The sequence below is a fragment of the Thermococcus sp. 101 C5 genome (genome assembly GCF_009372125.1).
Lineage (GTDB): Archaea > Methanobacteriota_B > Thermococci > Thermococcales > Thermococcaceae > Thermococcus_A > Thermococcus_A bergensis.
Genome location: NZ_WHIZ01000008.1, coordinates 1 through 43,791 on the forward strand (window position 1 = coordinate 1; position 43,791 = coordinate 43,791).

The window sequence follows — 43,791 nt, forward strand, 5'->3', positions numbered from 1 at the left end:
ACCTGTCTGTAACTTAGTCCGTGCAGGTACAGGTTTATTGCCCTGGTTTTCTTTTTTGCTGGGATTTTGTTCCGGCGAAAGGTTTTTAAGACTGAAACCAGTAAGTAAATAATGGTTTCAGTCCTCATTTCTCTCCCCTTTTCTGAAGAGGTATCAGAAACTTAAACCTAACGTCCCACTGCTTATCCTGACAGTGTCTTCGAGCTCGGAACCTTATTCTGCTTATAATCATAAGCTATTGCATACCTTAAGCTCCCATTTCGATGCAATCCTTCTACTTCATAATATGCAGTGTTCCCTATCCCTCCCCCAAAAAGAACAGCTCCTATTGTATAAATAACTTCAGGCAATTAAATTTCCCCCTTAAACCATTTTATTGTCTTTTTGAGCCCTTCTTCGAGTTCGACCTTTGGTTTCCAGTTTAGCAGTTTTTGTGCTTTGCTAATATCTGGGCACCTCCTAGGAGGATCATCTGGTGGCAGTGGATGGAATTCTATCGGCGAATCAGAATTAGTAAGCTTTTTTATGAGACGAGCAAGCTCAAGAATACTAACCTCCCTAGGATTCCCTAAATTCACAACTTCCCCATTACCATTCTCCAAAACGGCAAACTTCAACACTCCCGTTATAAGATCAGTAACATAGCAAAAACTCCTTGTCTGGCTTCCATCTCCAAAAACCGTAATTGGCTCTTCATTCAAGGCTTGGCTTATAAACCTTGGGACTACCCTACCATAAACTCCATCAGCCCTCATTCTCGGCCCATAAGTGTTGAATATTCTAACTATTCTAACGTCAACTCCATATTGTCTATGATACGCCATAGTGATGGTTTCTCCGAGCCTCTTCGACTCATCATAGCAACTTCTAATGCCAATTGGATTCACGTAACCCCGATACGTTTCAGGAGTTGGAACAACATCAGGCTGACCATAAATTTCGCTCGTTGAGGCAAAGATAAACTTTGCATTATTCTTTTTAGCCAATTCAAGCATATTCCTAGTTCCAAGGGTGTTTGCGTCTATTATCTCTAGGGGATAGTGCTCGAATTCAAAAGGTGATGCTCTAGAAGCAAAGTGAAAAATATAATCTAACTTTTCCTTAATCTCCAAGGGTTTCGAAACATCGTGCTCTATAAATACGAAATTCTCCTCACTAGCTAGATGAGAGATGTTTTCCCAACGACCACTTGCAAAGTTATCAACACAATAAACTCTTGCCCCAAGCTCAATTAAAACATCGCAAAGCCAAGATCCCAAAAAACCAGCACCACCTGTAACTAGGGCAATCTTACCCTCAAAATCAGCCCCATCTAATGCTCTTACAATGTCTCTTACATCTGACCTTATCAAGTCCATCATATTCTTTCCTCCAATAAAGATTTCATAAGTTCTCTTAGCTTTTCACCAATCTTCTCATCCTCTAATCCTAATTCAATGTTTGCCCGTAGCCAGTCAAAAATGTTGCCAATGTCATAACGCCTGCCCTCAAACATATACCCATAAATCTTAATTCCCTCTTCAATCATGAGCTCGAGCGCATCTGTCAGCTGAATTTCTCCTTTTCTATCTGGTTTAACTCTCTCAAGATACTCAAAAATTTGGGGAGTTAAGATATACCGCCCCAATATGGCGAGGTTCGAGGGAGCACTTTTTGCATCCGGCTTTTCCACGAGATGCTTTATCTTGAATATTTCCCCATCCTCTGCCCTACTCACGATTCCATAGAGCGAAACATTCTCCCAGGGCACTTCTTCAACGGCTATTAAAGGCGCATTGATGTTTTCATAAGCTTTTATGAGTTCAGCTGTGCATGAGGGAACTGTAATAGTATCCCCCAGAAGGAGAGCGAAGGGTTCATCGCTAACAAATGCTTCCGCATATTTGATAGCATCTCCTAATCCCCTTTGTACTCTCTGTCTAGCATAATAAATATTTATATCATCAAGAATTTCATCCAGTTTGTCAAGATGTGGATTTTTCACGTCATGGCCATATCTATCGAAATGATCTTCGATTGCTCTTTTGTGTTTTCCCGTTATTATCAAAACTTCTCGTATCCCAGCCTCATAAGCCTCTTCAACAACATATTGAATAGTTGGCTTTCTTACTACTGGAAGCATTTCTTTTGGTTGTGCTTTAGTCAGGGGTAACATTCTTGTTCCAAGGCCTGCTGCTGGGATAACTGCTTTTCTTACCCTCACCAGCATACCCCCTCATAAATTCTTGCAGTTTTCTCGGCAGCCCTAATTCTCCTTCCATCAATAACAATTTTTCCAGAATAGTCTAGATTTTCAAACTCGTCCCATTCTGTAACTATTAGAATGGCATTAGATTTTTCAAGAACTTCTTCAGCTGAACCAGCGTACTTTATCTTCTCTCCCACATCGGGGTAAAGCTGTTTGAAGTTGTTCATGGCTTTTGGATCGTACGCTATAATGTGGGCTCCTTCTTCTAAGAGTTTCTTAATTATAATGTAAGCCCTAGTTTCTCTTACATCATCAGTGTTTGGCTTGAATGCTAAGCCGAGCACTCCGACAGTTTTTCCTTTTAACTCTGGAACGTGCTTCTTCAAGAGCTCAATCATCTTTAGGGGTTGTCTTTCATTAACTTCCATGACAGCCTTGAGAATTAGTGGTTCCTCGCCAATTTCCCCAGCTTTTCTGATTAAGGCTTTGACGTCCTTGGGGAAGCATGAACCGCCAAAGCCAATCCCATTCTTGAAGAAGTGCGGGCTAATCCTATGGTCAAGACCAACTCCTTCAAAGACTTTCCAGGAGTCAATGCCGAGTTTTTTGCAGATGTTTCCAATCTCGTTTGCAAAGCTTATTTTAGTGGCTAGGAAAGCGTTGGAAGCGTACTTCATCATTTCAGCAGTCTTAATGTCAACAATAAGTTTTGGCGCGTCAATTGGCTCGTAAAGCTTCTCCAAAACTTCTTTGGTTTTCTCATCCTTAACTCCAATGACTATCCTATCAGGGTTAAGGAAGTCTCTTAATGCTACTCCTTCTCTTAAAAACTCTGGGTTCATTGCAAGGCCGAAGTCTTCAAAGGCTTTTTTTCCTGAGTACTTTTCGATGTTTGGTTTTACGACTTTTTCGGTGGTTTCTGGGAGGACAGTGCTTTTAACTACAACAACATGATAATCCTCCTTCTCTTTCAAAGCTTTACCAATTTCTTTTGAAGCTTCTTTAATATAGGTTAAGTCAATTGATCCGTCTTCTCTTGATGGAGTACCTACACAGATAAACGTGGCATCAGAGTTTAGGATTGCTTCTCTGTAGTTTTTGGTTGCATAGTATTTGTCCTTGAATTTTTTCATTAATTCTTCGAGGCCCTCCTCGTAAATTGGAGGCTTGGCATTGTTGATCATTTGGATTTTTCTTTCATCAACATCAACGAAGATAACGCTATTCCCAAGCTTGACAAAACCCATCCCTGTGACAAGCCCAACATAACCAGAGCCAACAACCGAAACTCTCATCAAACCACCTCAGAACACTTGAGAACTTTCTTGTTTAAAAGTATTTTTTACAGACAGAGCTGAGAGAATAAGTGCGGGTCCTTGTGTGCATAATGTTGCTATCGCTGCGCCTTCTGCTCCATAATTCAAAATGAGGATATAATTGAGCAGAACGTTTAATAAAGCCGTTACTCCTGTTATTTTAGTAAAAGTCAACTCTTTTCCAGTTGCATTTAAAAAACTCCCAAAAAGAGAATTCAAAAACATAAAAGGTACTGCAAAGGCCAGAATCCTAAGTACTGGAACACTCGCTAGGAAATCCTCACCAAACACAATAATGATCCCCAAACGAGCAAAGACAAAATACACTGATAAGCCTAAAACACCCACCACCGTCAGCATTTGAAGGCTCCTCTTAAAGAGAGCACTCAGCGTTTTCATATCTTGCTCCCACAGCCTCGCTATTGATGGCATCATCGTTGAGACAACAATGCTTGGAACAAATAGAGAAACCTCAATCAACGTATATGCCGCTCTATAGATTCCGATCTCATAGTCTCCTCTCATTAGGCTAAGCATTACCATGTCCGTGCGATAATATATCATTGTGAAAAGCCCAATTAACCAGAATGGATACGATTTCTTCAGGAGAGAAAGCCATATTTGCGGATTAAATCGAATACTAATTTTCTTGACGAATTTGGTTCCCCACTTTACTCTTAGGAGCTCCCTAATTGTGTAGCCAATGAGAAGTGCAAGTATAAAAGGTGAAAGAGACCTATAGAAGTAAAGAACAATCCCTCCAACAAAAAATGCCCAAAGCCTCTCGACTGTTCTTGCTATAGCCTCATATTTCGTTACTTCATGGGTGTACATAAGGTTTACAAACACATAGGAGACCCAAGTAAGCACAGCCTCAGCCCCAACCAGTAATATAAGGGCTTTAATCCACCTTGGTTTTGGGAGGAAGAGAGTTAAGACAGCTATAACGACAAAGTTGACCAACGCAAGCACAATCTTAAGCCCCAAAACATCCGGAAGAAGTTCATCAGCCTTGCTTCTATCCCTCGCAACCTCTCGCATAAAATAATAGCTAACTCCCAAATCCGAAAAAATCCCCAAAAGTCCCACATAGTAAAAGATGAACGAGTATTGACCAAGCCCTTCTGGACCGAGAGTTCTGCTTAAAATAACTATCACACCGTAGGACAAGAGCTTCGAAATAACTTCAGCACTGAAGAGCCAGCCCGCATTTTTAAGCAACTTCAATTTTAAACTCTCGGTCATGACAACATCCCAATAGAAAAGAGAAATTAAAAACCTAATCCCCCCTCTGGATCTTTGCATGACCACCAACGAGGCTTTTCTTAAGCTCGAGATTCCTTATCTCGCACTTCTCATCTATTATGGAACGCCATATAGTGGAACCCCTGATGATTGTGTCTCCAAAGATTATAGAATCGCTAACATCGGAATTCTCTATCAGGCAGTTCTCTCCAATATAGGCATATGGCCCAATTATCGACCTCCCGAGGATTTTTGTGCCCTTCTTTATGACCACAGGGGATATTATCTTGGAGTAGGGGCTTATTTGAACCTCTTCAATTTGGCTCTCCTTAAGTAATGTTTTCATAGCTTCCAAATAGCTATCGGCCGAACCAATATCATACCAGTAATCATCGAATTTATAGGCCTGAATCTCAACACCCTTCTTGAGAAGCCACTCTATGAAGTAGCCCGGTGAGTCCCTGTTGCCCTCTGCAAGGTATTCATCGACTTTCGCAATTACTTCCTTAGGGAGTGCATACACACCCGTGCTCACGAGTGTTGATTTCGGCTGCAGGGGTTTTTCCTGAAAGTCAATAACCCTATCACCTTCAACCACAACAACACCATACCTTTTCGCCAGCTCGAAATCACCGACGTCGTAAACCGCTATCAACGGCTTCCCATTATAGTGCCTTAGAAACTCCTTAAGCGAGAAGGAAAACAGGTTGTCACCAGCAACTATAAGGTAATCATCAATCCCAAGTTTCGATATAGCGTATTTAATCGCCCCGATGGTTCCAAGTTTTTCCTCTTCACTTAGGGTGTCCTCAACAATGAGCTCCACACCATTCTTCTCGGCCCACTCCTTGAAGTATTTCTCAAAGAACTTGTTGGTGGATACATAAACCTCTAAATCTAGCTCCTTAACCTTTTCGAGAATGTAATCGATTATATACTTGTCTCCCACTGGCAGCAGGGGTTTGGGCTTTTCCTTTGTTATAGGCCACAAACGAGTAGCATAACCACCGGCCATTATGAGAACTTTCATCTCTCTCCCTCCAAGCAGTGTTAAAATTACTCTAAAAACATATATAAATCCTTTGTAATAATTAAGTTGGTGGTTAGCAATGAAAATTTTGGTTACTGGCGGTGCAGGATTCATAGGCTCCCATCTTGTTGATAGACTTATGGAAGAGGGCCATGAAGTTAGAGTTCTCGATGATTTAAGTGCAGGAAATTTGGAAAATCTCAAAAGGTGGATTGATCATGAACGCTTTGAATTTATTCGAGGAGACATGAGAAGGGGAGAAGCTTGTGAAAAAGCAGTAAAAGAGGTAGAGGCCGTTTTTCATCTTGCTGCAAATCCCGAGGTAAGGATCGGCGCCCAAAGCCCCGAGCTCCTCTATGAGACTAACGTCCTCATAACTTATAACCTCCTCGAAGCCATGAGAAAGGAAGGAGTTAAAATCCTTGCATTCACGTCATCTTCAACCGTTTATGGAGAAGCTCAAAAACTCCCGACTCCAGAAGATTATGGCCCTCTAGAGCCGATAAGCGTTTATGGTGGAGCAAAGTTAGCGGCCGAAGCTTTGATTTCTGGTTATGCGCACACCTTTGACATGAAAGCCATAACCTTCAGGTTGGCCAACATCATCGGCAAGAGATCAAACCATGGTGTAATTTATGATTTCATAAACAAACTAAAGAAGAACCCAGAAAGGCTGGAGATTCTGGGGGATGGGACGCAGAGAAAGAGCTACCTCCACGTCAGTGATACGGTTGATGCAATGGTATATCTCTTCAACGAATTCCTCAAGGAGGCCAAGATCTATGACGTTTACAACATAGGCAACGAGGACTGGATAACTGTAAAGGAGATAGCAGAGATAGTAAGTAGGGAGATGGGCCTAAGTCCTGAGTTCTACTTTACCGGCGGTGTCGATGGGGGAAGGGGCTGGAAGGGAGACGTTAAGATCATGCTTCTTAGCATTGAGAAGGCCAAAGCAAAGGGCTGGAAGCCAAAGATGAATAGTTACCAAGCCGTGGAAAAAACTGTTAGGGAGTTATTGGGCAAAGAGTAGTGAATCTACCTTATACTAATAATAGCTCAAGAATTAAACCAAAAAGGAAAACAAAAGTAGAGGAATGAAATAAATGGAACGTTCAGAGCTCACCATGGTAATTTACTAGTGCAGCTAGCAGTAAAAGGTACTTAAGGCAATTAGTAGAGTAAATGCAATTAGCAGAATTGTTATCCAGTCAATTTCCTCTTTGTCACAATCATCCCGCAATGGTTTATCTTTGTCCTTTGTCATTTTATTTTCCCTCCAAGATGTCATTCGGAACTATAGTACTATAACAACTACCACAATAGGACAATTAGTAGACCAAATGCAAATAGCAGAATCGTTATTGCATCTATGAACCAATCATCTTGCAATGGTCTATCTTTATCCTTTGTCATTTTATTCCCCCAGGACCCTCACGTTGGCTACAACCAACAGTTATAATTTGAAAACTACAATAAAAGGTTTTTCTTTAAAATGTTGATTACCACTGGTAGAGTACCAACTTTGTGTTGGCTTTGTGATAAACAGTGTAACGATAAACAAAAAAACTTTACAAATAGAATCTTTCAACAAATTAAGTGACTATTTTAAAAACTAAAAAAACAGATACAAATTTTTGAATCGGTTATCTCACTGCTATCCTTCTATTGCGTGATTATTACAGTTTTTCGGCCAGTTTTAGTGTTATTTTGCTTTCTATTATGGCTGCAATGAGTATTAGGACTATCGATATCACCACAAGTTTGAAGAACTCTTTAGCATCTTCTTCGCTAATTATTTCTTCTTTTTTACCAAGGGCAAATTTTAACAATTCGTAGGGAATTTTAAAGCCTGCAGACCCAGCTATAATTAAACCTGGAATCTCGAAAATGCCATGAGGAAGGATGAGAAGTAAGAATATTCCAATATCGTTTGAAGCTAATGCCTCATAGAACAATACTCCTAAGTTCATGCCATTAAAAACAAGGTTTAAGAAAGTTAACCCACCAAATGTCAAAGCACCACCAAAAGAAAGGAGAAGAGATACCTTGAGATTGTTCTTGAAGATATAAGAAAAACTCAGTTTTCCTTCATTTAACTCTCTTTCTAAAAATGGGGCAATATTAACATTTTCGTGAACTTCATAATGAATTGAAAGAGTTACTCCAAGAAAAAGCCCAATAAAAAATAGTAAGAACGAAAGTAAAAGAGGTTTGGTGTTATCTTTCAATTTTAGCCCTCCCTTGCAATGATAAACCTATTTTTGTAATTCAATCTTTTGTTTGTCGGATAATTTTCGGGTAATTTCAAGAATAACTATCGTAAGCAGTGCAAATGCTATTGAAGACACTAGGAAGTCCCTTAGTGAACTGATTAGTGGCTTGTCTATAAGCCCAACAAATTGACAAAAGAGGATTATTACGCTGATAAACATACCAATAGCCATGCCTAGTCCAGGATCTATTCCTGTCACCTTATATTTCCCTATTTTTATGTAGGAACCTGTTTCGGGTTCCTCCTTGGTTTTGTTTGTAACTTTTTGTAATTCACTCTTTGTTTGTCGGATATTTTCAAGCATACCAACAAGTACTATCGTAGACAGTGCAAATGCTATTAAAGACACTAGAAAGTCCTCTGGCGAACTGATTAGTGGCTTGTCTATAAGCCCAACAAATTGACAAAAGAGGATTATTAAAGTGATAAGCATACCAATAACTATGCCTAGTCCAAAATCTCTTCTCGTCAATTTATATTTCCCTATTATTATGTAAAAATTCATTGTGGGTTCCTCCTTGGTTTTGTTTGCAACGAATTAAAGAGCTATTCCTAGTGCAATATAAGGGCACCACCTTGCTAGTGATTCTGCACCAACTCTAAGAGCAACACTAACTATCCCTTCAGTTGCAATTTTTATTCCTGCCATTTCCATTTGGCCTCCAGCTACAAATGAACCGCCTAAGAGGCCAGCTGTTAGTCCATAAAGGACTTCCTTTCCATCTCCCGTTTTGTGCCATCTGTAAGCTCCATAGATTATTCCAGCATTACTATCTTCCACTACTCCTCCAAAAACAACTCCCAAAGCCATTAACACCATTCCCAACGCTAAAGCTTTCCTCCACATTGATTACCACCGGCAGTTATAATTTAAAAACTACTATAAAAGGTTTTTCTTTAGAATGTTGATTACCACTAGTAGGGTACCAACTTTGTGTTGACTTCGTGATAAACAGTGTAACGATAAACAAAAAAACTTTACAAATAGAATCTTTCAACGAATTAAGCGACAACTTTAAAAACCAACCTTAAGAGCTAAGAGCAGAAGTTAACTTTTGGGTTAGGTTTATAACTAAATCTTCTGAAAACCAAAGAGGTGATTGAGATGAATCCATTCCACGATTTGGAGCCCGGACCGGAAGTACCGGAAGTTGTTTACGCCCTAATAGAAATCCCAAAGGGAAGCAGAAACAAGTACGAGCTTGACAAAAAGACCGGCCTTATAAAGCTCGATAGAGTCCTTTACAGCCCATTCTACTACCCGGTTGACTACGGAATCATTCCACAAACATGGTACGATGACGACGACCCATTTGACATCATGGTCATCATGAGGGAACCAACTTACCCGGGAGTGCTCATTGAGGCAAGACCAATAGGCTTATTCAAGATGATAGACAGCGGAGACAAGGACTACAAGGTGCTAGCAGTCCCGGTTGAGGATCCCTACTTCAACGACTGGAAGGACATAGATGATGTTCCAAAGGCTTTCCTTGATGAGATAGCACACTTCTTCAAGCGCTACAAGGAGCTCCAAGGAAAGGAGATCATTGTAGAGGGCTGGGAAAACGCAGAGAGGGCAAAGCAGGAAATCCTCAGGGCAATAGAGCTCTACAAGGAGAAATTCAAGAAGTGATCCCCCTCTTTTAAAATTTTGGAGGTAAGAAGATGTACAAGCTCATTCAGGTCAAAGACGTTGTGAGAATCCCGCCGAGAATGTTTACGATGGATCCAAAGGAAGCTGCCAAGATAGTTCTGCGAGAAACATATGAGGGAATTTATGATAAGGATGAAGGTGTCATCCTGGCAATTCTTGACGTTCATGAAATTAGTGAGGGAGTAATAATCCATGGGGACGGTGCCACGTATCACGAGGCTGTCTTTGACGTACTTGTGTGGAAGCCCGAGATGCACGAGGTTGTTGAGGGTGAGGTTATCGACGTTGTCCCATACGGTGCTTTCGTGAGGATTGGCCCGATGGATGGTCTGGTTCACATCTCCCAGCTTATGGATGATTACGTTGTCTTTGACGAGAAAAACGCCCAGTTTGTTGGAAAGGAGAAGGGCTACATCCTGAAGCTCGGCGATGCTGTTAGGGCTAGAATAATTGCCGTTAGTGAAAAGAGCAAGATAATCAGGGAGAACAAGATAGGCCTTACCATGAGACAGCCCGGACTGGGCAAGTTTGAGTGGATACAAAAAGAAAAGAGAAAGGCCGAGAGTGGTGAGGGAGAATGAGCGAAAAGGCCTGCAGACACTGCCACTACATAACCAGCGAAGAAAGATGCCCCGTTTGCGGGAGCAGGGACCTAAGTGACGAATGGTTCGACCTCGTTATAATCCTTGATCCCGAGAACTCCAAAATAGCTCAGAGGCTTGGAGTGAAGGTTCCCGGAAAGTACGCCATAAGGGTCAGGTAGAATGTGCAGGGAATTTTACTTTAAACTCACGGAAGAGCTTAGACATGAGCTTAAAAACCCCCTGGGTAGGTTGATTAGGGGAGAGATTCCGCAGCCCTACTTGGCCTCCCGCGAAGAATTTGAGAGAGCGCCCTATCTGGTTACGGTTGGGGATGTGGTTACCGAAAACGTCCTCAGGCTTGGTATAAAGCCCTCTATCGCTATCTACGATCATAAAACCAAGAGAGTTGAATACAGGCCTGAGATTGAGCTCGGGGCGGTGGTGTTCACAACAAAGAACCCGCCCGGAACAATAACGAAAGCTTTATTAAATGCTATCAAAAAGTCCTTTGAACTTGCTAAAAGGGGAAGAATGGTCTACATAAAGGTAAACGGTGAGGAGGATTTAGCCGCTATCCCGGCTGTCCTATATGCTCCCGAGGGGACTCTGGTGGTTTACGGACAGCCGGATGAGGGGATAGTGCTTATAAAGGTCACACCCGAATGTAAGCGCAGATGTGCTCAGCTGCTTAGAAAAATGGAGGTGGTAAATGATGGAGATTAGGGTTACTGAGGTTAAAGAGAACAAGCTCCTTGGAAGGAAGGAGATATACTTTGAGGTCATCCACGAAGGTGAGCCAACTCCCTCAAGGAAGGACGTCAAAGGAAAGCTCGTTGCAATGCTCGACCTGAACCCGGAGACAACCGTTATCCAGTACATAAGAAGCTACTTCGGAAGCCGTGTTTCCAAGGGCTATGCCAAGGCTTATGAGAGCAAGGAGAGAATGCTTTACATAGAGCCTGAATACATCTTGAGGAGAGATGGGATAATACAGGAGGGGGAGTGATTTAAATGGCCAAGGGTAAGAAAACCTCCCAAAAGTGGAAGTTCTACGAAGTCAAGGACGGAAAGGTTACAAGAAAGAACAGGTTCTGCCCAAGATGCGGTCCAGGAGTTTTCATGGCAAACCACAAGGACAGATGGGCCTGCGGTAGGTGCGGCTACACAGAGTGGAAGAAGTGATCTCTTTTCTTTTTCGGTGTTTTTATGATTTATCACGGCCTTAAAATTAAGCTCCATCCTCAGGTTTATGAACCCTCTGAAGACACTTTTTTGTTAGCCAGGAATTTGGAGGTTAAAGCAGGGGATATAGCCCTTGATATGGGCACTGGAACCGGGATAATAGCCCTTTTAATGGCCAAAAAAGCCAAGTTCGTTCTTGGAGTGGACATTAACCCACTCGCAGTTGAACTTGCAAGGAAGAACGCAAGGCTAAACGGTATAACCAATGTCGAGTTCCGGCAGAGCGACCTTTTTGAGAACGTTGAAGGGAAGTTTGACATAATAACATTCAACGCCCCATACCTCCCGGGCGAGCCGGAAGAGCCTATAGACCTTGCCCTTGTTGGCGGAGAAAGCGGAAGAGAAGTCTTGGACAGATTTCTTGAGGATTTTCCTTTCTATCTTAAAGAAGACGGGATAGTTCAGATAGTCCAGTCCTCGATAACCGGAATAGAAGAGACCCTAAAAAAACTTCAATCTAAAGGCTTCGTTGCAGAAATAACAGCTAAGGAAAGGTACTTCTTTGAGGAGATTATGGTTATTACAGCTAGGCGAGCCTGATTCTTGGCACCTCTTGGATAAACCTAACCTTGGGCTTTGATTCCATTTCGCCCTCTTCCTCAAAGAACTCCATTTCAAAGGTCCTCTCACGTGTTTTGATTATAATCATTGGTTTTAGCTCGTGCATGGAAATTGGATGGACATAGGGGTATTTAAGTCTTTCGCCGAAATATTTTTCGACAGTAAAATATATTGCAAAAATTTTTAAACCTCTTCCCAAAGCAAAGTTAGGTGAGGCTAATGGATGTAAAACCAAACATGCCCGAGGAGATTGCGAATCTTTTTAAGAAGCAACATTACGCTCTCATAGGTCATCACAGCTCGGTTAAGCTCTGTCACTGGTTAAAAGAGAGTATAAAACACGATCGCTTTTGCTACAAGCAGAAGTTTTATGGAATCCAATCCCACCGCTGTCTGCAGATGACCCCGGTAACGGCATGGTGCACGCACAACTGCATCTTCTGCTGGCGCCCGATGGAGGGATTTCTGGGAGTTGAACTCCCACAGCCGTGGGACGAGCCGAGTTACATAGTGGAGAAGAGCATAGAGGCCCAAAGAAAACTCTTGAGCGGCTACTGGGGGGTAAAAGACCAGATAAACGCCAAAAAGCTTGAAGAGGCCATGGAGCCTAAGCATGCTGCCATAAGCCTCTCCGGCGAGCCCATGCTTTACCCAATGATAGGGGATCTTGTAGAAGAATTCCACAGAAGGGGCTTCACAACGTTCATAGTCACCAACGGCACTGAGCCAGAGGTTTTGGAGAAGATGATAGAAAGGAATACTCTTCCAACACAGCTTTACGTCTCTTTAACAGCTCCAGATGAAGAGACTTATCAAAAGGTAAACGTGCCGATGATTCCGGATGGGTGGGAGAGAATAAACAGAACACTCGAGCTCATGAGGGATTTGCCGGTAAGGACTGTCATAAGGCTTACCCTCGTTAAGGGCGAAAATATGCACAATCCAGAAGGCTATGCGAACCTCATAATGAAAGCTAAACCCATGTTCGTTGAGGCTAAAGCCTATATGTTTGTGGGCTTCTCAAGGAACAGACTAACGATCAACAACATGCCGAGCCATAAGGACATAAAAGCCTTTGCAGAGGAGCTCGTGAAGTATCTGCCCGGATACCACATAGAAGACGAGTACCCCCCGAGCAGAGTGGTTTTGATAATGAGAGACAACGTCAGCAAAGAGGATCGCTTTATAAAGCACTAACTCTTTTTCCGCAATCTTTATTTTGTTTGGAGTCGAGTAATATTTAGTTATGGGTAATATATGGTAAAAGCTAGTTTAGAGGTGCCGAGAATGAAGAGAGTTATTCCTGTCTTGCTTATTGTGATGATGATAATCCCTTATGCTGGGGCAGTGCCTATTCTTGACGCATCAACGAAGTTCCTGTTAGAGGGAAGAGAGTACATGGAGACCACACAGCAGCTTAGTCTCTCGCTGATAGCACTCACTTCTAGCTACCCTGCTGTTGAGAACCTCACGATAGGGGACATCGATTACTTTGTTGATGCCCTTTTAGCGAGACAAAATCCCGATGGTGGCTGGGGGTATTACGAGGATAGCGTGAGCAACGTGGTTGATACGTCCTATGCAGTAATCGCATTGAAAAAGGCCCTCTCCCTTTATGAGGGTAATAAACGTTCTTTAGTCTTTAAGGCCGTTGAGAGGGGTATTGGGTTTTTGGTTGACTCATATAATGGAAATGGATGGGGATATGTCCCGGAAACTCTAACTGAGTTTTATCCCACTGCAATGGCAGTCTGGGCCCTTGGTGAGAATGGCTACTCAAAAAGCAACCCTCGTATCCAGAGTGCAATTGAGTATCTCGAAGGAGCTGAACATTATGGGCTTCGTGAAGGAGAGGCTCTAGCCCTCAAACTTTTGGCATATCATGCTGTTGGTTACACTCCTTCTGGGTTGGTGGAAAAAGCTTGGGGCTTAGTTAATTCTCCGAACATTACTGTTAAGGAGCGGGCGTTTCTTACCTATGCCCTGCTCGTATATGAGGGGCTAACCTTTGAGACGGCCAAATTGCTTACTACACTTGAAGAGCTGAAAGAGAAGAACGAAAGCTTTGTCTATTGGGCCAATAAGCCAGGTGGGCTGGTACAGAGGGAAGTTTTTGTAACATCCGCTCTTGCAACCTGGACTTTTGCGAAAGTCAGTGGGGGATTGGAAGCTGGACTGAAGACACCCTTTGAGGCATCTTGTTCAGAACTGGAAAAAGTACAGAATGAGGATGGAGGATGGCCGTATATTCCGGGCTTCTCGTCTACAGATAGGGCTACATATTACGCCTTAAAAGCTTTGAAAAAATGCTACTTCATGGATGAAAGCATAGGAAAGGGGCTGGAATGGGTAAAGGGCAGAATCGACAAAAACATGGAGATAGCTTTGAGTAAGGGAGAGCTGTACCCGCCCTACGTCTACAATTTGCTGACCCTTCTGGAGTTTAATCTCGTCAATGAGAGTGAAAAGGCAGAGCATATAGCTTTCATAAAAAGCCTTAAGAAGGGAGACGGTAAATGGGGAGATTTCTTAGGCCTGCAGCCATACGACACCGCTCTGGCCATTAAAGCCCTCTTAGCTCTGGGAGTTTCACCACAGGATGAGGATATCGTCAAGGCAAAGGAATGGCTCCTTTCCTTCCCCACAGAAGGGTGGGGAACAGTAATAACGACTAAATACTACACCAGGTTCTTCCCCTCTGAAGTCTCGACTACAATTGAGGTACTCGAAGCACTGGAGCCTCTGGTAACAAAGCAGGATGTTGAAAAGCACTTAAATTGGCTTCTTAACCAAAGGATTGAGGATGGAGGATGGCCAAATATCAAAGAAAGCTACATAGTTGGAGTCCTGATGTACCAAGGACAGCCGAGTGTAGAGCTTACTATACGTGCCACGGAAGTTCTTTATGCATTTGGCATTGATTATCGCCAGGAGACCCTTCAATGGCTACTACCTAAAAAGAGAAATAACCTCTGGGGAAGCAGTATTATCGATTCAGCCCTTGCAACTCTCTATTTCTCAACCTTTGAAGAGCTTCCAAAACCTGTGAACCTCTATGAAGTGATAAGAGCACTCCCCGATGGAAACTTTAAGATATTGTACACGTTTGGCCGAGACAAAGTTGCGCTTTCAGTAAAGGATTCCCTTGATATGCTATTTGGAACCAATATGACAGCTGAAGAGTTTAAAGAAATAGGTGACGGCAACTACATTGTGCTGGCTGATCTTGCAGAGTTTGACCTCTCTAAATACAACCCGTATATCGAGCTTAAGGTGGATGAGGAAAACGTCTATCTGAATGGAAAGGACTATAAGAGAGACAGTACCATGATAATAGCTCCAGGAAAGACGGGTACGGGATACCTGCTCTTTGTCTTATATCCAAGAGGTTTGGACAGTGCTGTAAAGGTCTTCTTCACCTCCAACATAGTCAAATATCTTAATGGTGTTGCCTGCGTCGTTACATATGAAGACAAAAATCAAAACGGCATTGTTGAGCTTGAAGAACTGGAAGCGGAGTTCGTGAGGTGAAATTGCTGTGAGGGCTTTAATCATTGGAGTCGGTCAGTGTGGAACAAAGATAGCTGACCTATTTGCCCTTGTTAACTTTGAAGCGCTGGCTATAAATACTTCCAAAAGTGACCTCGATTACCTAAAGCACATCCCAGAGGACAGGAGGATACTCGTTGGCGAAAGCCTAACAGGGGGAAAGGGAGTAAACGCCAATCCGGTGCTGGGAAGAGAAGCCATTAAAAGGGACCTTCCACTGGTGATGAAAAAGATAAGCTCAATGGTCGGCTACAGTGACGTTGATATCTTCTTCCTAACATTTGGCTTCGGGGGAGGAACCGGGGCAGGAGGAGCGCCGGTTCTGGCAGAAGCGCTAAAAGAGGAATACCCTGAGTCCCTTGTAGTGGCCATAGGGGCCCTGCCCTTGAAGGAAGAGGGCATACGGCCCACAATAAACGCGGCAATAACCATAGACAAGCTCTCTAAGGTAGTGGACTCGATAATAGCGATAGACAACAACAAGCTGAAGGAAAGTGCCGAGGACATATCCAAAGCTTATGAAAAGATAAACTACACGATAGTTGAGAGAATAGCCTCCCTTTTGGCTTTAATAGACGTTCCCGGTGAACAGACGCTTGACGCAAGTGACTTAAAATTCGTTCTCAATGCCTTTGGAAGCTTTGCCACAGTGGGCTATGCGAAGGCCGAAGCAAACAAGGTCAAGAACATCTCTCGCCTAATCTTGAAGTCCTTTGAAAACGAAGGGCTTTACCTCGAGGCCAACATAGAGTCGGCCCTTTATGGATTGGTCGCCATTCACGGTCCGCCGGAGCTCCTAAAGGCAAAGGACATCTTTGAAGCCCTTGAATATCTAACAAGGAAGATAAAGGGCAAGCAAATTTTCCGGGGCTTTTATCCGGATCCAAGGGAGAAGGAGATAGAAGTTGTGACACTTTTGAGCGGTATATACGAGAGCAAGAGCATAGAAGATATAGTGGTTACTGCCAAAAAATACGCCCATGCATTCATGAAAGCAAAAGAAGAAGCCGAAACAAAGAAAAAGGAACTTTTAACCGGATTGCCGGACTTTGATGACATTTACCCGGGTGAGGCAGATGAAAGACTCGGTTGAAGTGGCTTTGGAGCTCGATGAGAACGAGGTTTATGCCCACATAGCCAAAGAAAGTGCAGAGGATATGGTAAGGATAATCTCCTCAATAGATGCCGAGAGGGCAAGGAACAGGGGAGAAGTGATATACTACGAAGACGATTGGGACGATTTAATAAGACAGAGAGTCGCAAAAGGAAAAAGGCACACGGCATTTGACTTTTACAACCCTTCCCTTCTTACGATCTGGGAGAACAAAGTTAAAGATATGAAGAGGGTTAAAAACACCTTCAGGCTTGGCTTGGCTTTGATTGGCATTTCCATAGCTTTGGGAATTGCTCTTACAGTACTCTACTCTGAGCCTTGGTTCCTTATACCTTTAAGCACTCTTCCACTCGTGCTGTTCTTACTTGACTACAAAAAGCACTCCTTAGATATAAGCTATTACCAGCTCACCCAGCTTTTCATTGATGAACTGAAGGAGCTTTTAAAGAAGCACAAGCTAAATGCAGAGCAGTATAAGTTTAAGATTTTCAACAATGACTACTTTGGAGTCTCAATTAAAAAGCTCGGGGGGAATGTTTTTGCGGTTGTAACAGGGGAGAATAAAGAAAGTGTTAAATAACTTAGCGACGTTTATTATTAGTGAGTGTGAGAGAAATGAAAAAAGGCCAAATCTCGCTTGAGTTTCTTTTTATCTTCGTGCTGTTTGTAGTACTTCTAACCTTCTCGGTTAGAAATATAACTTTCTCAAGTGAGCAGTCTTCAGATATGTTGAGAATTCAGGTTAGTGAGGAGGCAAAGCTGTTCGCGAACACCATTTCCAATGCAATTTCTCAAGTTTACGCCCAAGGGCCTGGCGCGAAGGCTACCGAGTACTTCACGTTCAAATATCTAAATGATGACTACTTCCTTACGAAGGCCTTCTCTATGGAGGGGACCCCGCAGCTTTTAATAGGGTATAAAAACGGAACTTATGTTGTGATTTTGGATAGTGATAATCCCGTTGTGAATTTAAACGAGGCAGACACAGCAAAGAAAAACTACTTCTGGAGCAGATCCCTCTATGCCGTTGATTTATCAAACAATGCTTCAATTTACGCTCCAAACAATACTATAGGAGACTATGCAGGGGTATTTGTGAACGCTACGGATTTGCCCTCGACATTGAGAATTATTGTTGAGTGGAATCCCGATAAGAACGAGACCTGGGTGTTTAACTCCACGAGTGAAGAGCTCAAGATAAACCTTAACCTCGGTGGTTAGCATGAGGGCCCAGATAAGCTTGGACTTGCTTTTTGCGTTTGTGCTGGTAACCTTAACAATGTTAAATCTCATTTATCTCTCAAACAGTGAGATAGCCCATGCTGAGAGCTTTGATGTGATGGCGAAGGTTAGGGTATTCTCAACTGAGATAGTTGATCATACCGCAAAAGTCTATGCTGTAGGCGAAGGCTACAGCCTTAAGGAGGAGCCGCCTCAAATAGAGGGTGCGGAGTTTAATATAACCTTCAATGGAGCAGAAAACAAAATAATAGTAAACGTCACAGTAAACGGAAAGAGCTACTGGGTTGTTAAGAATTCAACGGTCCCTATAGCTAATGCATCTATAGTTGTTGAGAGCGGAGGAGAGTTCTGGATAAAAACAGTGAAAATAGGTGATATGCTCTATGCGAACATCACGAAGGGCACAAACGGCAATTGAAATGGTGTTTATACTCTCTATCATTTTCATCGGATTAATCCTCATTGTTCCTTCATATGTGGAGAACAACACGAACGTGGCGATAGTGGGTTACGTGAGAAGCTCCGTTTCAAAGGCAGTTGATTACCTAAACACCGGCATAATGACGAATGAGGAACCTTACAGCTATTTAAACCCAATACTGGCAAATATTACAGAAAATCCCCATTTGTCTATTAAGAGCCTGACATCCGAGGAGACTGGGAGCGAAGTTACTATAAAAGTTACCCTATCGACTCCATTCCAGTCAATTGAAACTCTTCCCAGCCTAGCGGAAAATATAACTGCCTTTGTAAAGAAAGACCTCGTCGAAAACTTTAGGTTCACCGATAACAATGGAGTTTTATCTTACGGCGGGAAAACGGTAAATATAGAAATTGATGTGGTGAGAGGATGAGGAGAAAGGGCCAATTACTTTCAATTGATGCACTGCTTTCACTGGTTATCGTTGTTATGGTTGTTGGGGTAGTTATGAATACCAACGATATGATAAAGGCTGAGATAACCGGTCTCCTGGACTGGTATGATAGGGCAAACATAGCCAACAACATGCTTGATGTCCTGACCAAAAACCCTGGTTATCCTGAGAACTGGGAGGAGGACGTGAGCAGCGTGAGAATGGTGGGCTTGAGAGATAACGATTATCCATTTGCCTTGGATTATGAGAAGATTCTTGCACTAAACAGGTCAAAAGAAGATGTAACAAGTATTTTAAATCAGCTTGTCCATGGAAAAGACTTTTTGTTTGAGGTCTATGTTTCCAAGTTTAATTTAAGTGTTTCTGGAAGTTTTCCAAAGATTTATTTAAATAACGTCACATTTGCAAATCCAAGGGGAACTCCTCCGGGTGTAAATTTTAATATAACTAAGAAAGAAAGTGAAAATCCGAATAGTGATAATAGTGAGTTTGAAGCAAGTTACATTGAAGTTAGGAATATTGGAGGCATAAGTTATGTGAATGGAGATATATGTGGCTTACTCACAGGTAATAATCTTGTGTTCGATGAGAAAACTGGTTTCTATTATCTAAAATTTATAACTTTGGATTCCATTTGGATAAAGGCAAGGCGAGGTCAGGGGGGTGGGGAAAATTGGATTTCTCCTTCCCCACTTGCTTTGCCTCCAGGAGTTGTAATTGAGATCTTTATAAATCCTCTTACCCAAAGTAATTTTAAGATAACGTTCTCGCCGGACGGATGTCCGCAAAATGGTGCTTCTCCATTTATTTTTAAGTTTACTGGCAACGGTAATGTTGTAGTTAGTGTATCGGGATATGAAAATGTTTTCCCAACCTTAAACTCCTCTTACACATCAGTAAGAGACCTCTTGGGTGCTGGAGAAACACTTTATTGGTTTTCCTTAATCAATGGCACCTTTGTGGATGACATTAACCTCATAAAATCCTCAATGGCGAGTTCCCCATGGATAGAGCCGGTTGAGAGAACGATAGTATTTCCAAAATTTGCGTACAACCTTTCCTCCGGACCTTCAGCTGAGGAGCCCCTCATCTATGGCTTCATGAGGTATAATCCATTAGAAGGGACCTCAATAAGGATTAGAGTTAACTCGACCAACTATGGTAACCTAACACTGTTGAGTAAACTTGGAACAGAGATTAGAGCACTTTTTGTCTATGGGAACTCTACAGACCTTAACGCAACTCTGGTGTGGTACGAGAATGGAAATGCAACGTTAAAAGCATATGAAGGGGTTAACGGTACAGTAACAATGTCCTTCGAGGAGCTATTTGGCTCTTCAGATACTACAAATAAACTCATAGGGCTCTGGCTTTATTCCCTAGAAGGATGGAATAGGAGTGACGTCACGATTGAAGTAGTCCCGACCATAGAATATATGCTGGAGCCGAAATTTGAAGACGTTATAACAAAACTCTGGGTGTGGGATGACGGATGAAGAGGAGGGGGTTTATATTCACGCTTGATGCCTTGCTCTCATTGGTCTTGGTTATGGTCTTCGTGAGTAGCATTGTTATAATAGCGGAGGATACTAATATCTATTCAACATACTTGAGAGAACAGAGCAAGTATATTGCTGAAGATACTCTCACCATCTTGAGGACAGTTTCTTTGAGAGATGTTGTTCCTTCAGAGGTCCTTAAAGAGTGGAAAGAAGGTAGCGATCCTTTACTAATCTCTCCATTAGTAAATGAAGATATGAGCCCTCTTGATATCACCGCTACTTATTGGTCGGTAGATCCTCTCTATCCTTCTCTGGATTTAAGGCACAAAGCAGAAGTTATTTTGGGTTATATTCTGAACATAACCTTAGAAGACTATAACTATGAACTTTTGATAAACAACTACACGAGCCCCTACCTCCGTAAGATAGGCTCCAATTCCTCAAAGGCCCCTGACGTTTCACCCGCCACCCTTGTTCTGAGCGGTTACGCCTACAACCAGACGCCGAGGGGATATATGGCGAGGGCTTATCTGACGAAACTGGGGAGCAAAGAAAATATGTACACCGTCAGAGGAGGTTATATATACGCTAGGACGGACTCTTCTGATGATGCCGTTGTTATTAAGTATATAATCCCCGCAGATGCCATCCCAAAAGACGCCGAGATTGAAGAGATAGAATGGTTCTTAGAGCCGGCATGGGTGGGTTCGAATTATGATGTGTACTTAAATGGTAACCTTATATGGAGCAGCTATGTGAATTACAATGCCAGACTCGACGATACGAACCCAAGTGGGGGTCTTCAGCTGATAGAGAACTTTGTTCCGGGACAGCAGAACGTATTCGAAGTCAGGGTTTACAAAAGTAGGTACGACGGTGGTGAGGACGGTGCTCAGTATATAAAGATTAAATACCGCACGTCGGTTCCCTCAACACTCAGATTCCCCAGGAGGTTCTATTTCGAAGATGTAACTGCCAGATATGGCATCACCGCATGGAAATACCTGTTCATGCCTGGAATACTGCATTCTCTGAATATTCAAATAGCCGTTGGGAACGTTAGTGAGACTACCCCTGTAAGTCTATCCTTCATGTTTGATACCGAAGTCAACATACTCCCCACAGGCTGCACATACGAAAGTTCCACCCATATAAAAACATGTTACTGGGATAACTCAACCATATCAACTTCTCTTAACTTCGCTGGATATAACTACTCGCAAATCTCAAGCAGGTACACCACGATAATTGTTAGGGCGGGAGGGGAGAATATATACTACAATCCAAGAATCCACTTAATCGGAAATGAATCCTTTGTTGATGCACAATACAACACTGGCTTACTGCTAACTCCCTACACCATAGACATCACCGAGCCCATATCCCTTCCAAATAGTGACTGGACGCGCAACATAAACATAAACTTCAATGTTCCCCCTGGAGTCATGCCTTTATGGGTGAGATTTCAATTCCCGTGGTTATACTACACGGGAACCAATCCAAGTCAGGTGATAACGGTTGATAACGACTTAATTTCCCCCACCGATATCTACAGGCATCCACCCAATCCATTCATATATGCCCTGGCCAGAGTTGGATACATGGCGAATACGTTCGATTACCAGTATAACCCCCTACCCCATGCAATAGCCAATGGAGACAATACCCTGAGCATTTCTCTTGGTTATGGGTATTACCTGCAACCCAAGAATGGAGATGGTGAACTAACATATATTATCCAGGCGTACGCCGGCTATGGAGAGGTGTTTCCAAAACTTGTGAGACCCGGATGCACCGGATACAACATTACATACTATTGGAGCGGGGACTCAAATCCCCACTATGTAATCGTTGGAGAGCCCCCATACTGCGATATAACCGCAAATGACCTATTAACGAACAGAACCACCTATGCGGTAGATGATGCCATAATACGGCTCTTCAACAATCTGGGAGGAAATGGGACCCAGACTGACCCAATACTAATAGAACTACCCGCTAATGTGAATATAGACTTCGCCCCGATGGGCAACATACCCAGCCTGTTTGAACCCATAACCATAACCCTAAGGGTCTGGAGGGATAACGGATGAGGAAGCGGCGGGCTTTCCTGATTAACTCAACAGTCCTACTCCTGATCATACCCCTGATGCTCCTCTTAGCCACCTATGAGGACGTCTCGTCCCAGATAATAGTGGCCCAGAGCGAGAGGACTCAGGTCGAGAGAACATACAGGGTGGTATCGTACTTTGAGCTGGACTTCCAAAAGGCGCTGGAGCTCTCCGGGAAGAGGGCCGTGGTGGCGGCAGTGGATTACGTGGCGGTTACGGGGAATTTTATAAGCCCTGTATACGGGGTCAACAACACCATCAGGGATTTAATTTTGACGGGTACGTCGTCGAGCATGCCCGGGTACGATTTTGACAGGGTCATGAAAGGACAGAGTATGAGGAAATGGCTCATGAATATGAGTCAGGAGCTTGAGGAACAGGGCTTTGAGCTCTCTCCAAGTGTGGATGAAATAGCTGACAATATAAGCATCACGGTAGCACCCCTCGATTCATTTAGGGTTGTTGTAAAAGCCAGAATTCCAAACGTGACCATCAGGGATTTATCCGGCAGGACCATCTACACGGGCCCGATACCAAGAAGCGGAGGTTACATATATTCAATAGTGAATCTTGAAAATCTTGAGGATTCTTTCTTCTCGGCAATGACGGGAGGCAGGTACCAGCGGTCAATTAGGGCATGCTCCTATCCCTTCCCCGAACTCATTGACAGGCCAATAAAGGTTTTGAGTGGGGATGGGAAGAGCAGTGAGCCCCATGTGCCCGGAGAGCTTATAAAACACCTGGAGTCCGACAAGATTTATTTTGGAGATTATTATCCCGGAGATGGTGCGAGGGCATACGTTTTGATGAACGGTTCGGTGGATCAAACGGACGCACCCATAATAGTCAACACAACCCTGAACGGGATTAGAATATCCCCGCTTGATGTGTTTAACAACAATGATATGGGTGTTCTGGTATTTGATAACGTGGGCGGGGGAACATCAGGAGGTTGGTGCTCTTCACTCGGATATAGATTGAATCTGACTATTCAGAATAATGTTGGCATTGATTTAACGGATTTCCAAGTTCCAATTGTTATTGACAGCACGACTTTTCCAGATCCTGCTTTAACGACATTCTTTAACACTGCAGATAGCGATAGAGACAATATCCCAGTTATTGAAATTTATGGTAAAAATTGCAATCCAATTAATTTCTGGATTGAAAATTGGGATACGGCAACTAAGCAAGCTTTAATATGGGTTAATGTTACAATCCCAGCGAGCTCCTCAATAACCCTTGGGATATACTTTGATTCAAGTGGAACAGAAACTCTTGGGAGTCCCGAAAAAGTGTTTGATTTTTATGATGATTTCAATGAGGGTACACTGGATACTAAAAAGTGGGAACAGTATAATGCACAAGTATCCTTCATTAATGGGGTATTAAGAATTACCAATGATTACGCAGGCATATACACAAAGAAAACCTTTACTCCACCTGTTATAATTGAGTTTCGGCAAAATATTAAGAACAGCTGGGCGGAACTTTATATTGCCGTTAGGCAAGCTTCTTATCCTTGGGGTCCCTTATGGTGGGTGAGACGTAATCATGTACAGCCAGCAGAATGGTCGTATTTAGATGATCATCAGTATGGAAGATATCATGAGGAAGATCTAAATCTTCCACGTGGTTGGCATAAAGGAACAATATATTGGTTTAAGTATAATTCGAGATTGGAATGGGATACTGGTGCAGTAGTATACAACACATATAACACTTACCAAGATTACAAGGGCGCAATTGCGTTGGGAACATGGGATAAGAACCAAGAGTGGGATTGGATACGTGTCCGTAAATATGCATCGATTCCTCCAACAGTTACGATGTCCAACCAAATAGACACAATACCTACCTCCCCAACAACCTATTCAAATGCCCGCGCCTACGACCTCCAGCCTTTCATAGACTGCCTCATAGACCAGCGGTACTTTGGGATCGAAAACGGCTGGTCCTTCTTCGAGCGCCTCGAGGGAAGCAACGTAAACCACGACGCGTACGTGACCCTCGCCCACAGGATGCAGGACGAGCTCGGGGTTAAATACGGAGATAGATACTATCCCATAGGTCTCGTCAGCTTTATGATACCGCACGCAAACTACGATGAGAAGCTCTTCAATTTATTTAGGACCCTGGGGATTTCGGTGGAGGAAGGGCAGTCCAGCGTGGACTACTATTTCCTCAACTACTATTTTAAGGGCGATTCAAAGGTCTCAGGGTTCAGAGTGTGGGGAATTTCCCAGGGAGTAATATCAAGCGGAGATTTAAGCACAATTCCGTTCTTCCTCGACGAAGACACCGCAGAGGCAATATTCGGAAGCCAGGGAGCTCAGGATTTGCTTAGCACGGGGTGATAATCATGAACCTTGATGAAATCCTCTATAAAGTGGGTGAAGCAGCTGAGTCCTTTGCCGTGAAATCAGCAAAGTGGACAAAAAGAACCCTAGATGAGATAATTAAACCCACTCCATCAAAAACTCCCCCAAAGTTTAGGCTCCTTAAAAAGCTAATAAAGAGAGAACTCACGGTTCATGAGCTCTTAAGCTTGAGCATTCAGCTTTCCTTTATTGCCTATCTCCTATCATCTCTCCTCCTAGTCCTCTTTGGAAATGAGCTTTACCTTGCTCTGCTTTTTGTTGTCTACTTTCTCTACCTGAGATACACCATCTTAAAAAATCGAGAATTCTTCATTGAAGTTGAGCCCTACAGGTTCTTCTACTACGGTCTTACCGTAATTGCGTTTTTATCCTTCTTGGGGTATCTCGTAATAAGGAGGTTCGCAAAGAACGTTTACTACTTCTACGGCTATTTAATTGCAATTTTTGGAGTTGTGCTTGTTTTTAGGTACCTCTACAAATCAAAGTTCACAAGGGACTGGACGTACGGTGTCGTGGAGGAGGTAAAAGGAGAGCTCGTGAAAGTTGACGTTCATGATGACATAAGGGCCAACGTTAAGCCCGGCAAGTACTGGGTCGAGAGCGCGGAGGAAGTTGAAGTAGGTGATATAGTGAAAGTTCTTGTGGAGGAAAGAGTCTTCAGGAGCTCCCTTCCCAAAAGGGTGCTGGAGGTTCACAAAGTAAAGCCATCATCGTCAAATACCACCACAGAGCCAAAAGCCGAAAGTGAGAGCAGTAACAATAAGTAGAGAGAGGTGTATGGTTCCCGTTTATATGTTTTCACGAACCCCTCTCCGTTTTTAATTATAAGGGGCTCCACTTCCTTAGAGGGCGGCTGGATAATAATTTCCCCTTCCCGAAATTCGCACTCTAAATTGAGGCCCTCACATATTCTCTCAATAAACCTACTTGCCCTTTTGTACTCCCTGATCTCTAAGCTGTAGTATATGGTGTACCCCATAAAACCACCTACTACTGAGAAAAGTAAAAAATGTAATTTTAAAAAGTTTTCTGTTTGCTGGGGTGAAATAGTTACTTCTCTTCTAGCTTTCTCAGATCAATTCTTTCTATGCCCAGCTTATCATAAACGTTATCGGAACTTATTATTCTCCCCTGGCAGTTTGCTGCGTGAAATGCATCAAAAACGTTTACCCCGTACTCTTTAATATAAATCGCGGCTTTGAGGTATTTTGTGTCCTCTATGTTGCATATCGCCATAACGCTTGAGGCAATTTTAACTGGATCAAGATCATATCGTTTGGCTAAAAGCATTAGCTCAATAAAAGTGACCTCCGATGTTGTAATCTGTCCCTTGTATTCTTTGAGTATCTTCTTTGCATTCTTTTTCAGCCAATCGTTTGGCTTTAGAAGAGCGAGAAAAAAGTCTGTATCTGCATAAATCATTGTAATTCCTCCAGAGCTTGTTTTAGTATTTCTCTCTTGAGTTCCTCAATTGATTTCTCTGGGAGGCTTTTTCCAATTTTTTCAAGTTCTTCTATCGGATTTTCGGGTTTTGGGATTATTAATATTCCTTCTGGAGTTTCTACCAAATATACCTCCCCGTGGATCCGCTTTCTCATGCTTTTTGGGATATAAACTCTGCCCTTAGAATCTATTTTTGAGATCATTTTCCCACCATGAAAAAATAAGTGGGAAAATATATAAGCTTTTTCCACAAGGCTAAAGCTCCCCACAGAGCTGGGCAAAGTTTCTGTATATGTCACTTCCCCTTTCTGTATGTGCAACCTCCGGATGGAACTGGACCCCATAAATTGGCAGTTCTCTGTGCTTCATAGCCTCAACCAGGCAGAATTCGCTCTTAGCTAAGAGCTCAAACTCTTTTGGAAGCTCTTTGACTTCGTCCATGTGGCTCTCCCAGACCTTAAGCCTTTTTGGGAGTCCCTTGAAGATTTCATTCTCCTCGAGTATCTCAATCTCAACAAGACTGTATTCTGCTTTTTCTCCTCTACCAACTTTGCCGCCGAAGTGTTTCGCTATAAGCTGGTGTCCCAAGCATATTCCAAGTATGGGCACGTTGAAGTCTTCATAGTTTTCTAAGATAGCCTTGCAGTTTCCAGTTCTTTCCAAATCTGGCCCACCTGAGAAGATAATCCCTTTGGGCTTCATTGCTTTTATCTCTTCAAGCGGCGTTGTGTTTGGGATTATTTTGGCTTCAATGCCAAGATATCGGAGCGTTCTCCAGATCCTGTGAACGTACTGACCGTGGTTATCCATTATGAGTATCATTTCGCATCACTCAAACTCAATTGTAGCAGGGGGCTTGTTGGTTATGTCGTAGAGAACCCTTCCCACCTGAGGAATCTCGCTTGTTATTCTGAAGGCTATTCTCTGAAGTACCTCAAAGGGAACGTCCATTGCATTTGCCGTCATGCCGTCTAGGCTCTCAACGACCCTAACTGCCACTGTCTCTTTGTAGGCCCTTATGTCTCCCTGCACGCCAACGGTTTTAACCCTGAGGAGTACGGCAAACGCTTGCCATGGCTTTAAACCGGCTTTTTCAATCTCTTCCTCCACTATTGCATTAGCCTCCCTCACTATGGCTATTTTCTCCGGTGTCACTTCCCCAATAACCCTCACAGCTAATCCTGGCCCCGGAAATGGCATGCGGTTGTATATCTTTTCTGGCAGACCGAGCTCTTTTGCTACCTCCCTAACCTCGTCTTTGTAGAGCTCCCTTAGGGGTTCAATGAGCTTGAGGTTCAGCCTCTCAGGCAAGCCGCCTACATTGTGGTGGCTTTTTATCTTCCCCTGGCTTTCAATCCAGTCTGGGGCTATAGTGCCCTGAATTAAGAAATCAGCGTTGATTTCTCTTGCCACTTCCTCAAATACATCTATGAACGTCTTTCCTATGATTTTTCTCTTTTTCTCTGGATCGGTTACACCTTTAAGTGCTTCAAAAAATCTCTCTTGGACATCTACATAGATTAAGTTCAAGCCGAACTCGTCCCTGAAGGTCTTTACAACGAACTCGGGTTCTCCTTTCCTCAAAAACCCTGTGTTTACAAAGACAGCGTATAGCTTATCTCCAATTGCTTTGTGGGCCAATATTGCGGCTGTCGAGCTGTCCACGCCTCCGCTTAGTGCTATTATTGCCTTTCCATCTCCAACGGTCTCTCTAATTTCATTAACCTTTTCCTCGATGAATTTCTCCCACATGAGCGTCACCTTCAACATAAAATTGTAAAATCTGATTTAAAAATTTTGCTATTTTAGACATAAAAATGCTAAAGATCACCTCTCGAAGGGGTAGTTGGGGGCTTCATTCGTTATGACTATGTCGTGCGGGTGGCTCTCTCTAACTCCCGCGTGGGTTACTATCACAAACTGCCCTTTCTCCTTAAGCTCTTCAATGTTCCTTGCTCCAACGTAGCCCATTCCGGCTTTTAGTCCTCCTATAAGCTGGTAAAGCACTTCGCTTACTCTGCCTTTGTATGGAACAACTCCTTCAACGCCTTCCGGTACGAATTTTCTCGTTTTCATGTGTCCCTTCTGGTAATACCTCTCTGCTCCTCCCTTCATCATTGCTCCCAAGCTTCCCATTCCTCTATATTGCTTGTACTTTCTTCCGTTTATTGTTACTTCCCTTCCCGGGGCCTCTTTAGTTCCCGCCAGAAGGTTCCCCAGCATAACCGCGTCTGCTCCTGCCGCTATAGCCTTGACGATGTCCCCGGAATACCTTATGCCTCCATCCGCTATTACCCTAATACCGTATTCTCCTGCCCTATCCGCGACCATCGAGATTGCCGTTATCTGCGGAACTCCAACTCCCGCTACAATTCTCGTTGTGCATATGCTTCCCGGCCCTATACCCACTTTCACGGCATCTGCAAAGGTTAAGTCGTCGACAGCTTTTGGGTTTGCTATATTTCCGACTATCATCTCTGCGTCGATTTTGTTTCTCATTTCTTTCATCGCTTTTATTGCCTTGAGGTTGTGTGCGTGAGCTGTATCAACGACAATAACATCCACTCCAGCTTTATCTAGGGCAAGGGCTCTCTCCATGTCAAAGGGGGACACCGCAGCGGCAACCCTTAACCTGCCTTCTTCGTCCCTAACTGCGTTTTTGTACTTTTTCCTTGCCAAAAGGTCGCTTATGGTTACAATCCCAACCAGTTTGCCCTCTTTATTCACTATGGGCACTCGGTCTATGTTGTTCTCTATCATGAGGCTCATTATTTCTTCTATGCTTGCCGTTTCTTTTGCCGTTATGACGTTTCTTGTCATGATGTCCCTAACCTTTTCCCCTTCCCTTGTCGTGATGTCTGTTTTTGTGATTATTCCGACCAGTTCCCCCTCTTCCACCACTGGAAGTCCATCTATGCCCTCTTTTTCCATCAAGAAAAGTGCGTAGTCGATGCTCTCTTCTGGAGAGATCGTGATGACTTCCTCAATAGTTTCTTCCCTCTTAACTTTCCTGACCATCTCTGCCTGCTCTTCTATGCTCATGTTTCTGTGGATAACTCCCAGCCCGCCTTCCCTTGCCATAGCTATTGCCATCTCCCACTCTGTAACGGTATCCATCGCTGCACTGAGAATTGGGATGTTAAGTTTGATTTTTGGTGTTATCTGGGTAGAAACGTCAACATCTTTCGGCTCCACTTCAGTTGCCTGTGGAATTAAGAGCACATCATCAAAGGTGTACCCCTTTATTGCATTGACAAGTTTTTGTGTAAATTTCCTCATTCTTTTTCTCCTCCTCACCCTTTTTAAGGTGAGAACCCATAGGGCTTTTAAAGTTTACTTTGCAAAACTTTTGCTAATAATACGTGAAGTATTAACAAATTCTTGTCAAAACTTGGGAGGAAGAAGTTTAGTTGAAACTATTCGTATCACGTTTGGATTTTCTCTTTTGGTTTTTCTGTTTTCTGAAGGATTAATTTTGAGTTTAAGGATGTTCCAATAAGACTTTAGAAGAATTGAAAGCTGTTGGCTGGGTATGTGCAATAAAATTTGAGGAACTAGGGGCATTTTGAAGTAGCAAAGCTAAGTTAAAATCTCGGCAAGTTTATCTTCTTCAATTGCCTGTCTTATCTCTCTAGCGATTCTCCTCCCTGTGCTCATTGGTTCGTTGTATCTGAGCCATGTGTAGGGGGAGCCGTGTATGAAAGGATTAGTCCCGGCTACAATTCTCGCTGAGATCTCGAAAACCACAAAATCCATATCCTCAGTTATCACTCCCTCAAGACAGAATGGCCCCCATAAACCATTCATAAGCCTCTTTGAGGCCTTTATTACATTCTCGCCGGCTTCTATAATGCCCATAAGGAGACTTTCCCTGAGCACTATTGGAATATTGCCTATGACTGTGTAACTGGGTTCTAATCCAATTTTGAGCTGCTGTTCTGCATTTATTCTGCCTATTGCGTCCGCGTTGCTTTCATATCTTTTATCAATGCTCATGAGTTCAAGTTCTCCATTGAGCTTTGAGTAGAAGAAGTGGGGATAAACTGGAACTCCTATAACGTATTCTTGTATTTGAACTTCTCTTAGGTCTTCCTTGCTCTTAACTCCCAAATTTGAGACTTTTTCCCAGAACTCCTCTGGTGTTTTTGCGATGAAATAGCCTTTGCCTCCTTTGGCTCCATGAGGTTTAACTATCACTGGCCTATCTATATCATCTGGGTCTTCGATAACTTCTGGGACTCTTATTTTTGCTTCTATGAGCCACTTTCTCTCAAGTGCTCTGTCACTTTCCCATCTGAGAACTTTTTTGTTTCCGTAATACAAAGCTCTCATGCTCTCAACTCTCTCAATGCCGAGATGGGCTACAAATGAGCCAGTCGGGACTATTATTGCTTTTCTCTTAAGCAGGTCTTCTTCGGGGTATTCTTGAGGAATGAATTCGTCTGCAACAGGAAAATACTTAGTGTAAAGTGGTCTAACTCTTTCTCTTCCAAAGGCAAGTGTTTTGAATCCCTCCTGTCTCGCCCCATGAAGTATTTGAAGTGCTGAGTGAGAGGCATAAGTCGCGATTCTAAACTCCATTCTATCACCAAGAAAATGTAAAAATTAACAGTTTTTAAGGTTTATCTTTACAGAAAAATGTAAAAACTAAAGGACCTTTCTTAGAAAATATTCGTGCAATCTAGTGTCTCCTGTAAGTTCGGGATGGAAAGTTAAACCAATTAAGCTGTCTTGTTCAACTCCCACAACCTCGTTCTTGTAATAACCTATAGGTCTTGCTCTCCCAAAGACTTCCACGATACGAGGGGCTCTTATGAAGACGCCCAAAAATGGATTTTCATCGAAAGTTAATCTTACAGTAGCTTCAAAGCTGTCCACTTGGCGACCATAAGCATTTCTGCTGACCTCGACATCAAGAAGCTCGAGAAACCTCTGTCCATCGATAGCTCCTTTGACATGTTTTGCTAGAAGTATCAGTCCTGCACATGTTCCCATTATTGGAAGTCCACTTTCACCAAGCTCTTTAACTTTATCAAAAAGGCCGTTCTTCATCATTAGCCTTGAAATTGTTGTGCTCTCTCCGCCGGGAATTATTATTGCATCCACATCCCCCAGCTGCTCCGGCTTTCTTAGCCATAAGGCTTTTCCATTAATCCCTATACGCCCCATAGCCCTTCTTATAGCCTCTATGTGCTCGCTTACAGCCCCCTGAACCCCTATCACACCTACTTTCATACACCTCTCTCCTCCAGGCGAACTTCGAGCTGTTCTATGCTAAGACCTTTCATTGGCTCGCCTAAGTCTTTGCTTATCTCGACTATTACGTCTGGCTCATCGTAGTGGTTAACTGCCTCAACTATTGCCCTTGCCATTTTTTCTGGATTTGAGCTCTTGAAAATTCCGCTTCCAACGAAAACGCCATCCATACCCATTTGCATCATTAAAGCAGCATCGGCTGGTGTTGCCACACCTCCGGCGGCAAAGTTGACCACGGGCAATCTTCCCAGCCTTTTAATCTCAAGAAGGATTTTGTAAATTTCATCGACTATCTCTCTATAGGTGTATCCATCATAAACTGGCTCGTTGTTCAGGATTTTAGGCTCAAGTCCGCTTATTTCTCTCACTTCTAAAGCCAGCCTTATGTAGGGCTCGGCAAACTTCTCCGCAACTCCGTACACCTGCTCATCCGTCGTCCTCTGAAGGAGCTTTATGTTATCGTTCACCAGCCTAACGTGCCTCACGGCTTCAACGATGTTTCCAGTTCCTGCCTCACCTTTCGTTCTTATCATTGCTGCTCCTTCCCATATTCTTCTCACAGCTTCGCCTAAGTTTCTTGCGCCGCAAACAAATGGCACTTTGAATTTACGCTTATCTACGTGGAAGTACGGGTCAGCCGGTGTTAGAACCTCGCTCTCATCTATCATATCAACACCCAAAGCTTCCAAAGCGAGAGCCTCAGCATAGTGACCTATTCTGATCTTTGCCATAACGGGAATAGTAACGGCATCCATGATTTCCTGAATCTTCTCAACTGGTGCCATTCTTGCAACCCCTCCGGCTTTCCTTATATCTGCTGGAACCTTGTGGAGGGCCATGACTGCAACAGCTCCAGCTTCTTCAGCTATTCTTGCTTGTTCAGCGTTTGTAACGTCCATTATTACTCCGCCTTTTGTCATTTTTGCAAATCCCCTCTTCAAGCGTTCGGTTCCCTTTTGTTCAATTACTTCAAACACCATAATCAATCACCTCAAGTTAATGCTTCCAATTAATTTAAAGTTAAAACTTGAATATAAAATTTGCGATTAAAATAGTAGGAGAGAGCAAAAACTGATGAATGTCATTTATTTCTTAAGCTTTTCAAGTATCTCGAAAGCAGCTTTTCTTCCGCTTAAGAACATTCCACCGAATATTGGTCCCATCCTCGGCGCTCCGGCAACAGCGTTAGCCGCCATTCCTGTGACGTATAAGCCGGGGTAGATTTCTTTGGTGTGCTCCACCGTTAGCTTCTCTCCCATCTCCGCCCACATCGCACTTTCGCCGGGAACCCTCTCTATTAAACCTCTCTTTTCAAGGAGTTGGGTTACCTGTGCTCCATGACCTGTAGAATCAATCACAAACTTGGCTTCAACTGTTAGCGGATCAACGTGAAGGTCCGTCATTTTAACGGGTGTCCAGTTTATGACTATTCCAGCTACGCGGTTCTCCTTAACAACTAAATCCTCGACCTCAACCATGTTGAATATCTTTGCCCCAGCTTTTATATTCTTGCTCGCTATTGTTGTTGCCACTTCGATGGCATCGGCAACATAATAGCCTTCCTCAAATTCTTCATGCCTTACTCCAAATTCCTCGAGGATTTCCTTAGCCTCTTCTTCCACAACTATCTTATTGAAGCCCATTCCTCCTCCCCATATTCCTCCCCCTATGCTCAGCTTTTTCTCAAAGATTGCCACCTTTGCGCCGCCTTTGGCAAGATAATAAGCGGCTACCATTCCCGATGGACCGGCTCCAACTATAGCAACGTCGAGGTTTAAGTGCTCTAAGAGCTCTTTGAAGTAGGTTTCAATTATCGCCCTGCTTATGGTTACATCCCTTAGCATTTCCACCACCCGAAAAATTCATAAAGCTCGACTAAAACTTAGTATTGAAACTTAAAAACCTTGTTATATATGGTGGTTAGGATGACCCAGATGGAAGAAGCCAAACGTGGGATAATAACGGAGGAAATGAACTTTATAGCCAAGCAGGAGAACATAAGTGTTGAAAAGCTTAGGAGAAACGTAGCTAAGGGTTACACTGTTATCTTTAGAAACGTCAATCACGATTGGGTTAAACCTGTTGCCGTGGGCAAAGGTGTGAGGATTAAAGTCAATGCAAACATTGGAACCTCAAGGGACATAGTGAATGTTGAAGAAGAGATAGAGAAGGCTAGAATAGTTGTGAGGTACGGGGCCGACACCATAATGGACCTCTCAACGGGTGGTGATTTGGATGAGATTAGAAGGAAAATCATGAGGGCTGTAGATGTTCCAGTTGGAACAGTCCCAATTTATCAAGCCGCTGAGGAGATGCTGGCAAAGGGTAAGGCTATCATTGAAATGAGCGAAGATGACATGTGGAATGCCGTGGAGAAGCACTTCAAGGATGGTGTTGATTACGCGACGATACATGTTGGAGTTACTAAAGAAGTTGTGGAAAAGATGAAAAGGGTTAAGAGAACTGTTGGCATGGTTTCGAGAGGAGGAACTTTCTTAGCGGCTTGGATGATTCACTGGGAGAGTGAGAACCCTTTCTATAAGGACTATGATTATCTCTTGGAACTTGCTAAGGAATACGACGTGGTCTTGAGCCTGGGCGATGGCCTGAGGCCAGGGGGACTCCCGGACGCTGGGGATGAGCTTCAAATGAGTGAGCTCTTTACCTTGGGGCGCTTGGTGAGAAGGGCAAGAGAGTTTGGAGTTCAAACTATGGTTGAGGGGCCCGGACACGTGCCAATAGACCAAATTCCAATGCAGATAAAAATAGCGAAGGTCGCAACTGATAACGCTCCATTCTACGTCCTTGGTCCCTTGGTAACGGACATTTTTCCGGGCTACGACCATATAGCTGGAGCCATTGGGGGCGCAATAGCCGCTTTGAATGGGGCGGACTTTCTCTGTTATGTCACACCGGCGGAGCACTTAGGTTTGCCTGATAGAGAACACGTGCGTCTTGGGGTAATAGCAACAAAGCTTGCTGCCCATGCTGTGAACCTAACACGCTTCGAGGAGGAGTGGAGGAGGGACTACACCATGAGCCTGGCGAGAGGTTCTCTGGACTGGGAGAAGCAATTTAAGTTTGCAGTGGACAAAGAACGCTTTGATGAGATAAGAAAAAATAGACCGACTTCTACAGAAGCCTGCTCAATGTGCGGGGAGCTGTGTGCGATACGCCTCATAAATGACATGCTTAGGAAAAAGGGTGAAGCTGATGAAGCTTATCTATAGGGGAAAGACAAAAGACGTTTATGAAGATGGCGAGTTTTTGATTTTTTACTTTAAAGACAGCATCTTGGGCTTTGGCGAAAAGGAAGATACCGGTGGAAATGAGGTAATTGGAGGAAGAAAAGGCAAAGGAAGTGTAGTTTTGAAACAAACAGAGTTTTTCTTCAAATTGTTGGAAAAGAGGGGTGTAAAAACTCACTTTGTCGAGAGGCTTGATGAAAGAAGGGCGAAGTTTTTAAAAGCCGAAAGGATACCCCTTGAGGTAATCTACCGCTACAAAGCTTATGGAAGTTTCTTAAGGCGCTACGGTGAATTAGTTAAGCCCCTCAGCGATTTAGACATTGTTGAATTTACACTAAAAAGCGATGCCTTAGGTGATCCTCTCATTTGTGAAGAGGTTACAGAAACGCTCGGCATTGCAACCAAGGAAGAGATTGAGGAGATGAAAAAAACAACAAGAAAAGTTGCTCAAATTTTGAAAGAATTTTTCAAAAGCAAAGGATTTGAGATAATCGACTTCAAGCTTGAGTTTGGGCGAAAAAACGACGAACTCTTGGTTATAGATGAGATAAGCGGTGATACTATTAGGGTGATGAAAGGGGGAAAGCTTCTAAAGCAAGAAGAGCTTTTGGGGGTGATTGAATGATCATCTCAACCATAGCCTCCCATTCGGCTTTGCAGATAATGATGGGAGCAAAGAAAGAAGGTTTCAAAACCCGTCTCTATGTTTCTCCAAAGAGGAAGAGCTTCTACTCTTCACTTCCAATAGTTGATGACCTTAGAGTCACCGCTAATATGGAAGAGATACTGAGTGATGACGGAATAATAGTCCCTCACGGCTCTTTTGTGGCTTATCTCGGTATTGATATGATAGAGAGTAGCAAAGCTAAGTTCTTTGGAAACAAGAGGTTTTTGAAGTGGGAAACAAAGTTTGAGCTTGTTGACAAGATTTTGCAAAAGGCTGATATTCCTCAAGTTGAAAGCTTTGATTTGGATGAGGTTAGAGGAGATGAGCTTTACTTCGTCAGAATTGAAGGTCCTAAAGGTGGGAGTGGACACTTCATAGCTTATGGGCACGAATTAGAGGGAAAGCTAAAAGATGTTAAGGAGAACTATAGAATTGAGCACTTTGTAGATGGTGTCTTCATTTACGTTCACTTCTTCTATTCGCCTATTTTAGAGAGGCTTGAGCTTTTCGGAGTTGATGAACGATTGGTTATAGCGGATGCAAACAAGAGAATGCCCTTCAAAGATTTGCCTTACACAATAGTTGGGAACAAATCCATAGCTTTGAGAGAATCCCTCCTGCCAGAGCTCTATGACTATGGCTTGGCTTTCGTTGAAGCAATGGAAAAGCTTGAGCCTCCCGGGGTTATAGGACCTTTTTCCTTGCATTTTGCTTATGATGGTGAGTTTAGATGCATAGGTTTTGCATCACGCATAGACGGTGGAAGTAATGCCAAGCACTGGTATTCCTCACTTTATTGGGGCGAGGAGATTATGATGGGTCAAAGGGTTGCCAAAGAGATTCGCTTAGCGTTAGATGAGAACCGCTTGGATGAGGTGATAACATGAGATACGTTGGGAGAATGGTTGGCGTTGGATTAAAAGAGGGTAAACCTTTCGCTTTCTATCGTGTTAGTTCTCGCTCTTTTCCCAATAGAACAGCAAAACTTAGGGGAGACGAAGTTGAGGTGATAAATATAACGGAGACAAACAATCCATATGTGAGCTACACAGCCGTGAAAATTTTCAAGGACTATGCAGTGGTTAGCAATGGCTCTCACACAACGTTCATTGCTCAAGCTTTGGAGTGGGAAAAGCCAAAAAAGGCCCTAATTCACATTTTGGATGCTATGGATTATGAGAGAGATACCTTGAATACGCCAAGGATTGGGGGAGTGATACAAAAGTATAAAGATTGGGCTTTTTTGGGCTTCGCTGGAAGGGATGAGCTTTGGGTGAAAAAAGTTGAGCTTGAGGAAGGAAGGGCATTTTTCACCGCTACATACAATGTTGAGGGCATTGAAACCCTGAGCTTAGACTTTGGCGATGAGGAGGAGCTGGCTGAGAGGGTTTTAAAATTAAAGTTCGCCCATCCAGTTTTGGCGGTTGGAGTCCTTGACTCTGGAGATGGGTTTAGGATAGGAATAAAAAACAAAAACTAAATGTTTTTTATTTTCTTTCTTAAATTTGCCATCTCTAAAGTAGCTAAAGCATATTCAAAACCTTTATTTGACTTTATTCCAGCTCTATCTAATCCTTGCAACCCATCATCAACGGTTATAACACCAAATATTACAGGAGTTTCGTAGGTTAAGTTTATATGGGCTACTCCTTTTGCAACTTCATTGGCAACCAAATCGAAGTGATACGTTTCTCCTTTAACGACAGCTCCTAACGCTAAAATCGCATCGTATTTCTCTTTTTTTGCTAGTTCTTTTGTGATAAATGGGATTTCAAATGCTCCAGGAACCTTAAAGATGTCTAAATCTTTGACACCATGTCTCTTAAGACAGTCCAATGCTCCATCTAAAAGCTCCTTAGTCAGCAAATCATTAAATCTGCTTACAACTATACCTATTTTCAAGCCTTCGCCCTTATATTCACCTTCATAAATCATTCTTTTCCCTCCAAAAGCGATTTTAAATTATGTCCAAGCTTGAGCATCTTAACCTCTAAATAAGATCTGTTAATCTCGTTAACTTCTCCAAAAATCGGAATAACTTCAACAACCTCTATTCCAAACTCTTCCAAAGCTTTAATCTTCTTTGGATTGTTTGTCAAAAGCTTAACTTTTGAGACTCCTAAAGCTTTGAGCAGTTGGCAGGCAACACTGAAATCCCTCTCATCTTCATTAAAGCCAAGCATTTTATTCGCTTCAACCGTGTCAAATCCCCTATCCTGGAGTTCGTAGGCTTTGATTTTATTCTTTAGACCAATGCCTCTCCCTTCTTGCCTTAGATAGAGCAAAATTCCTCCTTCCTGAGCTATCATTTTTAGAGCATTTGCTAATTGGCTTCCACAGTCACACTTTAGAGAAGCTAACGTGTCACCAGTTAAACATTCTGAGTGAAGCCTAACTAACGGAATATCATAAGGTTCCTTAATTATAGCTATATGTTCCTTAAAGTCAAGCTCGTTCTCAAAGGCAACTATCTTAAAGGTTCCGTATTTGCTGGGAAGCTTTGCTTGAGCAGAAACCTTAACAAAGCTTTTCCTCCTTACAACTTCTTTAAACACCTCTCTGATTGTAACTATTGGCAAATCGTGCTTTTTAGCAAAAGCCCTTATAAATTCAAAGTTGTGAGAATTTCCCTCTTCATCTAAAAGCTCTATTATTACTGCATATCTCTTAAATCCAAGCATTTCAACAAGCTCAAGAGATGCTTCAGTGTGTCCCTTCCTTTTATTTATTCCAATCCCACCCAAAAGGTGCAGATGACCAGGATAGCGGAAGTGCTCAATATTTAATCCCTCAGCAATCTTTTTAGCAGTTAAAGCTCTCTCTTTTGCACTAATTCCCGTGAATGTTTTCGTGTAATCAACACTAATTAGAAAGTTCGTCTCGTTGTTCTTGGAAGGCAACTTGAAAAAGCCCCTTTTTAGAGCCTCCTCTTCATCCATAGTTAAACATAACATTCCCTTAGCTTGGAGCATAAAGTTTATCACTTTAGCATTTGCGAGCTCGGCAGGATAAACTAAATCAGCCTCAACTTCCCTTTCTTCGTCAATTAAAACTATAGGCTTGTCTTCAAGGATGCTCTCTTTAAGCTTTTTCAAATCCATATCTCTCACCTAGAATATTCTTCAGATACCTTGCAACAACGTCTATCTCATAATTTACCTCTTCTCCAGTCCTCAGAAACCTCAGATTGGTATTTTCCCAAGTATAGGGAATCACCTGAACCCAAAATTGATTTTTCTCAACTTTGGCGATTGTCAAGCTCACTCCATTCAGAGCTATGCTCCCTTTCTCCACTATGGCAAATCTCTCTTTAGGCATTTCAAAGGCTAGCCAGTAGGTATTTCCTCTCTTTAGAATTTTTCTTAGCTTTAGGGTTCCATCAACGTGTCCGGTAACTAAGTGTCCATCAATTCTATCGCCAAGCTTCAAAGCTCTTTCAATGTTAACAACTTTTGCTTTCGCCAAGTTTGTCCTTTTTAACGTCTCTTCACCAACGTCAAAGACTATGTAATCTCTAATATCGCTGACAGTCAAGCAAGCCCCGTTGATGGCTAAACTGTCCCCTACATTTACGTTTATTACGTTTTCAACGAACAGTTTTCCATTAGAGAATTTAGCTTTTGCAACCGTTTCAATTATCCCTGAGAACATGGCTTTACCTCCACGTAAAAGCTGTCTCCAAAGCTTTCAAACTTGAGAAACTCGACTTTAAAGGCATCACTAACCTTATCAACGTTTAAGCACTCAAAAGGAGAAATTCCTTTTCCAAAGAGCTTGTTACCGTAGAACAAATGCAGTTTATTAGCAAAGGGCAGGAACTGGCATGCTATTCTCCCTCCCTCAATTAAAACGCTGTCTATTCCTTTTTCGCCCAAAATTTTAAGAATTCTCTCTGGCTTTGTTTCTCTAATTACTTCAGCGTTTTTCCATTCTTTTTTGCTCTCAGTAAAGATTATTACTCTTCCTTTCTCAAAAGCTCTAAAATTTCCATTAGCAGTTAATCCATGCCTATCGAGGATTACTTTCACCTTCTCAGCGCATCCTTCTATTCTGCAAGTTAGTTTTGGATCGTCTTTAAGAATCGTATTAGCTCCAACCATTACTGCCATGTACTTTTTCCTGAGCTCCTGAACTTTCTCCCTTGCTTTTTCGCCAGTAATCCATTTTGAGGAGAAGCTATTTGTTGCTATAAAACCGTCTAAGGTTAAAGCAAGCTTTATGGCCACAAAGGGCGTTTTTGTGGTTATGTACTTTAGAAACACTTCGTTCAACTTTCTTGCCTCTTCTTCAAGAACACCAACTTTAACCTTAATGCCTGCTTTTTTGAGTTTTTCAACGCCTTTTCCATTAACCAATGGATTGGGGTCTCCCATTGCTATTACAACTCTTGAGAAGCCTTCCTTTATTATTCTATCAACACAGGGAGGCTGCTTACCCCAATGGGAACAGGGCTCTAAAGTGACATACATTGTTGCTCCTTCGAGGGAGTAGCCTTTGCTCTTTGCGTCTTCTATAGCGTTAACTTCTGCATGCCTATCCCCAAAACGTTTATGATAGCCCTTTCCTATGATCTTATCCTCTTTTACAATAACTGCTCCAACCATCGGATTTGGATTTGCCCTTCCCTCTCCTTTTTTGGACAGCTTCAAAGCTAACCTCATGAAGTGCTCATCGTTCATAACTCATCAATAGTCTGATTAATGTTCCAAATTTAAAAAATTTTGTTCCAAAAATGGAACATTCAAGAAATAATCAACCCTTAATAATCTCCAAGCTCACGTCAAAGTTCTTCACACTGTGCGTTAAAGCTCCGAGGCTTATAACATCGATGTCGAGCCCCGCGTACTCCTCGATGTTCTCGGGCGTTATCCCGCCGCTTACCTCAATCTTAACCTTCTCCCTGAGCCCCTCATGCTTTAAAGCCTCAAGGACATCCTCAATCTGTTCCGGTGTCATGTTGTCGAGCATTATTACGTCGGCCCCGGCTTTAGCAGCCTTCAGCGCGTCCTCCAAGGTTTCAACCTCGACCTCAACTACCTTATAAATGGAAAATGTCTTTGCCCTTCTTATTGCCTCCTCAAGCGGAACCAACGCTAAATGGTTGTCCTTTATGAGTATCGCATCGCTCAGGGAGAAGCGGTGTGGTTCTCCCCCACCGATGAGGATGGCCCTCTTGTCCATCGGCTTCAGCAGGGTTTTCCTCGTTCCGGCGACCCTGACCTTCGGGTTCACGGCCTTGACCCTCTCCACGAGCTTTCTCACTTCCGTGGCTATGCCGCTCATCCTGCCCATGACGTTTAAGGCTGTCCTCTCGACGAGCAGAATCGCCCGGGCATCACCGAGGAGCTCGATGATAACGTCGCCCTCCCTGACCTCCTCGCCGTCGCGCTTTTGGACCCCAACCTTAACGTCGAAGTGCTCGAAGAGGGCTTTAGCCTCCTCAACGCCCGCTATGACGCCGCTCTGCCTGGCTATTATAACGGCCCTTGCTTTCGTTCCCTCCGGTATGACTGCCTCGCTCGTGACGTCGCCGAAGGGCGCGTCCTCCTCAACGAAGCGCAGGAGATAGTTAACGGAAACCATATCATCACCACCTTGTTGAGTGTAAAGGTAAAGAAAATGGAAAAGTTTCCATCATACTTAACTACCCGCTCATCTCCAGCATCCTTTCTATTGCCCTCCTGGCTTTTTCAGCAATCTCTTTGGGCACCTCAATCTCGTATTTTTCATCCCTCAGGGATTCGTAGATGTGCTTGAGCGTGATTGACTTCATTCCAATGCAGAAGGCATCCTCACTAGCGGGGTAGAACTTCTTATCGGGATAGAGCTTCTGCAGACGGTAGCACATCTCCTTCTCCGTAAAGACGACCCACTCGTCATGCTGGCAGGCATTTCTAACCATCCCACCGGTCGAGACTATTAAATCCGCCCTCGCTTGCACCTCTGGACTGCATTCGGGGTGAACCATAAGCTTTGCCTCTGGGTGCTCCTCTCTTGCACGCTCAACGTCTTCAAGGGTGAACTTCCTGTGGACGTAGCAGTGCCCACCTTCAGGGATTGGGATGATTCTCTTTCCAGTTCGCTTTGCCACATAATACGCTAAATTGTTATCGGGCCCGAAGATTACCGTATCGGCATCGAGCTTCTCCACGATTTTTGTGGCATTTGCTGATGTAACGGTGACATCGGCGTAGGCCTTGGTCTCGGCGCTCGTGTTTACATAGAGGACAACGGGAGCGTCGGGATACCGCTTTTTGGCCTCGAGGATGTGCTCAACCTTCAGCATGTTGGCCATCACACACGTGGCCCTCTTTGTCGGGAGAAGCACTTTCTTTGTGGGATTCAGGATTTTGGCAGTTTCGGCCATAAAGTCGACGCCCGCGAAGACTATCACGTCGGCGTCAACGTTCACCGCTTTCCTCGCCAGCTCAAGGCTGTCCCCGAGAAAGTCGGCTATGTCCTGAACTTCAGGAAGCTGGTAGTTGTGGGCTAAAATTATCGCGTTTTTCTCTTCCTTAATCTTGATAATCTCCTCAACCAGATTCATGACATATACCCCCTCGAAAAATGCTGGGTCTTTCAAATTCCTCTTTCATGAAAGGATAATCCTCCCTATAGTGAGCCCCTCTACTCTCTCTCCTTTTTAAGGCACATTCTAAAATACCTCTTGCCAGGAGCTTGATTCTCGCATCCACCTCGACACCCATTAGCTTTTTTAACCCTTTTTTAAGGCCATTCTCATTCCTTACTATTCCAGCATATTTCCAGAGAATTTCTCTAACACTATCTATATCGCCCAATTCTTGGGTAGTGTCTCTAACGTCATTGGGATGTTCGACTTTAGGATTGTCTCTCATTATCGTTCTAGCAACTTCTAAACCGCTTACCACGCATTCTAGGAGGGAATTGCTTGCCAACCTGTTTGCTCCATGGAACCCATTATCCGCTGCTTCTCCAATTGCATAGAGATTCTTGATGCTTGTTCGGTAATAGAGGTCAACTTTCAAACCTCCTATAGAATAATGGGCAATTGGAGTTACTGGAATTAGATCTTTTTCAGGGTTGATTTTCTCTTTGATCAGGAACGAATAAATCTGGGGGAACTTTTCTTTGAACCCTTTAACTCCTGTTGCGTCCAGATAAACTCTTTTTCCTCCCTGCATCTGTTTGTAGATCGCCCTCGCAACGACATCTCTTGGTTCAAGTTCATTAACAAACCTTTCTCCCTCCTCGTTGATTAGCTTAGCCCCCGCTCCCCGTACAGCTTCACTTATAAGTTTAACCTCTTTTCCGATGAAACCTGTGGGATGAAACTGTACGAACTCTAAATTACTTGTTAAGGCACTTTTCATTAGGGCGTCTCCTGTTAGAATCCCTAGGTTTAATGGGGAGCCTGCTGTAAATTTATATAATGCTGTGTATCCTCCAGTAGCCAATATTATGGCATCAAACTTTAGGAGCTCTCCATTGAGGAAAACACCATAGCATTTTTCGTCTTTTATTGCCAGCGAAGATGCAAAACCCTTTATGAAGTGGACACCGAACTCTTTAGCCCTTAAATAAAGGAGCTTTGTCACATGCTTTCCAGTTTCATTTTTGATTGTGAATACCCTTGGAAAGGAGTGTCCCCCTTCGATTTCATTGTCTTCAAAGCTTAAACCGAGAGAAAGTAAAAAATCATAAGCCTCAGTAGATTTTGAAATCACACTCCATACAGCTTCTTCGTTATTTAAATAACGTCCGGCTTTGACGGTATCTACAACGTGGGATCTGATGGAGTCTCCCTCCAGAATGGGAAAGGCTATTCCTGCCTGAGCAAGATATGAATTTGTTTCCTTTATCCCTTCTCCAATGATAACTACTTCAAAACCCTTTTTAGCCAATGAAATTGCAGCAGTTAATCCTGCTATTCCCTCTCCAATTATCCCCAGCCTTCTCATTTGATTACCCGAACAATTGTTCGGTAAGTATCTTTTAAGCCTTTTGTTGGAAAGGGCGTGTTTATAGTAACCTTTATTAGGGTTTTTGCTGAATTCTTTCGGGTGGTTGTCGTGATCCCCAGATGGGATCACAGACTCAAAGACCCTGAAAGCGTGGCATTCGCAATTCTTGACGTTTTAGCAGACTTCGAATCAGAAGGAAAGCTGAAGAACCTGCCAAAATCCAAAAAATTTCCAGTAAAAACAATACTGGCAATACTCCTCTTTAAACAATACTACAACCTACCTCTCAGAGACGCCCAGCACTACGGCAGAAAATTCTTCGGAGCAAACATTCACTACTCAACCCTCCACAACTGGGAGAA

The 43,791-nt window shown here is 43.1% G+C and carries 49 protein-coding genes and 1 pseudogene; 24 read left to right on the forward strand and 26 right to left on the reverse strand.

Annotation, left to right across the window (positions count from 1 at the left end; translation table 11 throughout):
* The 6 genes and pseudogenes from GBV73_RS02005 to GBV73_RS02030 form a co-directional block, all read right to left on the reverse strand.
* A pseudogene (locus tag GBV73_RS02005) lies at nt 1–128 on the reverse strand (IS6 family transposase); the annotation flags it as partial.
* Between the two features lie 222 nt (nt 129–350).
* Nucleotides 351–1,361, reverse strand: coding sequence for a UDP-glucuronic acid decarboxylase family protein (locus GBV73_RS02010; RefSeq protein ID WP_152878901.1), 1,011 nt, complete (start codon nt 1,359–1,361; stop codon nt 351–353).
* Nucleotides 1,358–2,203: a UTP--glucose-1-phosphate uridylyltransferase gene (locus tag GBV73_RS02015; RefSeq protein WP_371716977.1), complete on the reverse strand. Its 846-nt coding sequence runs from the start codon at nt 2,201–2,203 to the stop codon at nt 1,358–1,360. Before GBV73_RS02015 ends, GBV73_RS02010 begins: the two co-directional genes overlap by 4 nt.
* A complete protein-coding gene (locus GBV73_RS02020; RefSeq protein WP_152878903.1) occupies nt 2,200–3,483 on the reverse strand; it encodes a UDP-glucose/GDP-mannose dehydrogenase family protein in 1,284 nt (427 codons plus the stop codon). The genes GBV73_RS02015 and GBV73_RS02020 overlap by 4 nt, the downstream gene beginning before the upstream one ends.
* 9 nt (nt 3,484–3,492) lie before the next feature.
* Nucleotides 3,493–4,749, reverse strand: coding sequence for a flippase (locus GBV73_RS02025; protein ID WP_152878904.1), 1,257 nt, complete (start codon nt 4,747–4,749; stop codon nt 3,493–3,495).
* A gap of 34 nt (nt 4,750–4,783) precedes the next feature.
* A complete protein-coding gene (locus tag GBV73_RS02030) occupies nt 4,784–5,779 on the reverse strand; it encodes a sugar phosphate nucleotidyltransferase (RefSeq protein WP_152878905.1) in 996 nt (331 codons plus the stop codon).
* A gap of 79 nt (nt 5,780–5,858) precedes the next feature.
* Here GBV73_RS02030 and GBV73_RS02035 point away from each other — a divergent pair, with 79 nt between their 5' ends.
* Nucleotides 5,859–6,812, forward strand: a complete 954-nt coding sequence (locus GBV73_RS02035; RefSeq protein WP_152878906.1) for an NAD-dependent epimerase/dehydratase family protein — start codon at nt 5,859–5,861, stop codon at nt 6,810–6,812.
* 646 nt (nt 6,813–7,458) lie between these two features.
* Here GBV73_RS02035 and GBV73_RS02040 read toward each other — a convergent pair.
* The 3 genes from GBV73_RS02040 to GBV73_RS02050 are packed head-to-tail and all read right to left on the reverse strand — an operon-like array spanning nt 7,459 to nt 8,901.
* Nucleotides 7,459–8,010, reverse strand: a complete 552-nt coding sequence (locus GBV73_RS02040; RefSeq protein ID WP_152878907.1) for a stage II sporulation protein M — start codon at nt 8,008–8,010, stop codon at nt 7,459–7,461.
* Between the two features lie 27 nt (nt 8,011–8,037).
* Complete coding sequence (locus GBV73_RS02045) at nt 8,038–8,559, reverse strand: hypothetical protein (RefSeq protein WP_152878908.1); 522 nt, start codon at nt 8,557–8,559, stop codon at nt 8,038–8,040.
* 33 nt (nt 8,560–8,592) lie between these two features.
* Nucleotides 8,593–8,901 (reverse strand): hypothetical protein, encoded by a 309-nt coding sequence (locus GBV73_RS02050; RefSeq protein WP_152878909.1) that lies wholly within the window; start codon nt 8,899–8,901, stop codon nt 8,593–8,595.
* Nucleotides 8,902–9,159: 258 nt separating this feature from the next.
* On the opposite strand from GBV73_RS02050, the gene GBV73_RS02055 reads away from it, so the two are divergent.
* Genes GBV73_RS02055 through GBV73_RS02085 form a run of 7 tightly spaced genes read left to right on the forward strand, consistent with a single transcriptional unit; the run spans nt 9,160 to nt 12,077 of the window.
* The gene (locus tag GBV73_RS02055; RefSeq protein WP_152878964.1) at nt 9,160–9,690 is read left to right on the forward strand and encodes an inorganic diphosphatase; all 531 of its coding nucleotides are present in this window, start codon (nt 9,160–9,162) and stop codon (nt 9,688–9,690) included.
* A 32-nt stretch (nt 9,691–9,722) separates the two neighbouring features.
* Nucleotides 9,723–10,292: a DNA-directed RNA polymerase gene (locus GBV73_RS02060; protein ID WP_152878910.1), complete on the forward strand. Its 570-nt coding sequence runs from the start codon at nt 9,723–9,725 to the stop codon at nt 10,290–10,292.
* Nucleotides 10,289–10,474, forward strand: a complete 186-nt coding sequence (gene spt4 / locus GBV73_RS02065; protein WP_152878911.1) for a transcription elongation factor subunit Spt4 — start codon at nt 10,289–10,291, stop codon at nt 10,472–10,474. The genes GBV73_RS02060 and spt4 overlap by 4 nt, the downstream gene beginning before the upstream one ends.
* A 1-nt stretch (nt 10,475) precedes the next feature.
* A complete protein-coding gene (locus tag GBV73_RS02070; protein ID WP_152878912.1) occupies nt 10,476–11,018 on the forward strand; it encodes a GTP-dependent dephospho-CoA kinase in 543 nt (180 codons plus the stop codon).
* Nucleotides 11,008–11,301: a 30S ribosomal protein S24e gene (locus GBV73_RS02075; protein WP_152878913.1), complete on the forward strand. Its 294-nt coding sequence runs from the start codon at nt 11,008–11,010 to the stop codon at nt 11,299–11,301. The genes GBV73_RS02070 and GBV73_RS02075 overlap by 11 nt, the downstream gene beginning before the upstream one ends.
* Before the next feature lie 5 nt (nt 11,302–11,306).
* Complete coding sequence (locus tag GBV73_RS02080) at nt 11,307–11,477, forward strand: 30S ribosomal protein S27ae (RefSeq protein ID WP_152878914.1); 171 nt, start codon at nt 11,307–11,309, stop codon at nt 11,475–11,477.
* A 24-nt stretch (nt 11,478–11,501) separates the two neighbouring features.
* Nucleotides 11,502–12,077, forward strand: a complete 576-nt coding sequence (locus GBV73_RS02085) for a HemK2/MTQ2 family protein methyltransferase (RefSeq protein ID WP_152878915.1) — start codon at nt 11,502–11,504, stop codon at nt 12,075–12,077.
* On the opposite strand, the gene GBV73_RS11115 is transcribed toward GBV73_RS02085, so the two are convergent.
* On the reverse strand, nt 12,064–12,204 hold the full coding sequence (locus GBV73_RS11115) for a hypothetical protein (protein ID WP_172967189.1): 141 nt from the start codon (nt 12,202–12,204) through the stop codon (nt 12,064–12,066). The genes GBV73_RS02085 and GBV73_RS11115 overlap by 14 nt on opposite strands.
* A 113-nt stretch (nt 12,205–12,317) precedes the next feature.
* Between GBV73_RS11115 and twy1 the strand changes: the two genes are divergently transcribed.
* From twy1 to GBV73_RS02140, 11 genes are all read left to right on the forward strand, one after another.
* Entirely contained in the window at nt 12,318–13,295 is a 978-nt protein-coding gene (gene twy1, locus GBV73_RS02090; RefSeq protein WP_152878966.1) for a 4-demethylwyosine synthase TYW1, read from the forward strand.
* Between the two features lie 90 nt (nt 13,296–13,385).
* The gene (locus GBV73_RS02095; protein ID WP_172967190.1) at nt 13,386–15,629 is read left to right on the forward strand and encodes a prenyltransferase/squalene oxidase repeat-containing protein; all 2,244 of its coding nucleotides are present in this window, start codon (nt 13,386–13,388) and stop codon (nt 15,627–15,629) included.
* 7 nt (nt 15,630–15,636) lie between these two features.
* Nucleotides 15,637–16,740 carry a cell division protein FtsZ gene (locus tag GBV73_RS02100; RefSeq protein ID WP_225807098.1) on the forward strand — a complete coding sequence of 368 codons (1,104 nt, stop codon included), beginning with the start codon at nt 15,637–15,639 and terminating at the stop codon, nt 16,738–16,740.
* On the forward strand, nt 16,724–17,341 hold the full coding sequence (locus tag GBV73_RS02105) for a hypothetical protein (protein ID WP_042701901.1): 618 nt from the start codon (nt 16,724–16,726) through the stop codon (nt 17,339–17,341). Before GBV73_RS02100 ends, GBV73_RS02105 begins: the two co-directional genes overlap by 17 nt.
* A 20-nt stretch (nt 17,342–17,361) precedes the next feature.
* Complete coding sequence (locus GBV73_RS02110) at nt 17,362–17,982, forward strand: class III signal peptide-containing protein (protein ID WP_371716979.1); 621 nt, start codon at nt 17,362–17,364, stop codon at nt 17,980–17,982.
* Between the two features lies 1 nt (nt 17,983).
* On the forward strand, nt 17,984–18,421 hold the full coding sequence (locus GBV73_RS02115; RefSeq protein WP_152878917.1) for a hypothetical protein: 438 nt from the start codon (nt 17,984–17,986) through the stop codon (nt 18,419–18,421).
* Complete coding sequence (locus tag GBV73_RS02120) at nt 18,387–18,857, forward strand: hypothetical protein (protein WP_172967191.1); 471 nt, start codon at nt 18,387–18,389, stop codon at nt 18,855–18,857. The genes GBV73_RS02115 and GBV73_RS02120 overlap by 35 nt, the downstream gene beginning before the upstream one ends.
* Nucleotides 18,854–20,374, forward strand: coding sequence for a hypothetical protein (locus GBV73_RS02125; RefSeq protein ID WP_152878919.1), 1,521 nt, complete (start codon nt 18,854–18,856; stop codon nt 20,372–20,374). The genes GBV73_RS02120 and GBV73_RS02125 overlap by 4 nt, the downstream gene beginning before the upstream one ends.
* The gene (locus GBV73_RS02130) at nt 20,371–22,473 is read left to right on the forward strand and encodes a hydrolase (RefSeq protein WP_152878920.1); all 2,103 of its coding nucleotides are present in this window, start codon (nt 20,371–20,373) and stop codon (nt 22,471–22,473) included. The genes GBV73_RS02125 and GBV73_RS02130 overlap by 4 nt, the downstream gene beginning before the upstream one ends.
* On the forward strand, nt 22,470–24,848 hold the full coding sequence (locus GBV73_RS02135) for a DUF2341 domain-containing protein (protein WP_152878922.1): 2,379 nt from the start codon (nt 22,470–22,472) through the stop codon (nt 24,846–24,848). The genes GBV73_RS02130 and GBV73_RS02135 overlap by 4 nt, the downstream gene beginning before the upstream one ends.
* Before the next feature lie 5 nt (nt 24,849–24,853).
* Nucleotides 24,854–25,639 (forward strand): DUF2101 family protein, encoded by a 786-nt coding sequence (locus GBV73_RS02140; protein ID WP_152878924.1) that lies wholly within the window; start codon nt 24,854–24,856, stop codon nt 25,637–25,639.
* Between the two features lie 283 nt (nt 25,640–25,922).
* Here GBV73_RS02140 and GBV73_RS02150 read toward each other — a convergent pair whose 3' ends face one another.
* The 9 genes from GBV73_RS02150 to GBV73_RS02190 all read right to left on the reverse strand — a co-directional run bounded on the left by GBV73_RS02150 (nt 25,923) and on the right by GBV73_RS02190 (nt 33,415).
* Nucleotides 25,923–26,294: a PIN domain-containing protein gene (locus GBV73_RS02150; RefSeq protein WP_042701934.1), complete on the reverse strand. Its 372-nt coding sequence runs from the start codon at nt 26,292–26,294 to the stop codon at nt 25,923–25,925.
* Nucleotides 26,291–26,518, reverse strand: coding sequence for an AbrB/MazE/SpoVT family DNA-binding domain-containing protein (locus GBV73_RS02155; protein ID WP_152878928.1), 228 nt, complete (start codon nt 26,516–26,518; stop codon nt 26,291–26,293). The genes GBV73_RS02150 and GBV73_RS02155 overlap by 4 nt, the downstream gene beginning before the upstream one ends.
* 52 nt (nt 26,519–26,570) lie before the next feature.
* A complete protein-coding gene (locus tag GBV73_RS02160) occupies nt 26,571–27,137 on the reverse strand; it encodes a GMP synthase subunit A (RefSeq protein ID WP_152878930.1) in 567 nt (188 codons plus the stop codon).
* 6 nt (nt 27,138–27,143) lie between these two features.
* Complete coding sequence (gene guaA / locus GBV73_RS02165; RefSeq protein ID WP_152878968.1) at nt 27,144–28,067, reverse strand: glutamine-hydrolyzing GMP synthase; 924 nt, start codon at nt 28,065–28,067, stop codon at nt 27,144–27,146.
* Between the two features lie 75 nt (nt 28,068–28,142).
* Entirely contained in the window at nt 28,143–29,594 is a 1,452-nt protein-coding gene (gene guaB, locus GBV73_RS02170; RefSeq protein ID WP_152878932.1) for an IMP dehydrogenase, read from the reverse strand.
* A 300-nt stretch (nt 29,595–29,894) separates the two neighbouring features.
* On the reverse strand, nt 29,895–30,896 hold the full coding sequence (locus GBV73_RS02175) for a formate--phosphoribosylaminoimidazolecarboxamide ligase (protein ID WP_152878936.1): 1,002 nt from the start codon (nt 30,894–30,896) through the stop codon (nt 29,895–29,897).
* A 66-nt stretch (nt 30,897–30,962) separates the two neighbouring features.
* Complete coding sequence (pdxT, locus tag GBV73_RS02180; protein WP_152878938.1) at nt 30,963–31,550, reverse strand: pyridoxal 5'-phosphate synthase glutaminase subunit PdxT; 588 nt, start codon at nt 31,548–31,550, stop codon at nt 30,963–30,965.
* Nucleotides 31,547–32,551: a pyridoxal 5'-phosphate synthase lyase subunit PdxS gene (gene pdxS, locus GBV73_RS02185; protein ID WP_152878940.1), complete on the reverse strand. Its 1,005-nt coding sequence runs from the start codon at nt 32,549–32,551 to the stop codon at nt 31,547–31,549. The genes pdxT and pdxS overlap by 4 nt, the downstream gene beginning before the upstream one ends.
* A gap of 105 nt (nt 32,552–32,656) precedes the next feature.
* Complete coding sequence (locus tag GBV73_RS02190; RefSeq protein ID WP_152878942.1) at nt 32,657–33,415, reverse strand: sulfide-dependent adenosine diphosphate thiazole synthase; 759 nt, start codon at nt 33,413–33,415, stop codon at nt 32,657–32,659.
* 81 nt (nt 33,416–33,496) lie between these two features.
* On the opposite strand from GBV73_RS02190, the gene thiC reads away from it, so the two are divergent.
* Genes thiC through GBV73_RS02210 form a run of 4 tightly spaced genes read left to right on the forward strand, consistent with a single transcriptional unit; the run spans nt 33,497 to nt 36,966 of the window.
* A complete protein-coding gene (gene thiC, locus GBV73_RS02195) occupies nt 33,497–34,801 on the forward strand; it encodes a phosphomethylpyrimidine synthase ThiC (protein WP_152878944.1) in 1,305 nt (434 codons plus the stop codon).
* Entirely contained in the window at nt 34,785–35,444 is a 660-nt protein-coding gene (locus GBV73_RS02200; RefSeq protein WP_152878946.1) for a phosphoribosylaminoimidazolesuccinocarboxamide synthase, read from the forward strand. Before thiC ends, GBV73_RS02200 begins: the two co-directional genes overlap by 17 nt.
* Nucleotides 35,441–36,373 carry a formate--phosphoribosylaminoimidazolecarboxamide ligase gene (locus GBV73_RS02205; protein ID WP_152878948.1) on the forward strand — a complete coding sequence of 311 codons (933 nt, stop codon included), beginning with the start codon at nt 35,441–35,443 and terminating at the stop codon, nt 36,371–36,373. The genes GBV73_RS02200 and GBV73_RS02205 overlap by 4 nt, the downstream gene beginning before the upstream one ends.
* Nucleotides 36,370–36,966: an IMP cyclohydrolase gene (locus tag GBV73_RS02210; protein WP_152878950.1), complete on the forward strand. Its 597-nt coding sequence runs from the start codon at nt 36,370–36,372 to the stop codon at nt 36,964–36,966. The genes GBV73_RS02205 and GBV73_RS02210 overlap by 4 nt, the downstream gene beginning before the upstream one ends.
* Here the strand turns inward: GBV73_RS02210 and ribH are convergent.
* The 7 genes from ribH to GBV73_RS02245 all read right to left on the reverse strand — a co-directional run bounded on the left by ribH (nt 36,963) and on the right by GBV73_RS02245 (nt 43,426).
* Nucleotides 36,963–37,421, reverse strand: coding sequence for a 6,7-dimethyl-8-ribityllumazine synthase (gene ribH, locus GBV73_RS02215; RefSeq protein WP_152878952.1), 459 nt, complete (start codon nt 37,419–37,421; stop codon nt 36,963–36,965). The two genes, GBV73_RS02210 and ribH, sit on opposite strands and share 4 nt — an antisense overlap.
* On the reverse strand, nt 37,418–38,587 hold the full coding sequence (locus GBV73_RS02220) for a bifunctional 3,4-dihydroxy-2-butanone-4-phosphate synthase/GTP cyclohydrolase II (protein WP_152878954.1): 1,170 nt from the start codon (nt 38,585–38,587) through the stop codon (nt 37,418–37,420). Before GBV73_RS02220 ends, ribH begins: the two co-directional genes overlap by 4 nt.
* On the reverse strand, nt 38,568–39,137 hold the full coding sequence (locus tag GBV73_RS02225) for a riboflavin synthase (RefSeq protein WP_042701976.1): 570 nt from the start codon (nt 39,135–39,137) through the stop codon (nt 38,568–38,570). Before GBV73_RS02225 ends, GBV73_RS02220 begins: the two co-directional genes overlap by 20 nt.
* Nucleotides 39,122–40,165: a bifunctional diaminohydroxyphosphoribosylaminopyrimidine deaminase/5-amino-6-(5-phosphoribosylamino)uracil reductase RibD gene (ribD, locus tag GBV73_RS02230; RefSeq protein ID WP_042701977.1), complete on the reverse strand. Its 1,044-nt coding sequence runs from the start codon at nt 40,163–40,165 to the stop codon at nt 39,122–39,124. Before ribD ends, GBV73_RS02225 begins: the two co-directional genes overlap by 16 nt.
* A 73-nt stretch (nt 40,166–40,238) precedes the next feature.
* Nucleotides 40,239–41,069, reverse strand: coding sequence for a carboxylating nicotinate-nucleotide diphosphorylase (nadC, locus tag GBV73_RS02235; RefSeq protein WP_152878956.1), 831 nt, complete (start codon nt 41,067–41,069; stop codon nt 40,239–40,241).
* Between the two features lie 61 nt (nt 41,070–41,130).
* Nucleotides 41,131–42,033 (reverse strand): quinolinate synthase NadA, encoded by a 903-nt coding sequence (gene nadA / locus GBV73_RS02240; protein ID WP_152878958.1) that lies wholly within the window; start codon nt 42,031–42,033, stop codon nt 41,131–41,133.
* Nucleotides 42,020–43,426: an L-aspartate oxidase gene (locus tag GBV73_RS02245; RefSeq protein WP_152878960.1), complete on the reverse strand. Its 1,407-nt coding sequence runs from the start codon at nt 43,424–43,426 to the stop codon at nt 42,020–42,022. The genes nadA and GBV73_RS02245 overlap by 14 nt, the downstream gene beginning before the upstream one ends.
* Before the next feature lie 57 nt (nt 43,427–43,483).
* Between GBV73_RS02245 and GBV73_RS02250 the strand changes: the two genes are divergently transcribed.
* Nucleotides 43,484–43,791 (forward strand): hypothetical protein (locus GBV73_RS02250; RefSeq protein ID WP_152878962.1); only part of this gene is annotated, 308 nt, incomplete at its 3' end.

Bases quoted from the DNA above. Each gene is read 5' to 3' on its own strand.
- GBV73_RS02010 (WP_152878901.1), bottom strand. From the start codon at position 1,361: ATGATGGACTTGATAAGGTCAGATGTAAGAGACATTGTAAGAGCATTA.
- GBV73_RS02020 (WP_152878903.1), bottom strand. From the start codon at position 3,483: ATGAGAGTTTCGGTTGTTGGCTCTGGTTATGTTGGGCTTGTCACAGGG.
- GBV73_RS02025 (WP_152878904.1), bottom strand. From the start codon at position 4,749: ATGACCGAGAGTTTAAAATTGAAGTTGCTTAAAAATGCGGGCTGGCTC.
- GBV73_RS02030 (WP_152878905.1), bottom strand. From the start codon at position 5,779: ATGAAAGTTCTCATAATGGCCGGTGGTTATGCTACTCGTTTGTGGCCT.
- GBV73_RS02035 (WP_152878906.1), top strand. From the start codon at position 5,859: ATGAAAATTTTGGTTACTGGCGGTGCAGGATTCATAGGCTCCCATCTT.
- GBV73_RS02045 (WP_152878908.1), bottom strand. From the start codon at position 8,559: ATGAATTTTTACATAATAATAGGGAAATATAAATTGACGAGAAGAGAT.
- GBV73_RS02050 (WP_152878909.1), bottom strand. From the start codon at position 8,901: ATGTGGAGGAAAGCTTTAGCGTTGGGAATGGTGTTAATGGCTTTGGGA.
- GBV73_RS02055 (WP_152878964.1), top strand. From the start codon at position 9,160: ATGAATCCATTCCACGATTTGGAGCCCGGACCGGAAGTACCGGAAGTT.
- GBV73_RS02060 (WP_152878910.1), top strand. From the start codon at position 9,723: ATGTACAAGCTCATTCAGGTCAAAGACGTTGTGAGAATCCCGCCGAGA.
- spt4 (WP_152878911.1), top strand. From the start codon at position 10,289: ATGAGCGAAAAGGCCTGCAGACACTGCCACTACATAACCAGCGAAGAA.
- GBV73_RS02070 (WP_152878912.1), top strand. From the start codon at position 10,476: ATGTGCAGGGAATTTTACTTTAAACTCACGGAAGAGCTTAGACATGAG.
- GBV73_RS02075 (WP_152878913.1), top strand. From the start codon at position 11,008: ATGGAGATTAGGGTTACTGAGGTTAAAGAGAACAAGCTCCTTGGAAGG.
- GBV73_RS02080 (WP_152878914.1), top strand. From the start codon at position 11,307: ATGGCCAAGGGTAAGAAAACCTCCCAAAAGTGGAAGTTCTACGAAGTC.
- GBV73_RS02085 (WP_152878915.1), top strand. From the start codon at position 11,502: ATGATTTATCACGGCCTTAAAATTAAGCTCCATCCTCAGGTTTATGAA.
- GBV73_RS11115 (WP_172967189.1), bottom strand. From the start codon at position 12,204: ATGCACGAGCTAAAACCAATGATTATAATCAAAACACGTGAGAGGACC.
- twy1 (WP_152878966.1), top strand. From the start codon at position 12,318: ATGGATGTAAAACCAAACATGCCCGAGGAGATTGCGAATCTTTTTAAG.
- GBV73_RS02095 (WP_172967190.1), top strand. From the start codon at position 13,386: ATGAAGAGAGTTATTCCTGTCTTGCTTATTGTGATGATGATAATCCCT.
- GBV73_RS02105 (WP_042701901.1), top strand. From the start codon at position 16,724: ATGAAAGACTCGGTTGAAGTGGCTTTGGAGCTCGATGAGAACGAGGTT.
- GBV73_RS02115 (WP_152878917.1), top strand. From the start codon at position 17,984: ATGAGGGCCCAGATAAGCTTGGACTTGCTTTTTGCGTTTGTGCTGGTA.
- GBV73_RS02120 (WP_172967191.1), top strand. From the start codon at position 18,387: ATGCGAACATCACGAAGGGCACAAACGGCAATTGAAATGGTGTTTATA.
- GBV73_RS02125 (WP_152878919.1), top strand. From the start codon at position 18,854: ATGAGGAGAAAGGGCCAATTACTTTCAATTGATGCACTGCTTTCACTG.
- GBV73_RS02130 (WP_152878920.1), top strand. From the start codon at position 20,371: ATGAAGAGGAGGGGGTTTATATTCACGCTTGATGCCTTGCTCTCATTG.
- GBV73_RS02135 (WP_152878922.1), top strand. From the start codon at position 22,470: ATGAGGAAGCGGCGGGCTTTCCTGATTAACTCAACAGTCCTACTCCTG.
- GBV73_RS02140 (WP_152878924.1), top strand. From the start codon at position 24,854: ATGAACCTTGATGAAATCCTCTATAAAGTGGGTGAAGCAGCTGAGTCC.
- GBV73_RS02150 (WP_042701934.1), bottom strand. From the start codon at position 26,294: ATGATTTATGCAGATACAGACTTTTTTCTCGCTCTTCTAAAGCCAAAC.
- GBV73_RS02155 (WP_152878928.1), bottom strand. From the start codon at position 26,518: ATGATCTCAAAAATAGATTCTAAGGGCAGAGTTTATATCCCAAAAAGC.
- GBV73_RS02160 (WP_152878930.1), bottom strand. From the start codon at position 27,137: ATGATACTCATAATGGATAACCACGGTCAGTACGTTCACAGGATCTGG.
- guaA (WP_152878968.1), bottom strand. From the start codon at position 28,067: ATGTGGGAGAAATTCATCGAGGAAAAGGTTAATGAAATTAGAGAGACC.
- guaB (WP_152878932.1), bottom strand. From the start codon at position 29,594: ATGAGGAAATTTACACAAAAACTTGTCAATGCAATAAAGGGGTACACC.
- GBV73_RS02175 (WP_152878936.1), bottom strand. From the start codon at position 30,896: ATGGAGTTTAGAATCGCGACTTATGCCTCTCACTCAGCACTTCAAATA.
- pdxT (WP_152878938.1), bottom strand. From the start codon at position 31,550: ATGAAAGTAGGTGTGATAGGGGTTCAGGGGGCTGTAAGCGAGCACATA.
- pdxS (WP_152878940.1), bottom strand. From the start codon at position 32,551: ATGGTGTTTGAAGTAATTGAACAAAAGGGAACCGAACGCTTGAAGAGG.
- GBV73_RS02190 (WP_152878942.1), bottom strand. From the start codon at position 33,415: ATGCTAAGGGATGTAACCATAAGCAGGGCGATAATTGAAACCTACTTC.
- thiC (WP_152878944.1), top strand. From the start codon at position 33,497: ATGACCCAGATGGAAGAAGCCAAACGTGGGATAATAACGGAGGAAATG.
- GBV73_RS02200 (WP_152878946.1), top strand. From the start codon at position 34,785: ATGAAGCTTATCTATAGGGGAAAGACAAAAGACGTTTATGAAGATGGC.
- GBV73_RS02205 (WP_152878948.1), top strand. From the start codon at position 35,441: ATGATCATCTCAACCATAGCCTCCCATTCGGCTTTGCAGATAATGATG.
- GBV73_RS02210 (WP_152878950.1), top strand. From the start codon at position 36,370: ATGAGATACGTTGGGAGAATGGTTGGCGTTGGATTAAAAGAGGGTAAA.
- ribH (WP_152878952.1), bottom strand. From the start codon at position 37,421: ATGATTTATGAAGGTGAATATAAGGGCGAAGGCTTGAAAATAGGTATA.
- GBV73_RS02220 (WP_152878954.1), bottom strand. From the start codon at position 38,587: ATGGATTTGAAAAAGCTTAAAGAGAGCATCCTTGAAGACAAGCCTATA.
- GBV73_RS02225 (WP_042701976.1), bottom strand. From the start codon at position 39,137: ATGTTCTCAGGGATAATTGAAACGGTTGCAAAAGCTAAATTCTCTAAT.
- ribD (WP_042701977.1), bottom strand. From the start codon at position 40,165: ATGAACGATGAGCACTTCATGAGGTTAGCTTTGAAGCTGTCCAAAAAA.
- nadC (WP_152878956.1), bottom strand. From the start codon at position 41,069: ATGGTTTCCGTTAACTATCTCCTGCGCTTCGTTGAGGAGGACGCGCCC.
- nadA (WP_152878958.1), bottom strand. From the start codon at position 42,033: ATGAATCTGGTTGAGGAGATTATCAAGATTAAGGAAGAGAAAAACGCG.
- GBV73_RS02245 (WP_152878960.1), bottom strand. From the start codon at position 43,426: ATGAGAAGGCTGGGGATAATTGGAGAGGGAATAGCAGGATTAACTGCT.